Origin of the sequence: Achromobacter sp. UBA2119 (genome assembly GCF_002331005.1) — a bacterium.
Lineage (GTDB): Bacteria > Pseudomonadota > Gammaproteobacteria > Burkholderiales > Burkholderiaceae_B > Achromobacter > Achromobacter animicus.
Genome location: NZ_DCYD01000015.1, coordinates 401409 through 456068, shown reverse-complemented (window position 1 = coordinate 456068; position 54660 = coordinate 401409). Strand labels below are relative to the sequence as shown.

The window sequence follows — 54660 nt, the reverse complement described above, 5'->3', positions numbered from 1 at the left end:
GTACGAAGGCCCCACCCGCGCTCAGGTGCAGGCCGAACTGGCTGCCGCGAAGGCCGCCGCCAAGGCTGCCGGCATCAACACCAACGCCGAACCGAACAACACGCCGTTCCAAGGCGTGTATGGCACGCCGCACACCGGCAAGACCCGCGCCGAGGTGCAGGCCGAACTGGCCGCCGCCAAGGCCGCCGGCCAAGTGTCGAACGTGGAACCGAATGACATGCCGTTTGCCGGCGTGTATCACGGCAACTGAAACGGCAACTGAAACGGCTCTCCCGCCGCGCAACGATTTACCCTCCCCTTGTTGTAGCTTGGCCGCCCCGTTGGGCGGCCTTTTTTTGGCGTACTATCGGCTCAGATTCACGGTGCAGACTCGCTTACCGCCTTACTGGCTGTTCACATCAGGGAGCCCATCTTGAAATATCCCCGCGTTCTTGCCGCAGTGCTTCTGTCCAGCGTCATGGCGTCGGCGGCGGTCGCCGCCCCGGCCGTCATGCTCAACGACGCCCTCATCACGCAGATATTGCCGGCCGACCGCGCCTCGTTTCACGAGGCCGTGGCACAGGCGCTGAACAGCTCGGCCGACGGCCAGAGCACCGAATGGACCAGCACGCACCAGCGCAAGAAGGCGGCGCCGATCACGGTGCAGTTGACGCCCAAGCAAACCACCAAAGCCGGCAATGACCGCGTCTGCCGCTTCCTTGTCGGCAATTTCTCGCGGACCACCACGACCGAAACCTGGCAGTTCTGGTTCTGCAAGCAACCGGACGGCACCTGGAAGGCCAGCGCAAACTAGGCCTGGCCGCTCACCCGCAGAAAAAAATGCGCGCCGGCTCCATGAGGAGCGGCGCGCATTGTCTTGGCCGCGCGAATCACGCGGCGGGCTCAATGGCGGTCAGGCGCCTTCGACGCGGTTGGCGTCGAGCACCGTCATGGCCGTCATGTTGATGATGCGGCGCACGGTGGAGCTGTTGGTCAGGATGTGCACGGGTGCGTTGGCGCCCAGCAGGAACGGACCCACCGCGACGTTGCCGCCCGCTGCCGTCTTGAGCAGGTTGTAGGCGATGTTGCCGGAGTCCACATTCGGGCACACCAGCAGGTTGGCTTCACCCTTGAGCGTGGACGACGGCAGGATGCGCATGCGCAGGCCCTCGTCCAGCGCGCAATCGCCGTGCATTTCGCCGTCGATTTCCAGTTCCGGGGCCGCTTCACGCACCAGTTCCAGCGCGCGGCGCATCTTCTCGCCCGAGGCCGAGCTGCCCGAGCCGAAGTTGCTGCGCGACAGCAGCGCGACCTTGGGCGCCAGATTCATGCGCGCCATTTCCTGCGCGGCCATGATGGTGAATTCGGCGATCTGCTCGGCGGTGGGCTCGTCGTTCACGTGCGTGTCCACCAGGACCACCGTGCGCTCGTCGAGCAGCAGGATGTTCATGGCGGCGTAGACGTTGTGGCCCGGACGGCGGCCGATGACCTCGTCCACGAATCGCAGGTGGTCGTGGTACGCGCCGACGGTGCCGCAGACCATGCCGTCGGCATCGCCCAGATGCACCATCATTGCGCCGATCAGCGTCAGGCGGCGGCGCATTTCCACGCGCGCCATTTCCTTGGTGATGCCACGGCGGCTCATCAGCTCCCAATACGTCGTCCAGTATTGGTGGAAGCGCTCGTCGTATTCGGGGTTGGTGACTTCGACGTCCTCGCCCAGGCGCAGACGCAGGCCGAATTTTTCGATGCGCGACAGCAGCACGGCGGGACGGCCCACCAGGATCGGACGGGCCAGGCCTTCGTCGACGATGACCTGGACCGCGCGCAGCACGCGTTCGTCTTCGCCCTCGGTGAAGACGATGCGCGCCTTGCCGCCGGAGCGCACGATGCGCTTGGCCGCCGAGAACAGCGGCTTCATGAACGCGCCCGAGTGGTACACGAACTGCTGCAGCTGTTCTTCGTAGGCTTCCAGGTCGGCCAGCGGACGCGTGGCGACGCCGCCTTCCATCGCGGCCTTGGCCACCGCCGGCGCGATGCGCACGATGAGGCGCGGATCGAAGGGCTTGGGGATCAGGTATTCGGGACCGAACGAGATGTCGTAGGTGCCGTAGGCGGCGGCCACGACTTCGTTCTGTTCTTCTTCGGCCAGGTCGGCGATGGCATGCACCGCCGCCATTTCCATTTCGCGCGTGATGGTCGTGGCGCCCACGTCCAGCGCACCACGGAAGATGTACGGGAAGCAGAGTACGTTGTTGACCTGGTTCGGGTAATCCGAACGGCCCGTGGCCATGACCACGTCGTCGCGCACGCCGTGCGCCACTTCCGGCAGGATTTCCGGCGTGGGGTTGGCCAGCGCCAGGATCAGCGGACGCGAACCCATGGCGGCGACCATTTCGGGCTTCAACACGCCGCCGGCCGACAGGCCCAGGAACACGTCGGCGTCCTGGATCACCTCGGCCAGCTTGCGGGCGTCGGTCTTCTGCGCAAAGCGCGCCTTGTCCGGATCCATCAGCGTGGTGCGGCCTTCGTAGACCACGCCCTCGATGTCGGTGACCCAAATGTTTTCCAGCGGCAGGCCCAGGTCCACCATCAGGTCCAGGCACGCCAGCGCCGCAGCGCCCGCGCCCGACGTGACCACCTTGACCTGCTTGATGTCCTTGCCCACGACCTTCAGGCCGTTGATGAAGGCGGCCGACACGGTAATGGCAGTGCCGTGCTGGTCATCGTGAAAGACCGGGATCTTCATGCGTTCGCGCAGCTTGCGCTCGACGGTGAAGCACTCCGGGGCCTTGATGTCTTCCAGGTTGATGCCGCCGAACGTGGCTTCCAGGCCGGCAATGATCTCGACCAGCTTGTCGGGGTCGGTTTCGTTGATTTCGATGTCAAAGACATCCAGGCCGGCGAACTTCTTGAACAGCACCGCCTTGCCTTCCATGACCGGCTTGGAGGCCAGCGCGCCGATGTTGCCCAGGCCCAGCACCGCGGTGCCGTTGGAGATCACGCCCACCAGGTTGCCGCGCGCGGTGTAGCGGTACACGTTGGACGGGTCGGCCACGATTTCCTCGCAAGCCGCCGCCACGCCGGGCGAGTACGCCAACGCCAGGTCGCGCTGGTTGACGAGCGGCTTGGACGCCACGACGGAGATCTTTCCCGGGGTGGGGAACTCGTGATAGTCCAGGGCTGCCTGGCGGTCGGAGGGGTTGTTCATGGGCTGTGGCCTCGCTGTCTTGAATGTGCAAAATTCTAGGGTGGAAGACATAAGGTGTTCATTCGGATTTAATATCGTCCCATCACGCTTTCCTAATGCCTTGTCTATGACAGCCTTTGATCCGGATGCCGTTTTCCGGAAATTGACTTCGCGCCTGAAGATGCGCCACCTGATGCTGCTGCTCCAGATCGAGCAGCACGGGTCACTGACCCGGGTGGCCGAACACATGGCGACCAGCCAGCCCGCCGTGACCAATGCCCTGGCCGAACTGGAAAGCATGTTTGGCGTACCCCTGTTCGACCGCTCGGTGCGGGGCATGACGCCCACGCCCATGGGCGCCGTGGTGCTGGCGCGTGCCCGCGGGCTGGTCCATGACCTGGGCCATCTGGTGCAGGAAATGGAAACCGTGGCGGCCGGGCACGCCGCCCACCTGCACATCGGGGTCATTCCGTTCGTGTCGGGCCAGATGCTGTCGGCGGCCATCGGCCGCACGCTGCCGCAGGGCCGTCAGCTCACCGCGACCATCCACGAGGGTCAGGGGCCGGCGCTATTGCGCCAATTGCGCGACCACACGCTGGACGTGGTCGTCGGCTGGGCCACGCCCTCGGTGGACCTGAGCAACATCGGTTTCGAGGTCCTGTACCACCAGCAGCCGCGCCTGATCGCCAGCCGCCGGCTGGCCGCCCGGCTGGGGCGGTCGCGCCTGGAATGGAACCGGCTGGCCGATCTGGACTGGATCCTGGGCACGCCGGGCAGTCCGATCCGCGAGCAGGTGGCCGACATCTTCTTGCGCGCCGGCCTGGCGCCCCCGCCGCCGTCCGTGCAAAGCGACTCGTCCAAGCTGATCGGCGAGATGATCGTGGCCAGCGACCGCGCTGTCACGATCCTGCCTGCCGACATCGCCGACGAACTGGTCCGCATCGCGGGTGCGGCCATCGTGCCGTATTCGTTTGACTGGACGCTGCCGCCGATCTCGCTGTTCACGCGGTCCGACGGTTTGCGGCGCAACGTCGAGGCGCTGTTTGCGGCGGCGTTGCGCGAGGTCTATCTGAAGGGCGGGCGGCCGATGTGATCCGTCTGCGGCCGCAGCAATATTGCAGGGCTGCGACCGCATGCGTCCGCACAAAAATGCCAACAAATGTAAAGCCCGCGGCCACGCGGACATACGCCCTCCTATACTTGCGCCCGCCAAGATTCACAGGAGGGCCCGCAGCTTGTTCACCATCTCGCCAACCTTTGCGAGCGGCCGCGCGCTTTGCCTGCTGGGACTCGCCGCGCTGACCGCGCTTTCAGGCTGCAGTTCGATGCTGGGAGAAGGCACGGGCGCCGCGGCCGGTATCGCCGGCACGGCCATCGCCAACAAGGTGACCGACAACGCCACGGTGGCCACGGGCATCGGCCTGGGCGTGCAGGCCGGCGCGAAGGCCGCGCTGGCCTATGCGCAGCGCCAGACACGCGGTGAAGAGCAGGACGCCATCGCCAAGGCGGCCGGCGCGCTTGCGGTGGGCAAGGTCGCCAGCTGGAACGTCAAGCATAAGTTGCCGATCGAGGACGACGCGCGCGGCCAGGTCACCGTCAGCCGGCTGATCGGCGGCGGAGACCTGCAATGCAAGGAAGTGGTGTTCTCGGTGGACACGCCTGTCGGCAAACCCGGCATTGATCCCGAACGCGAGTTCTACGTCACGACCGTCTGCCGCGACGGCGAAAACTGGCGCTGGGCCAGCGCCGAACCGGCGACCGCCCGCTGGGGTTCGCTGCAGTGACGCGCGCGTTTGGCATGCTGGCGCTGACCGCCAGCCTGGCGCTCGCGGGCTGCCAGAGTTCCTCCATCGGTCCCGCCACGGGCGCGGTGGTCGGCACGCTGAGCGGCGCGGCCACAGCCAATCCCGTCGCCGGCTTTGCCATTGGCGTGACGGTGCAGGCTGCGGTGGACGCCACGGTGAAGTACGTGTTGCGCGAATGGAAGAACGACCAGCAGAACGTCATGGCCAATACGGTGGGCGGGCTGCCCATCGGTGAAGTCCGGCAGTGGCAGATCAAACGCACCCTGGCGGTGGGCAACGAGCGCGGCAGCATCCAGGCGGTGCGCGACATCGAGACGCCGCTGGCGCACTGCCGCGAGGTGCTGTTTACGGTGGCAGTGGAAGGCGCCGCGCCTGCCTACGCCAGCACGATCTGCCAGCGCCGGGACGGGCAATGGAAATGGGCGTCCGCCGAACCGTCCGTGGCGCGCTGGACGGGATTGCAGTAGCCCCGCTTGCTCGCGGCAAGACTCGCGGGCGATACTGGACCGGCCTTTTTCGCCTTGTCTTTTCGCCTTCCGTTCCGCCATGCCCGCAGGCCAGTTCAACATGCAACGCAGCGCCATCTCCGGCGTGCAGGTCGTATCGGCCCGCAGCGGGCATGCGTTCGCGCGGCACACGCACGAGCAGTTCGGCATCGGCGTCATGCGCGCGGGCGCCCAGGTGTCGCACAGCGGACGCGGGCAGGTCGAGGCGGGGCCCGGCTACGTCATCACGGTCAATCCGGGCGAGGTCCACGACGGCGCGCCGATCGGAGACGGCGCACGCGCCTGGCAGATGCTGTATCTGGATCCGGGCGTGGTCGCCGCCTGCGCCGCAGACATTGCAGGCGACGGCCCGCCGACGCCTGGCAACGCGGGCGTGCTGTCCCGCACGTTGCGCTATGAGTTCGAACACCCGGCCCGCAACCAGCCCGATCTGGCGCGCTGCGTCCTCGCGCTCTACGCACAGGCCACCGCCGGCGCGTCCAGGCTGGCCTGCGATGCACTCCTGTTGCGCGTGCTGGCGCAGGCGGGCGGCCCTGGTGGCGCGCGGGAGCCTGCGTCTGGCCGTGAAGGCGTACCGGATTGCCTGCGTCATGCGATTTCCCTGATCGACGACGACCCGGCCGCCGCGTTGTCGCTGGCCGATCTGGCCGGCGCCAGCGGCCTTTCCCGCTATCAGGTGCTGCGCGCCTTCTCGCGTGCCACAGGCCTGACCCCGCATGCCTACCAGTTGCAGGGCCGTCTGCTGTTGGCGCGCCGCCTGATCCGTCAGGGCATGGCGCTGGCCGGCGCTGCCGCGTCAGCCGGTTTTGCCGACCAGAGCCACATGACGCGGCTCTTTGTCCGTGCCTATGGCGTGTCGCCGCGCCGATACGCGTTGGCGGCCGGCACCTGACCTGCCTTTCCTGCAATTTCATTCAAGACCGGCGCAGCGCCCAAACGTACCTTGAGCTTTTCCACTGGAAAGGCGCGCGATGGTCATCAGCAAACAGCGGGTCGGATATCTCTATCTGTCGACGGCCATGGTGCTGGTCGGCAGCACGGTGACCGCCAGCAAGATCATTGGCGCGGATCTGCCGCCCTTCACGGCAACCGCACTGCGCTTTGCCATCGCGCTGCCCTGCTTCGCGCTGCTGATGGCGCTGTCGGGCGCGCGCCTGCCCCGGCTGAACGGGCACGACTGGCTGCTGCTGACGGTGCAGGCCGTCGCGGGCAGCGTGGGGTACACGACCCTGCTCATCGCGGGACTGCAACGCACCTCGGCGGTGGACGGTGGGATCCTCCTCGGGACACTGCCGCTTGTCACCGCCGCCATCGCCGTCCTGCTGTTGGGCGAGCGGCCGGGCAAGCCTGCCCTGGCCGCGATCGCGCTGGCGGCGTTTGGCGTGTGGCTGATGTCGGGCGATGTGGCCGAACGGGATGCGCAAGGCTCGCTGGCGGGCAACGCGCTGATCGTTGGCGCGGTCGCGTGCGAAGGACTCTTCATCCTGCTGAACAAGCGCCTGCGCACGCCGGTCGCGCCGCTCGCGCTGTCGACGGTGATGGCGGCGTTCGGCCTGGTGTTCTCGGCGGCGGCCAGCCTGATTGAGGCGCCTTGGACGCTGGCCTTCACGCCGGACGCGGTCGCGGCGGTCGCGTATTACGCGCTGGTGCCCACGGTGGGCGGCTTTCTGCTCTGGTATGCGGGCTCGGCGCGCGTGCCCGGCTCGGAAGCGGCGCTGTTCACGGCGCTTGCGCCATTGTCGGCGGTGATGCTGGCCGCCGGCCTGCTGGGCGAACCGCTATCGGTCCAGAAGGTGGCCGGCATGGGTTGCGTGCTGAGCGCTGTCCTCGTGCTGGGCGGAACGCGGCGCAGCAGTTCCGGCGCTTCGAAAGAGGCTGGGGGCGCCTAGCTGGGGGCGCCTAGCCGGGGGCGCCTAGCCACGGCTGAACGCCAGTGCGAACTCATCCGAAAAGATATCGGCAAGCGCGTGGCGCAATGCCGCGGCGCGCTCGGCGCCGTACGCGGCCTCGAAACGGTTCTGTGCGTCCTTCCACAAGCGGCGGGATTCCGCCAGCTTGGCGCGGCCGGTCTCGGTCAACTCCACCCGGCGGCTGCGGCCATCCAGCGGGTCGCGCATCATCTGCACGTACCCATCGCGCTGCAAGGGCTTGAGGTTGTGGGCCAGCGCGGACCGGTCCAGCACCATCGCGCGGGCCAGGTCGGTCATCGACGGCGAACCCGCGCGGGCAATGTGCACCAGGATCGAATGCTGCGACACCTTCAGCCCGCAGGGCGCGAGCACGGTGTCATAGAGCTGGGACACGCGACGCGTCGCCTTGCGCAGCGCAGCGCCGTTACAGACAAGCGGATCCGGAGGAACGGCAGAGCCGAGGAGCGGGGCGTCGGACATCGCGACCAAGGAAGGAAAATCGGCGGGCAAGGACATAACGCTACCGCCCGCGCGGGTTCACGTCCAGCCCGATATTGACAGTTATTGGCATATGCACGTAAATTTTGCCGATCACGTCCACCGGCCTTCCCCATGCCAGCGACCGCTCCGCCACGCCCCGCCAATGCGCGCTTGCAAGCCATGCTGCATGGCCCCATCGCGCCCACGCTGGCGCGGCTGGCGTGGCCCAACATCCTCATGATGCTGGCGCAGTCATCCACCGGTCTGATCGAGACCTGGTTTCTGGCGCGGTTGGGCACGCCGGTGCTGGCCGGCGTGGCGCTCGTCGTGCCGGTGCTGATGCTGATGCAGAACATGTCGCAGGGCGCGATGGGTGGCGGGATTTCCGCCGCGGTCGCGCGCGCGCTGGGCGGCGGACGGCAACAGGAGGCCGATCAGCTCGTGCTGCATGCGGTCGTGCTGAACGCCTTGCTGGGTCTGGCCTTCTGCGTGTTGTTGCTGGCCTTCGGTCCGGCGCTGTACCGCGCGCTGGGCGCCGAAGGCGAAGCGCTCGACGCCGCGCTGGCGTATTCCAATGTGATCTTCGGCGGCATCGTCCTGATGTGGCTGATGAACGCCTTTGCCAGCGCCATCCGCGGCACCGGCAACATGCTGGTGCCGGGCGCGGTCATCTGCGGCGGCGCGCTCCTGCTGATTCCCCTGTCGCCATGCCTGATCTTCGGATGGGGCCCCTTCCCCGCGCTGGGCGTGGCGGGCGGCGGCTGGGCGCTGGTGATCTATTACGCCGTGGGCACGCTGATCCTGGGCGCCTATTGCGCCAGCGGACGCAACGCGGCGCGGCTGGTCGCCAGCCGGCTGCATGCGACGCTGATGCGCAACATCCTCAGCGTGGGCGCGCTGGCCACCATCAACCCGCTCATGACCAACGCGCTGGTGGCCCTGACCGCCGCGCTGGTGGGCGCCTACGCGGGCGAGGCAGCGGTGGCAGGCTATGGCGTGGCAGTGCGGCTGGAATATCTGTTGATGCCCATCGCCTTCGGGCTGGGCGCGCCCATGGTGGCGATGGTCGGCTCGAACATCGGCGCGGGCCAACCGGAGCGCGCCATGCGCATCGCCTTGACGGGCGGGGCGATGGCGTTCGTGCTGGCGGAGGCGATCGGGCTGACCGCGGCGTTTTTCCCCGAAGCGTGGCTGCGCCTGTTCGGCGCGCAGGATCACATGCTGGAGGCCGGCGCCGGTTATCTGCGCATTGTGGGTCCGGTGTATGGGTTCTTTGCGCTGGGCTTTTCGCTGTACTTCGCATCGCAGGGCGCCGGAAGGCTGAAGTGGCCGTTGATGGCGGGGTTTCTGCGGCTGCTGATCGGCATCGGCGCAGGCGGCGTCGCGCTGCACATGACCGGTTCGCTGACAGTGTTCTTCGTGATCGCCGCCGTGGCGATGTGCATTTACGGCCTGATCATCCTGGCCGCCGTCGCGTCGGGTTCGTGGTTCGACCGCGGCCACCTGCCGGGGCGCCGGCTGTTCGCGCGGTAGCGCGGGCGGGCGCGATGGCGGGTGCGGTGGCGGGAGCGCCAATTGAATTCTGGCCAGGCGCGCCAGACCGCGCTTCGGTCGCATCGCCGGCCGGCGCGTCGCGCAGCGCATACGCCACCAGATCCGCCGCGTACGCGGGAAGATCATCACGCACGCACAGCACCAGATCGCGGGCCGCCCACGGATCCGCCAGCGTCACGCGGCTTACCCCCGCTGCGCGGCCATAGCGCACCGCCGCCGCGCGCGGCACGATCGCCACGCCGACCCCCTGTCCCACCATCCGGCACACGGCATCGAAACTGCGCAATCGCACGCGATAGGACAGCGCCTTGCCGCTGCGGCGCGCGTGATGCGCGATGTGCTCCTGCAGCGCGCTGCCCTGCACCAGTCCGACGAATTCAAACCCGGCCACGTCCTCCAGCAGCACCTGTTGCAGCGCCGCGAGCGGATGGCTGCGCGGCACGATCAGCGTCAGCGGGTCATGGCGGAAGATGCGCGTGCGCAGGCCGTGCAGATCGGCCGAGTCCGCCAGCACCCCGATGTCGCATGCGCCAGTCCGCAGCGCGTCGGCGATCTCGTGGCTCAGGCGCTCTTCGAGGTCGACGGAAATATGCGGATGGTCCTTGAGAAACGCCCCCAGCACGGGCGGCAGGTATTCGCTGAGCGCCGTGGTGTTGCACAGCACACGCACATGGCCTTTCAGCCCGGCGCCGTAATGATCCAGCTCGCCGCGCATGCGGTCGATCTGGCCCAGCACCAGCCGTGCGTGATGGACCAGCGTGCGCCCGGCGGGCGTCGCCTGCACGCCGCGCGGCTCGCGCACCAGCAGCGGTACGCCCAGCGCGTCTTCCATGCCCCGGATGCGCTCGCTGGCCGACGCCAACGTCATGTGCGACCGCCCCGCGCCCGCCGTGATGGAGCCGGTTTCGTGCACGTTCAGGAAAAGGCGCAGGTCGGTCAGGTCAAAGCGCATGAAAAAAAGCGTAGCACGCCAGCCTCAGGCACAGCCATAGTCTGGGTAAGCCAGATCCCGATAGGCGCGGTCGGGCGCGAGCGTGAGAATGCGTCCATACCCACCCAAACAGGCAGAAATCATGAACACTGGAACGTTGCGCACCCGGACCGCGCGCTGGCCGGCGCTGGCCTTGGTCGCACTGGCGCTGCACGCCTCAGGCGTAGCCGAAGCGCAGGCCGGACTTGGCGGCCCCCTCACCCCCGCCCAGCAGTACGCACTGGCATTGGAAGCGCAGACGCAGGGCGACCATGGCGCAATGCTGACGTGGCTGCGCGCCGCCGCGCGCGCGGACCACCCGCCCGCGCAACGGATGCTGGGCATGGTGCTGCTCGGCGGTCCGGCGTTGTACGGCCCGTCGCTGCCCGCCGACCTGTGCGAGGGACGCGCATGGCTGCTGCGCGCCGCCCGTCAGAACGAGGGACCGTCGCAGGATGTGGCTTTCGCCCTGTTCGGCCGTCCCAAGGACGCGCTGACCGCGCATTGCGAGCCCGCATGAATCTTTTCGATCCCGTATTGCTCGCGGCTGTTGTGACGGTCTTCGTCCTGGCCGGCGTGGTCAAGGGCGTGGTCGGGCTGGGTCTGCCCACCATTTCGATGGCATTGCTGGCGCTGGTGATGGCGCCCGCGCAGGCGGCGGCGCTGCTCATCGTGCCGTCGCTCATCACCAACCTGTGGCAGGCGCTGCCGTGGGTCACATTGCGCGCGGTCCTGCGGCGGATCGCCGGCATGCAGGCCGGCGTCTGCGCGGGCACGGTGGCGGGCGCGCTGTGGCTGGGTCCGCCCTCCGGCGAATGGGCCGGCATCTTCCTGGGGCTGGCGCTGGTGGCTTATGCCGGCTGGGGACTGTTTGGCTCGCCGCCTACGGTGCAGCCACGGCATGAACAATGGATCGGCATCGCGGCCGGCGCGGTGACCGGGGTGATCACGGCCGCCACCGGCGTCTTCGTCATCCCGGCCGTGCCCTATCTGCAAGCCCTGAAACTGGACAAGGATGCGCTCATCCAGGCCATGGGTATTTCGTTCACGGTGTCGACCGTGGCGCTGGCTGCGGGACTGTGGCTGAACGGCGGCTACACGGCCGGCGCCGCCAGCGCGTCGCTGCTGATGTTGCTGCCGGCGCTGGCCGGCATGGCTTTGGGGCAACGGCTGCGCGGCCGGCTTTCCGCGCGCACGTTCAAGCTGTGCTTCATGGTCAGCCTGGCGCTGCTGGGCGCCTACCAGGCCGGGCGCGGGTTGCTGGGCGGCTAGCGGCTGCGCGCCTCAACGGTCTGCGGGCTGCTCACCCGATGCGGCTGGCGCGCTGTAGGCCTCAAGCGGCCAGCCGTCTTCCGTCGACAGCGCCGATCGACACGGACATCTCGCGCCAACGCGCCAGTTCCTGTTGCACCGACTGGATCTTGCTGCGCGCCTGATCGAAGGAATCGCGGCCCAGGAACAGATGCAGGGGCGCGTACTGCGCCTCGGCGGCCTGGATCAGCGCCTGCGCCGCCTTGACCGGATCGCCGCCCTGGTCCCAGCCTTGCTCGCCGCGCGCGGCCAGCTCCGGGGATGCTTGCGCATCACCCGCGCGCATCGCGCCCGGGTAGACAAGCGACACTCGGATGCCCAGCGGCGCGGCTTCGGCGGCCAGGGATTCGGTCAGCCCGCTGACGGCAAACTTGGCGGCGCTGTAGGCGCCCCATTCCGGCACCCGGCCATCGAAACCCAGAATCGACGAGATATTGAACACATGCCCGCCGCGCTGCGCGCGCAGCCGCGGCATCACTGCGCGGATGACGTTCAGCACCCCGAACACGTGGATATCGAACGTGCCGCGCAACTGCGCATCCGACAACCGCTCGAGCGAGCCTTGCACGCCCTGCCCGGCGCCATTCACCACGACGTCGATGCCGCCAAAGGCCGCCGCCGTGGCGTCCACCGCGCGGCGCACCGCGCGCTCGTCGGCCAGGTTGACGGTCAGGGGCAGGAACCGGCCTTCCAGCTTGGCGCCCACCGCTTCCAGCAACGCATCGCCATCGTCCGACGTGGCCGCGACCTTGTGCCCGTGGTCCAGCAGCATCTTGACCAGCGTGACGCCCAGCCCCGCCGACGCGTCCGTCACCAACCAGATTTTTTCGGTATTCATACGATTCCCTTCCCTTGCTTGCGGCTGCCGGCAAGATGCCTGGCTGCCCGGCCGATGCCCCCGCGCTCCGCAGAGCCACGGCCGGCGCGGCCCTGGACAGGATAGTAAGAATCGCGTGCACGGGCGTACAGGCAGGATCTTGCGTGAAACCTGCCTATTTCTACGGCAATGCGATATGGCGGATAATCCGTCTGTTTGCCGCCGCCACGCGCGGCGGGTCATTGCGGGGCTTTCTTTCCCCGCTGCTTTCGGAGTCAGCTATGCATCGCGGCATTGAAGCGATCGAACACTTCATGGAATCCATCGGCCTGACCTGGCAGCCCGGCCGCGTCGCACGCGCCGAGCTGCGCGTCAGCTACCGCATCGGCAATACCCGCCCGCTGGGCATCGACCGCACGCTGGTGGAATTCCACTGCGACGCCAAACGGGCAAAGGTGTGGGTGCCCGAGTTCTCGCGCACCAGCTTTCACCAATGGTTCGAAGTCCCCTATCAGGACTTCGAGTACACGCCCGGCGGGTCCATGCTGAAGATCAAGGCCGCCGCGCGCGGCAATGCGCCGCCCTACAGCGTGGGCATCAAGCCGCTGGCCTGATCGCCCCGCGCGGAACGCCGGTCATAGCGGCTTGTACATGATCGTCGTTCCGTCCACCTTGGCCGGGTCGAGCGGATCGCGCGCAAATCCCGGAATCACCCCCACCGTCTGATAGCCCAGCGACGCGTACAGCGGCTCGGCCGAATCTCCCGTGCGCGTGTCCAGCGTGAGCAGGCTGCGATGCAGGCGGCGCGCCATGTCCTCGACCTCGTGCATCAGCCGGCGCGCGATGCCCTGGCGGCGAAAATCCGGATGCACCAGCAGCTTGCGCACCTCGGCGCGGTGCGGCTGGTTCGGCGGCGTGTCGACGTCCAGTTGCACGGATCCGGCAACCCGCCCGTCCACGCGCGCCACCCACAACTTCACCGCCCCGCTTTCGACGCCCGGCAGCACCTTGCCGCGCCAGAACGCCTGCGCGTCGTCATGCGTGTACGGCAGCACGAAGCTGACGCTGGCCCCGCCCTGCACGCACGCGTGCAGCAAGGTGGCCAGCTCGGGGACGGCGGCCGCGGCGGCGTCGGCCGTCAGCAACGTCAATTCAAGGTTTGCAGGGGTCATGGCAGGCTCACACGATGAAAAGCAGGTAGCGGGCGCCACTGTGCGGCGGGGTGACGAAGGCGCTGGCGCCGAATAGCTGGTAGCGCAGGCAGTCGCCCGGCAGCAGGCGATGCGTGTGGCCGTCGGCCGTGACGGACAGCTCGCCGTCCAGCATCAGCAGATGGTGTTCAAGACCGGGCCGTGGCGATTGGTCATAACTAATGCGGGCATCGGCGGCCAGTTCGCAGGCCAGCACCTCGCCCGCCAGGCGCTGCGACGGCGGCGACACCGAGCGGCGGCGGAAACCCACGCTGTCATCCACCCACACCGCCTGCGCGGCCTCGGGCACATGGGCGGCAAAGTCGTCTTCGACCATCAGCATGAGGCGCGACATCGTCATGCCATGGGCGGCGCAAAGCTTGCCCAGCACGCTGGCGGTGGGACTGACCTCGCCATTTTCAAGGCGGGAAAGCGTGGCGCGGCTGATGCCGGCGCGGCCGGCCAGATCGTCCAGTGACCAGCCCCGGTCCTGGCGCAGGGTTTTTAGCCGGGCGGCCAGACGAAGGTCCAGCCCGGCATCGGCGGCGGCGGTGATTGCTTTTTCCATATTCGGGAATTTATTCCATATATGAAAACATGTCGACCGCGTGGTTTCCCCGATGCGCAATCCGTTCGCCCGCCGGACACTACGAGCGACCCGCGCCGGATTCGGCACAATAGCGGTCATGCACTTGGGCAGACACCTCTACATGACCATCTTTTGCGCGTTGACCTCCGGTTGTTCCCTTCCCTCGCTGGACAAGCGCAGCGTGTCGCAGGGACTTACCGATGAGGAAGCCGGCGCAACGCCGTTGGGCCGGGCGATCGCCCCACTGGCCGCCGCGCATCCCGGCAAGTCCGGCATCCACGCCCTCGCCGATCCCCTGGACGCCTTTGCCGCGCGCATGATGCTGGCGCGTGCGGCCGAACGCAGTCTGGACGTGCAGTACTACATCTGGCACGACGACATGACGGGCATCATGCTGTTCGAGGCGCTGCACGAGGCCGCCGACCGGGGCGTTCGCGTGCGCCTGCTGCTGGACGACAACGGCACGTCGGGACTGGACCGGACGCTGTCCGCGCTGGACGGGCATCCGAACATCGAGGTGCGGCTCTACAACCCTTTCACGCTGCGCTGGCCCAAGCCGCTTGGTTACCTGACGGACTTCAACCGGCTGAACCGCCGGATGCACAACAAGTCATTCACCGCCGACAACCAGGCCACCATCGTGGGCGGCCGCAACATCGGCGACGAGTACTTTGGCGCCACCGACGGCGTGCTGTTCAGGGACATGGACGTGCTGGCCATCGGCGCCGCCGTCAGCGACGTGTCGGGCGACTTCGACCGCTACTGGCGCAGCGATTCCGCCTATCCGGTGGAAGGCATCGTCCGAAAGGCTGCGTCCAACGAACTGGAAGAACTGGAGGCGGACGCCGCCGCCGTCGAACAGTCGCCCGAGGCCGCGGCCTATGCGCAGGCGATGCGCGACCTGCCCTTCATCCGGCAATTGCTTGGCGGCGAACTGCCCCTGATCTGGGCGAGCACCCAAATGGTCAGCGACGATCCGCGCAAGACGCTGGGCACCGCGCCGCGCGAGGCGATGCTGCCGCACCAACTGCACGAGATTGTGGGCGAGCCGGCAAAGGAACTGCTGCTGGTGTCGCCCTACTTCGTGCCCACCGCCGCCGGCACGCAGGCGTTTGCCAAGATGGCGCGCAATGGCGTCAAGGTCCGGGTGCTGACCAACGCGCTGGAAGCCACCGACGTGGCGGTGGTGCATTCGGGTTACGCCAAGCGCCGCAAGGACTTGCTGGCCGCCGGCGTCGAACTCTACGAAATGAAGCGCGCGGCGCAAGGCGTCGAGCGCAACAAGAGCATGGGTCCCTTCGGCAGTTCGGGCTCCAGCCTGCACGCCAAGACCTTCGCGGTGGATGGCGAGCGCGTTTTCGTCGGGTCGTTCAACTTCGACCCCCGGTCGGCGCGATTGAATACCGAGCTGGGATTTGTGATCGACAGCCCGGCGCTGGCACACGGCGTCGAAGAGGCCTTCGAGGAAGAACTGCCCCGCACCGCATACCGCGTCATGCTGGATGAGATGGGCAAGCTCTACTGGCTGGAAGAGCGCGACGGCCACACGGTGCGCCACGACCGCGAGCCCGGCGCCAGCGTGTTGCAACGCGCGACCGTGTGGGTGGCGTCGCTGTTGCCGCTGGAGCCGTTGTTGTAGGGGTGGAAGTCGAACGCGACCCGGTCAAACGCGACCCGGTCAAACGCGACCCGGTCCATCGGAATCCGCAACAAGCGGAGTGGCCGTTCATTTCGCAAGGCGTAGACTGGACGCAGCGATTTTCCGCAGTGAATCTGCCGCCGTAAATTTGCCGCAGTAATTCTGCCGCAGCAGTTTTCCATTCAACGACCATGACCACCACGCCCGCCGACGCCCTGCTCGCGCAGCAGGACTGGAACCGCGCCGTTGCCGACCTCGACGCGCACGGCAACGCCATCCTGCCCGCCTTGCTGACGCCTGCGCAATGCACCGGGCTGTCGGACGCCTACGACCTCGATGATCGCTACCGAAGCCGTATCGTGATGGCGCGCCACGGATTCGGCCGCGGCGAATACAAGTATTTCCGCTATCCCTTGCCTGAACTGCTTGCCCGCCTGCGCGACGCGCTTTATACCCAACTGGCGCCCATCGCCAACCGGTGGAACCGGCAAATGGGCATCGGCGTGCAGTACCCCGCAGATCACGCGGATTTTCTTGCGCGGTGCCACGCGGCCGGCCAGCGCCGGCCGACGCCATTGATCCTGCAGTACGGGCCGGGCGACTACAACTGCCTGCACCAGGACCTGTACGGCGAACACGTGTTTCCGTTGCAGGTGGCGGTGCTGTTGTCCACGCCGGACGTGGACTTCACAGGCGGTGAATTCGTCATGACGGAAACCGGCAGCCGAGAGCAGCGCGCCGACGTGCTGCCCCTGAAGCAAGGAGATGCGCTGATCTTCACGGTGAACCAGCGCCCGGTTCCCGGCGTGCGCGGGTGGCGCAAGGTGGCCATGCGCCACGGCGTGAGCGAGCTGCGGTCGGGGCGCCGCCACACGCTAGGCATCATTTTTCACGACGCGGTGTGACATGACCCTGGACCTATTCGGCGGCGACGATCCCGCCCAGCATGGCCGCGTGACCATCGGCCCGCAATCCGTGTTGTTGCGCGGCTTTGCGCTGCCAACCGTTGACGCGCTGCTGGCCGGCGTGGACGACGTGACCGCGCAGGCGCCTTTCCGGCACATGGAGACGCCCGGCGGGTACACGATGTCGGTGGCGTTGACGAACTGCGGCGACTTGGGTTGGACGACGGACGCCCGCGGCTATCGCTACAGCCGCATCGACCCCGTGTCCGGGCAGCCCTGGCCGGCGATGCCGCAGGCCTTCAGGCAGTTGGCGCAGGACGCGGCGCGGGAAGCCGGCTTTCCGGATTTTGCGCCGGATGCGTGCCTGGTCAACCGCTACGAACCCGGCTCGCGTCTGTCGCTGCACCAGGACCGCAACGAGCGCGATTTCAACGCGCCCATCGTGTCGGTGTCGCTGGGCATGCCGGCGATGTTTCTCTTCGGGGGAGACGATCGAGCGGACCGCGCGGCGCGGGTGCCGCTGTTTCATGGGGATGTCGTGGTGTGGGGAGGCGTGGACCGCCTGCGGTTCCACGGCGTGATGCCGCTGAAGGACCTGCCGCATCCGCGGCTGGGCAGCCAGCGCATCAACTTCACGATACGCAAGGCGGGATAGGGGCGCGCGGCCGCTGCCGGCGCCCCTGTGGAACCCGGCGGCCCGGGCCGTGGAGACAGCGCGGGCCGCGCGTTGCCAAGGCCGCCTGGGTTGCCCAGGTTGGCCTCGGACCGCTCACGCCGCGCGCAACTGCACACGCGGAAAATCCACCGGCACGTCGAACGCCACGTTCACGTAGTTGGTGAACAGGTTCAACGCCACATGCGCCAGGATCTCGACGATCTGCTCGTGATTGAAGCCGGCCGCGCGCACCGCCGCCACGTCGGTGTCGGCCACCTGGCCGTGCTGGCGCACCAGCTTCAGCGCGAAATCCAGCGCCGCGGCCGTCTGCGGATCGTCGGCGTGGCCGGCCTGGGCGGCCGCCATCTGTTCGGCAGTGGCGCCAGCCTTGCGGCCCAGCGCGGTGTGCGCGGCCAGGCAGTATTCGCAGCGGTTACGGTCCGCGACGGCGACGGCGATCTTTTCCGTCAGTTGCGGGGGCAGCACGCCGCCGCCCAGGGCGCCGAACGCACCCCACATGCTTTTCAGGGCGGCGGGCGAGTTCGCGACCGCGCGGAACATGTTGGGCGTCGCGCCGAACGCGCCGTGGATCTGGTCAAGCAGCGCCTTGCTGGCAGCGGGAGCAACGGAGGAGTCGATAAGTTGAACGCGGGACATGATGTTTCCTTTCAGTGAGGTTGATTCAGTCGTTGTGGGAAAGGCGCCGGTTGGTTTCCTGCTGCCTTTGCGCCAGTATGGGCGGGTCAGGAGTAATATTGGGCACCTATCGTCCACGATTCATATCTATTCGTCCAAGACGCCATGACACCCTCGCTCGACCGTCTGTCCGCCCTGCTCGACCGGTTCCGCGTGCGGGCGCACCTGTTCCATGCCGGCCCGCTGTGCGGTCTGAACCGGTTCGCGCCCGAACCCGGGCGCGCCTTCCTGCATGTGCTGCGGCGCGGCGACATGGAGGTCGCGCATCGGGCCGGCAGCGGTCTGCCCCGCCGGCTGCGCGTGGCCGAGCCGACGCTGCTGTTCTACGCACGCCCGGTGCACCATGAATTCCACAACCCGCCCGAGGACGGCTCGGATTTCACCTGCGCCACGGTGCACTTCGAAGGCGGCGACCACCATCCGCTGGTGCGCGCGCTGCCGCCGCTGATCGCGCTGCCGCTGGCGCGTGTTGACGGACTGGCGCAGGCGCTGGCGTTGCTGTTCGCCGAAACCGAACAGGTGCGATGCGGGCAGCGGCTGCTGGCGGACCGCCTGTTTGAGGTGGTGTTGATCCAGCTGTTGCGCTGGCTGATCGACCATCCTGCCGAGGCCGGCATACAGATCGGGTTGATGACGGGTCTTGCCGAGCCGCGCCTGGCGCGCGCGCTGGTCGCCATGCACGAGCAGCCCGGCGCGGCCTGGACGCTGGCGGCGCTGGCCGGCCGTGCAGGCATGTCGCGCAGCGCCTTCGCCGCCGCGTTCAAGCACGTGGTCGGCCAGCCGCCGGCGGACTACCTGGCCGACTGGCGCCTGACGCTGGCGCAGTCGCGCTTGCGGGAAGGCATCGCCGTCAAGACGATCGCCGCCGAACTGGGCTACGCGAACGCGTCGGCCCTGTCGCGCATCTTCAGCCAGAAGCTGGGCGCGTCACCGCGGCAATGGCTGGATGCGCGGACGGGGGAAAGCTGAGCGGGCGGCAGTCCACGATGCAGCCTTCGGGGTCCGCCAGCGGTCCGGCGGTCAGAAGCTCCGGCGGTCCGGCCCTCCCGTTTCCGCCGACGCGTCCGTCCAACATGAGGGTTCACCATGTCTGGCGGCGGCCGCGCAGCGGACCTACTATTGCGCACCCCTCTGGCCCAACCCGTCGGACTGCCATGCGTACCCGCACTGCCTTCGCCCTGCTCTGCACCCTGACCTGCGCGTCCGTCCAGGCGGCCACGCCGCCCGACATCGTCGAGAACTCGCTGGGTATGACCTTCGTGCGTGTCCCGGCGGGCACGTTCCAGATGGGCAGCGACGAAGGGGCCGACACGCTGGCCGCCGCGTATCCGCACTATCCGCCTGACCGCTACGCCCAGCTCTTTGACGAAGCGCCGGTGCATGCCGTTCGCATCACGCGGCCGTTCTACCTGGAGCGCACGGAAGTCACCGTGGGCCAGTTCCGGCGCTTCATCGAAGCGTCCGGCTACGTGCCGGAGTCCGAAGCCGACGGCACCGGCGGCTACGGCTACAACGCCGCCTACGATCCGGAAACGTCCGCGTCGGGCGACGCCTTCGAAGGCCGCGACCGACGGTATTCCTGGCGCAACCCGGGATTTGTGCAGGGCGACGATCACCCGGTGGTGAACATCAGCTGGAACGACGCGCAGGCGCTGGCGCAATGGCTGACCAGGACGGAAGGCCGCGTGTACCGCCTGCCCACCGAAGCCGAATGGGAATACGCCTGCCGGGCCGGCACGCGCACGCGCTACCAGAACGGCGACGACCCGGCCGCGATGCCTGACGTGGGCAACGGTTTCGATGCCGACGCCAGCCCGCTGTGGCCGAAGTGGCAGGCCTTTGCCTCGCCGCGCCACGACGGCAACACCTTCACCGCCCCGGTCGCCAGCTACGCGCCCAACGCGTTCGGCCTGTACGACATGCACGGCAACGCATGGGAATGGGTCGCGGACTGGTACGGCGAGGACTACTACGCCCACTCCCCGACTGATGATCCGCAGGGTCCGGAAGCCGGCAACGTGCGCGTGCGGCGCGGCGGCTCGTGGCATACGTGGGCGCTGTACACGCGCTCGTCGTACCGCAACTGGAACACGCAGGAAACGCGCTATCCGCTGGTCGGCATGCGCCTGCTGCGCGAGGCCGACGCCGCCGACTGAGGTCAAAGACTTCCTGGTGGGTTAGCATGGCCGCACGATCCATTTGAAGAGAGTCCTGATATGCACACGCTGGGCCGTCTCGTCCTGCTGGTGAACGACTACGACACCGCCATCGCCTTCTACCGGGACAAGCTCGGGATGGAGGTGTCTGTCGACATGCCTGTCGGCCAGCAGCGCTATGTGCATCTGCGTCTGCACGATCAGCCCTCGGTGGGCATGTGGCTGCTGCAGGCCCAGACGCAGGCCCAGCGCGATCGCGTGGGCGACCAGACGGGCGGCCAGCCCGTCGGCGTGTTCTACACGGACGACGTGCTGCGCGATCATGCGCACTTCTCGGCCAAGGGCGTGCGCTTCACGCGCGAGCCCGTACAGGAAGAGACCGCTGCGTACGCCCACTTCATCGACCTGTACGGCAACGAGTTCGTGCTGGTCCAGTTAAAGCAGCCGGCGTAGCCGCGGGGTCTGCTCATGACCGTCGATGCGACCCGCAAGGACTGGATCCGGCGCGCCGCGCCGTCCAGCCGCGTGGAACGCATCGAAGCGTACTTCGGCGGGCATGGCTACGACATGCACCGCCACGACACCTACGCCATCGGCCGGACGCTCGCCGGCGTGCAGAGTTTTCATTACCGGCGCGGCATGCAGCACAGCCTGCCGGGCGGCACCATCGTGCTGCATCCCGACGAAGCGCATGACGGCCAGGCCGGCACCGACGCGGGCTTTCATTACCGGATGATCTACGTAGAGCCGGCGCTGATCCAGCAGATCCTGGGCGGCCGGCCGCTGCCGTTCATCCGCGACGGCATCAGCGCCGATCCGCGGCTGTACGCGGCCAGCGGCGCGCTGCTCCAGGCCACGGGCCAGGACATCGATCCGCTACAGGAAGACGACGCGCTGTTTGAACTGGCGCACGCGCTGTGCGCCGCCGCGGGCCGCAGAACCGGCCGGCGCGCGCCCGATTACGCCGCTGCCGAACGCGCCCGGCAGTTCATCCATGCATCGTTGGACCAGCCGATTCTGCTGGACGACCTGGCGCGCGCGGCGGGCACGGATCGCTGGAGCCTGTCGCGCGATTTCCGCGTGCTGTTCGGCACCAGCCCATACCGCTACGTGATGCTGCGGCGCCTGGACCTGGCGCGCCGGCTGATCGCGGTGGGCACGCCGCTGGCGCAGGCCGCCGCCGACGCGGGCTTCACCGATCAAAGTCACCTTACGCGCCGCCATGTGCAGGCCTACGGCATGGCGCCCGACCGCTGGCGGCGGATGCTGAACGGCTGACGCGCGGCCCCGGCGGGCATCGGCAAAAGCTGCTCGATCGTACAAGACGGCACGCCCGGCGCCGCCGTATCGTGGGGCTTTCCATCCCCACGAGCCCGCCATGTCCCTCCCTGCTTCCATCAATCTGGCCGCCAAGCTGGCCCTGATCCACGACCACTGGATGCCCAAGGTCATTGCCGAGATGAACGACTACCAGTTCAAGCTCGTCAAGCTGAAAGGCGATTTTGTCTGGCATTCGCACGCCGACACGGACGAGACGTTCATCGTCATCGCGGGCCATCTGCGGATCGCGCTGCGTGACGGCGAGATCGCGCTGGGTCCCGGTGAAATGACCGTGATCCCCAAGGGCGTGGAGCACAAGCCCTGTGCGCCGCAGGAAGTGCAGCTCATGCTGATCGAGCCGCGCGGCGTCGCGAACACCGGCGACGAAGGCGGGCCGCGCCGTGCGCCCAACGACGTATGGATCTGATCGCCGGCGTTTGCTAACGTGTGGCCCAACAGTGATGCCACCACAGGAGGAAACCATGTCCAAAGTCATGCTTGTCACCGGCGGCAGCCGCGGCATCGGGGCTGCCATCGCCAAGCTGGCCGCCCGCCGCGGGTACGCGGTCGGCGTCAATTACCACGCCAATGCCGATGCCGCAGAGGCGGTCGTGGACGAGATCACCCGAGACGGCGGCAAGGCCGTCGCGATTCAGGCGGATGTCGCCCAGGAGGACCAGGTGCTGCGCATGTTCCACACGCTGGACGAGCGCCTGGGTCGCATCGACGCGCTGGTCAACAACGCCGGCATCCTGGAAAAGCAGATGCGCGTCGAGGACATGGATGCCGCCCGGCTGCACCGGGTGTTGTCCACCAACGTGGTCGGCGCATTCCTGTGCGCACGCGAAGCCGTGCGGCGGATGTCGCCGCGCCACGGCGGCCAGGGCGGCGCCATCGTCAATGTGTCGTCGGCCGCGGCGCGGCTGGGATCGCCCAACGAGTACGTGGACTACGCCGCGTCCAAGGGCGCGATGGACACGCTGACCATCGGGCTGTCCAAGGAAGTCGCTCCCGAAGGCATCCGCGTGAACGGCGTGCGCCCCGGCACGATCTACACCGAGATGCATGCCAGCGGCGGCGAGCCGGGCCGCGTCGACCGGCTGAAAAGCGTCATCCCGCTGCGGCGCGGCGGCACCGTGGAAGAAGTGGCCGGGGCGGTGATGTGGCTGTTTTCGGACGAGGCTGGCTATACCAGCGGCTCGTTCATCGAGGTATCGGGCGGTAATTAGCGGGCGGCAATTAGCGGGCAGCCCGGCAAGACTGCGCCGGGCGGATCCGCTTCCGGTGTCTACGGCGATCCCTTGTCGTCCGTCGAGATCACGCGCTTTTCCTGGCTTGCGGAAATGCGCGCCTCGACGCGGCGCAGCACGGCCAGCACAAACAGCGCCATCAGGGTGCTGACCACGGCGGTGGCCTCGCGGCCCATGCCGGCGGCCACGCCAATGGCGGCGGTCATCCAGATGCTGGCCGAGGTGGTGAGGCCGTGGATTTCGCGCTCGGCGCCCAGCTTGATGATGGCGCCCGCCCCCAGAAAGCCGATGCCCGCGATCACGCCTTGCAGCACGCGGCTCAGGTCTCCGACCTCCATGCCGCCCTGCAACGGCACCAGCACGAAAATGGCCGCGCCCAGCGCCACCAGCATGTGCGTGCGCAGCCCGGCGTCCTTGCCTCTGCGTTCCCGTTCGTAACCCAACAGGCCGCCCAGCAGGACGGCCATGCTTAAACGCAGCACAATGCGTGTTGCCTCCGCCACATCGGGAATATCGGCAAATTCAGTACGCACTGCAGTCCAGATTTCCAGCCAGATTTGCGACATCGACGAGTCCTTGGATCCGAGGAGAAACCGAGCATAGCAGGCGGCGCGCGGACGCGGCGCACCTTCGGGTCTTCGAAATTTCAGCCCTGGATCCCACAGCGCCGCGCATCCGGTTTACAACGTCTGCAAGGCCGCGCCGACCGGCGCGCATCGACAGGAGCGCTACATGGATTTGCAGCTGGCGGGTAAACGCGTCCTCATCACGGGCGCCTCCAAGGGCATCGGCCTGGCGTGCGCCATCGCGTTTGCGCGGGAAGGCGCCGAGCCAATATTGGTTGCGCGTGACGATGCGGCGCTGCATGACGCCACGGCGGCGATCCGCGAGCAGACGGGGCGGCAGGCCGGCGCGGTGACGCTGGATCTGGCGCAACCCGGCGCGGCCGAGCGCCTGTGCAAGGAAACGGGGCCCGTCGACATCCTGGTGAACAATGCCGGCGCCGTGCCGGGCGGCGCGCTGGATCAGGTTCAGGACGAACGCTGGCGCGCGGGCTGGGAGTTGAAGGTGCACGGCTACATCAGCCTGGCGCGCCACTACTATCCGGCGATGCGCGACGCGGGGTCGGGCGTCATTGCCAACATCATCGGCATGGCGGGCTCGGCGCCGCGCGCCGATTACATCTGCGGCGCGGCGGCCAACGCCTCCCTCATTGCGTTCACCCGGGCGCTGGGCGGCGAATCACCGCGCCACGGGGTGCGGGTGTTCGGCGTCAATCCGTCGCGCACGCGCACCGATCGCGTGCTGACGCTGGCTCGGCAACGCGCGCAGGCGCGCTGGGGCGATGAATCGCGCTGGCAGGAAACTCTGTCGGATCTACCGTTCGGGCGGCTGATGGAACCGGGCGAGGTGGCCGACATGATCGTCTTCGGCGCCTCGCCGCGCGCGGGTTATCTGAGCGGAACCGTGATCGACCTGGATGGCGGCGAACAGTACGCCACGCACGGGCGTTGATGCCCGGCGCGGCGGATGCGCGTCAGGCGCCCGCCGCCTGCCGGCACATCGATCGGCAATCGCGCGCCAGCGCCTCAGGCAGCTTGCGCCCGCCAGCCCGCCAGCAGCGCCGGCAACTCGCGCATATCGGTGAACACGTGCGACACGCCCACGTTGCGCAGCGCCTGCGCGCCGCTGTGGCCGAGTTCGCCGGGGCTGTAGCCGAATACGGTGGCGCCGGCGGCCACGCCTGCCGTTGCGCCGGTGACCGTGTCCTCGACGATTGCGCAACGCTTCGGGTCCACGCCCAGCGCCTGCGCGGCCGCCAGATACACGTCCGGAAACGGCTTGCTGCGCGGCATCTCGTGGCCGCTGAAGACGCGCCCGTCGAAGCAGTCGGCGATGCCCACCTTGGCCAGTTGCAGCTCGACCTTGCGTCGGTCCGCGCCCGATGCCACGGCAATGCGCCCATCCAGCGCTTCGTGCAAGGCGCGCACGGCGTCGGGCGCGCCGGGGATTTCCAGGAGATCGCGGTCCAGCGCGTCGTTGCGGCGCTGGCGGAACTGGTCGAACCATGCCTGATCGATCGTGGCGCCGGTGCGCGCCTCGATCAGCGGCAGTTCGTCCTTGACCGCCTTCCCGGTAAAGATCTGCATTGTCTCGGCGTGCGTGATGCCCCAGCCCAATTCATTGAGCATCTCGGTCAGCACGCGGCTGGTGATGGGTTCGGAATCGACCAGGACACCGTCGCAGTCGAACAGCACGGCGTCAAAGGGAAAATCAGTCATTGCGGGCAGCGGGGGGAGTGTCGATGAAGCCGGTAAGCATACTGCACGGCAACTGACCGCCGGCTGGAGCGGCCCCGCGGACAGCAAGCGGCGGAGTGCCCGGGCGCGCCGGACTGGCTAAGCTGTGGATTCGTGCCGGCGGCGGGTAACGCCTGGCCGCCAGGGCGATTGCCACGCGCAAGACGATGAAATTGACCACGCCCAAGATCACGATCCCTTCCATGACGCGCCCCGGACCATGACCACGCCCGCCTCCCGGCCGCTCGGCCAATACGACTGGATACGCATCGCGCAGGACCTGGACGCGCAGGGCTGGGCGCGCCTGCCCGCGCTCTATGCGCCCGCTGACGCACGCGCGCTGGCAGCGCTGCAAGTCCTGCCCGATCCCTTGCCGGCGCCGCTGGCCAGCCTGCGCGCCGATCTCTACGCGCGCCTGCTACCGGTGGCGCGCGCCTGGGCAAGCGCATTGGACGTGGATGTCTCCTACCCCGACGATCTGCCCGCCTACCTCCAGCAAAACCGCCTTTCTGATCAATCGCGCAGCCTGTCCACGATCCAGCGCCTGCCCGCACCCGGCTACCAGCCGCTGCTGCAGCATGCCGACGGCGCCTGCGTGTTTCCGCTGCGGCTGATCGTGCTGCTGTCCGAGCCCCGCGTGGATTTCACGGGCGGCGAACTTGTCATGACCGAGCAGCGCCCGCGCATGCAGTCGCGCCCGATGGTGCTGCCGTTGGGCCTGGGCGATGGGGTGGTGATCGCGACGTCGCACCGCCCCGTGTCGGGCTCGCAGGGGATCTACCGCGTCACGGAACGCCAGGCCGTCAGCCGTGTGCGCAGCGGCGAACGCGTGGGCCTTGACCTGATGCTGCACAACGCGCCGTAGCGGGCAGCAGCGCTGTGCACGCCGCCGCGAACGCCCGCCCACGAACTGCCCCCCGGGCCGACCCGCCACCCGGCACAATCCGTTTTCAGTTTTCCGCCGTGATGTTGCCGTCGGCCACGACCTTGGCAAACACCGCCGTCTGCGCCTTGATGAACGCGCGGAACGCGTCCTGGCTCATCGGCTGCACTTCGCCGCCCAGTTCACGGATGCTGGCCCCGAATTTCTCATCCTTCAGGCTGCGGTCGATGGCGGCCGCCAGCTTCTGCTGCACTTCCGGCGGCGTGCTGGCCGGCACGAAGACGCCAAACCAGTTTTCCAACGCATAGTCCTTGAGCGGCGCATACTCGGCCAGCGCGGGAATGTCGGGCGCGAACGACGCGCGCTTGGCGGACGTGACCGCCAGCGGTTTGACCTTGCCGCTCTTGATGAACGGCAACGCGCCGGCCAGGCTGACGAAGGTCAGATCCACGCTGCCGGCCGCCACGTCCACCAGTTGCGCCGCCGCGCCCTTGTACGGCACGTGGACCATCTTGATGCCCGCCAGCGACTGCAACAGCTCGCCGTTCAGGTGCTGCGGGTTGCCCACGCCGCTGGTCGCGTACGTCAGCTTGTCGGGATGGGCGCGGCCATAAGCCACCAGTTGCTCGACGTTAGCCACCGGCAGCTTGGGATTGGCGACCAGCACGTTCGGCACGCGGGCGATCAGCGCGACAGGCGCCAGGTCCTTTTCCGGCTGGTACTGCATCTTGCTCTTGAAGACGAGCGGGTTGATGGCGGTCTCGCCGGCCGATCCCAGTAGCAGCGTGGCGCCGTCCGGCGCGGAACGCACCACCGCCGTCGCGCCCAACATGCCGCTGGCGCCCGGCTTGTTCTCCACGACCACGCCCTGCGGCAGTTCGCTGCGCAGGCGCTCGGCCAGCAGCCGGCCCATACCGTCCACGCCCCCGCCCGCGGCAAAGGGCACGATCAGGGTGATCGGGCGGTTGGCCGGCAGGTCGGCGGCATGGATCGGGGTTGACGCGGCAAGCGCCAAGGCCGCGGCGGCGGCCAGGGTACGGATGGGGGGCATGGTCTGTCTCCAATGGGGCCTTGTGTCATTGCGCGGCCGGGTTTGTCCTTAATTGCATTTTATGCAGGCAATATGCAAAACTGGCAGCTATGGAAAACACCAATGCCCCGCTCCGCCGCGCACGATTCACGCTGAACGGCGCCTCGTACAGCTGCCTGGACCTGCCCGCCGCATACGGCGCGGATTACTTCCGGCTGCCGGTCGTGCTGCGCCTGTTGCTGGAGAACGCGCTGCGCAACATGCAGGGCGCTGAGCGCAGCGCCGCCGTCGCCGCGCTGTTCGGCTGGCTGGCGCACGGCACCAGCGAATCCGAAATCGCCTTCCAGCCGGGCCGGGTGCTGATGCACGACACCACCAGCACGCCCGCCCTGGTCGACATTGCCGCCATGCGCGACGCGCTGGCCGAGGCCGGGGTCGATCCGTCGGTACTGAATCCCGTGCTGCCGGTGGACGTGTCGGTGGACCACTCGCTGGCCGTCGAAGCCTATGCGCGCAGCGATGCCGCGCAAGCCAACCTGGACCTGGAACTGCGGCGCAACGCCGAGCGCTACCGTTTTTTGCGCTGGGCCTCCAACGCGCTGTCGAACGTGCGCATCCACCCGCCGGGCACCGGCATCATGCACACGATCAACCTGGAGCAACTGGCCACGGTGGTCTGCCAGCAGCCCGGCCCCGACGGCACCGCCCTCTATCCCGACATGATGATCGGCACCGACAGCCACACGCCGATGATCAACGGTATCGGCGTGCTGGGCTGGGGCGTGGGCGGCCTGGAAGCGCAGACGGTCATGTTCGGCATGCCGACGATTCTGCGCATTCCCGACGTGATCGGCGTGCGGCTGACCGGCGCGCTCCAACCCGGCGTCACGGCCACGGACCTGGCCTTGACCGTCACCCAGCGCCTTCGCGCCATCCACGTCTCCGGCGAGTTCGTCGAATTCTTCGGACCGGGCGTGGCCACGCTGCCGGCCGGCAGCCGGTGCGTCGTGGCCAACATGGCGCCCGAGTACGGCGCGACCACCGGCTACTTCCCCATCGACGGCGAAACGCTGGCCTACCTGCGCCAGACCGGCCGCGCCGAAGATCAGATCGCGCGTGTGGAGGCCTACGCGCGTTGCACCGGCATCGCGCTGGATCCGGACGCCGAGCCCCGCTACACCCGTGTGGTCGACATCGCGCTGGATGCCGTGCAGATGCACGTGGCCGGACCCAAGCGTCCGCAGGACCTGCACCCCTACTGGCAGACGCGCGAAGTTCTTGCGGCGCTGGATTTCACGCCGCGCGCGCCGTCCGCCCTGCCCCGTCACGCCATCGCCATTGCCGCGATCACCAGTTGCACCAACACGTCCGATCCGCGCCTGTTGACGGCCGCCGGGCTGCTGGCCCGCAAGGCGCGCCAGTTCGGGCTGCGGCCGCCGCACTGGGTCAAGACCTCGCTGGGCCCCGGCTCGCCCGCCGCCGCCGAATACCTGGCGCGCGCCGGTCTGCTGGAAGACCTGGCCGCGGTGGGCTTTGACATCGTCGGCTACGGCTGCACCACGTGCATCGGCAATTCCGGCCCGCTGCCGCCGGTGGTGCGGGACGCGCTGGCCGACGGCGCCATCCACCCGGTGGCGGTGCTGTCCGGCAACCGCAATTTCACGGGCCGGATCCATCCGGATCTGGACCTGGGTTTCCTGATGTCGCCGCCGCTGGTCATCGCCTTTGCGCTGGCCGGCGACGCGGAAAGAGACCTGAGCCGCGAGCCGGTTCAGGTGACGCCCGACGGGCGCGCGGTTCACCTGTCCGAGCTATGGCCGACGGAAGCCGAGATCGACGCCGCGCTGGCCGCAGGGCAGCGTCCCGACGACTATCGCGCCGCGTTCAAGATCGCCAGCGCGAACCCGGCCTGGCAGGCCCTGCAATCGCCCGCGTCGGCGCGGTTTCCGTGGGACGCCGCGTCCACCGCGCTGCGCCGCCCGCCCTTTGCCAGCACCGAGGCCGGCAGTCAGCTGGGCCGCTACACCGCGCATCCGCTGCTCGTCGTGGGCGACGACGTCACGACCGACCACCTGTCGCCCGCCAGCGCCATCCCGCCCGACAGCCTGATCGCGGACTTCCTGGTCGAACGCGGTGACGACCGCAACGACCTGAACGTATTCGCATCGCGCCGCGGCAACTGGGAAGTCATGATGCGCGCCGCGTTCTACAGCAAGAGCCTGACCAACCTGCTCTGTCCCTCCGCCCCCGTCGGCCACACCCTGCACGCGCCCAGCGGCCGACTGGAACCCATCTGGGACGCCGCCGCGCATTACGCGAAGGCGTCGCAGCCCGTCGTGCTGGTGGCGGGCGCGCGCTTCGGCACGGGCTCGTCGCGCGACTGGGCGGCCAAGGGCCAGCGGCTCTTGGGCATCCGCGCGGTGCTCGCGGTCAGCTTCGAACGCATCCACCGGTCCAACCTGATCGGCATGGGCATCCTGCCGCTGCGCCTGCCCGACGGGGTTACGCCCGCGACGCTGCGGCTGCAGCCGGGCGACCGGATCGAGATCGACGCCGAGGCCGCCGCGCTGACGCCCCGCGCCGCCATCCCCGTGCGCATCCTGCGCGCCGATGGCCGGACCGAGCCGCTGACCGCCACCGCGGCCGTCGAGACCCGGCTGGAGATCCGCCTGTTGCAGATGGGCGGCGTCATTCCCGCTATCCTGTCGGACACCATTTCATCGGCCGTCCGCCACCCATGAGCGCGCAAACCAATACCGTCACGAAGATCCTGGACCTCATCAAGGAAGACCGTCTGCAGGAGGGCGCGCACCTGCGCGCGCAGAAGATCGCCGACCGCCTGCGGCTATCGCGCTCGCCGGTCAACGATGCGCTGGGTATTTTGGAGCAGCACGGTGTGGTGGCGCGCAAGCCCAACCGCGGGTACTTCCTGCTGCGCGACTTCGATGTCGCGGGCGAAGCCCCCGCCGACATCACGCCCCCATCGGCGGACGACATCGTCACGCAGACGTACTTTGCGCTTGCCGATGAACTGCTGCGCGGCGAATTGCCGATGCAGTGCAGCGAAGCGCTGCTGCGCACGCGCTACGCGCTGACCAATGCGCAAACGCAGGCGCTGCTGGGCCGCATTTCGCAAGAGGGCTGGGCACAGCGCCGGCCGGGCTACGGCTGGGAATTCTCGTCCATGATGACGACGCCCGACAGCCTGCTGCAGTCCTACCGGCTGCGGCTGGCGCTGGAGCCGGCGGCGCTGCGCGAGCCCGGCTTTCGCATCGAAAAATCCGTGCTGGCGCGCTGCCGCGCCGCGGAAATGCACCTGCTGAACGGCGGCATCGCCACCGACACCGCCGACCAGCTCCACGATCGCGGCGTGCGCTTTCATGAATCGCTGGTGGAAGCCTCCGGCAATCCGTTCTTCATCGACACGATCAAACGCGTCAATCGTGTGCGCCGCCTGCTGTCCTACCGCTCGATGCAGGACCGCAGCCGCTACCAGCAGCATTGCGACCAGCACCTGGCCATCCTGGACCTGCTGGAACGCGAACGCAACGACGAGGCGGCCGAGGCGCTTTCGGCCCACCTGCGCAGCACGCTCGACAACCTGGCCCGCATCAGCGGCATCCTGACTTCGTAGGGCCGCGCGTGGCGCGGCCGTTTTCAACTGGCAAAAAGAGGCTCGCGCCATGCATGTCTATATCGGTTCCCGGACCACCCGGGAACGCAATGCCCGCGGCGAGGGCATCAGCGTGTTCGACTACGCGCCCGAGACGGGAACGCTAACGCTCAAGCAGGTGGTCCGCGGTCTGCACAACCCGTCGTATCTGCTGCCGCACCCGTCCCTGCCCGTGGTGTACACCGTGCATGGCGACAGCAGCGAGGTCAGCGCGCTGCGCCGCGATGCGCGCGACGGCACGCTGACACCCTGGCACACGCAGGACTGCCAGGGCCGCAATCCCGTCCATCTGGCGCTGGGGCCGTCGGCCCGCTACCTGATGGTGTCCAACCATCTGACCGGCGCGCTGGCGGTGCTGCCCGTGGCGGCGGACGGCGCGCTGCAAGCCGTGTCGCAGACGGTGCCGCTGGCCGGCGAACCGGGGCCGCACCGCAAGGAGCAGCCATTTTCCAAGCCGCATTTCAACGTGCTCGACCCGTCGGGCAAGTATGTGGCGGTGCCGGACAAGGGGCTGGACCGGGTGTTCCTGTATTCCGCCGACGCGCACGGGATCGGCGCGCAGCCGGCCAGCGTTGCGACGTCGCGCGAGGGCGCAGGCCCACGCCATGCGGTCTTTCATCCATCAGGGAAATGGCTGTACGTCGTCAACGAGTTGGACAACACGGTCACGGCCTATGCCGTGGAAGCAGGCGCGCTGCGTCCCTTCCAGGTGCTGTCCACCCTGCCCGACACCTATACCGGCAACAGCCGCGCCGCCGGCATTGCGCTGGACACCGATGGCCGGCACCTGTACGCGTCGAATCGGGGTGACGACAGCATTGCGGTGTTTCGCGTGGACGCATCCACCGGTCGACTGACCACCGTGCAGCACGCCCGCACGCACGGCAAGACACCGCGCTTTTTCACGCTGTCGCCCGACGGCCGGTTTGTCTTCGCGCTGAACGAAGACAGCGACACGCTGCAGCGGTTTCGTGTCGATCCGGCCAGCGGCATGCTGGCGCACGACGGCTACGCGCTGTCTGTCGGCAGCCCGGTGTGCATGGTGTTTGCCGGCGCTTAGAAGTCCATCGACGCCGACAGCATGAGGGTGCGCGGCACGCCTTGTGAGATCGTGCCGTACGAGGCCACGCCGGACCAATAGGCGCGGTTGAACACGTTGACGACGTTGGCGCGCAGCGTGACGTCCCGGCCTTGGACCTTGAGCGCATAGCGCGCGCCCAGGTCGAACGTCGTCCACGACGGCACCGACTGCGTGTTGGCCTGGTTGATGTATTCGCGTCCGGTGTAGACCATGCCGCCCGTCAACGTCAGCCCGGTCACCCACGGCGTGTCCCACTCGGCGCCCAGGTTGACCGCGACGGTGGGCACGCCCACGGGCCGGTTGCCCTGCGTGGCCGCGCTGTTGGTGCGCGTCAGCTCCCCATCCAGGAAGGTCACGCCGCCCAACAGGCGCACGCCGCGCATCGGTTCGCCGGACACATTCAATTCCAGCCCGCGGTTGCGTTGCTCGCTATCGGCCGCATACACGCCGTTCGTGAGCTGCCCGCTGGGCTTGGTGATCTCGAAGGCGCTCAGCGTCACCATTGCGCTGTCCAGCTCGACCTTGACGCCCACTTCCTTCTGCTTGGCCTTGTACGGCTTGAAGACCTCTCCCGCGTTGGTGGCGGTGGCGGGCGCCACGTCGCCCTTGCTCAACCCCTCGATGTAGTTGGCGTAGAACGAGACGTTGTGCCAGGGCTTGATGACCAGTCCCGCCAGCGGCGTGGTCGCGCTTTCGTCGTAGCTGACGGTCCGCACACCCGTGGCGCCGTTGAAGTTGCGCGATTCGATGCGCTGGTGGCGCAGGCCCAGCGTCAACTGCGCGCGCTCGTCCAGGATGCTGAGCGTATCGGCCAGCGCCAGGCCGGACAGATCCGACGACGACACCTTGGGCACGTTGGCCGGCGCGGGAATGTGCTGCTCCGGACGCGTGATCGGGTGGTAGATGTTGGACGTGAGCGGGGTGCCGTTCACGCTGGCCTGCAGATTGCGGTCGCTGTACAGGCTGCCCATGAAGCTGATTGCGTGGCGCACCGGCCCCGTGTCCAGCTTGGCGCGCAGCCCGGCGTTGTAGGTGCTGCGGTTGACCTGGAAACGGAAGTTATTGGGCGTCACCACGGTGTCGCCGGCTTCGTTCACGATGGTGGGCGTCTGGTCCGACAGGCGCGACACGCTGGTGTCCGAGCCGCCCGCGTCCGCGAACACCGTCAGGCGGTCGCTGATGTCGTATTCCACGCGCAGCAGCGCCGACTGGCCGTCGGACTTCCACCAGCCCCACGGTTGCGTGGCGTTGCGGCGGCCGTCCGGGGCACGCGGCACGGCAATGCCCGGCGCCACCAGAAACGGTCGCGTCGGCGCGTCTATCTTCTCGTGCTGCGTCAGCAGGTCCAGCGAGGCGCGCAACCGTTCGCCCTGGTAATCCAGCGACAGCGCGCCAATGGTCGTGCGCGAACTCATGTTGTCCAGCGGCGTGTCGCCCTGCCGCTGCATGCCGTTGACCCGCACGCCCCATTCCCCCGCGTCGCCAAACCGGCGGCTCAGGTCGACTCGCGCGCCGAATTGCGAGTCGCCGACGTAGTCGGCCGACACGCGGGTCAGGTCCTCGGGCAGCGAGCGCTTGGGCACCATGTTGATGACGCCGCCCACGCCGCTGTTGGGCGACATGCCGTACAGCAGCGCCGCCGGCCCCTTCAGCACTTCCACGCGCTCGATGTAGTCGGTGAAGACGTGGTAGTTGGGCGCGACGCCATAGACGCCGTCAAAGGCGATTTCGCCGAGGTTGCCTTCGCCGATGGGAAAGCCGCGGATGTAGAACGAATCGGTCACGCCGCCGATCTGGCCGGTAAAGCGCACGGACGGCTCCACCGTCAGCGCGTCGGCCAGCGTCACGGCCTGACGGTTCGCCAGCAATTCCGACGTGTAGCTGGTGACATTGAACGGCGTGTCCATCACGTCGCGGTTGCCCAACAGGCCCATCCGCGCGCCGCGCGCCACTTGGCCGCCGGCAAATTCCGCCGGCAGCGCGGAGGGGCTGATGCCCGCTCCATCGACGGTGACCGCGGGCAGCACCGTGGTCTCGCCGGCGGCCGCCGGCAGCCTGCGCAGCGAATACGCGCCGCCGCCCTGTTCGGCCAGCGCGTAGCCCGATCCGGACAGCAGGCGGGCGAACCCCTCCCTCACCGTGTAGGCGCCCTGCAGACCGTCGCTGCGCTGGCCCGCGACCAACGCGGGATCGAACGACAGCGGCACGCCCGCACTGGCGGCGAACTGCGCCAGCACGTCGCCCAGCGGTCCCGGCGCGATGGCATAGGACTTGCGCGGCGCGGCGCTGGCTGTCTCGGCCGCGAACGTCGCCGCCGGCATTCCCGTGGCCGCAAGCAGCGCCAGCCCCAGGCCGGCGGCCCGGACCAGCGACGCCGCGGGCGACAGGACGGCAAGGCCGCGCGGCAGGCGGGGCGATCGGGAGAGTCGGGAAACCATGAAACGATCCTTCGAGGGGTTGGGGTGACGCGCATGTCGCGGCGGTTCACCCGGTACACCGTACGAAGCGGAAAAAAGTGTCAGCCGATCGGCGATTAATTTGTAACGGCGGCGCGCGGCGCAACCGTCGTCCACCACGGGGTCACGCGGCTGACGCGAACCGGCAGGGTCTTATGCAGCAGTCGCAGGCTGGCTTCGATGTCGTTCAACGGAAACGCCCCCGACACGCGCAGGTCAGCCACCGCGGGATCGCAACGCAGCACGCCGTGGCGGTAGCGTCCCAGCTCGTCGACCAGATCGGCCAGCCGCCAGTTGCGCGCGGCCAGCATGCCGTCCGCCCACGACGCCGCCAAAGCGTCGGCGGGCCCCGGCGTCTGGACGCCGTTCGCGGTGAAGACGGTCTGCTCGCCCGCCGCCAGCACCACGGCGCCGGCGTCCGCTTGGGCGGTCCGGATCTCGACAGCGCCCTCGTACACCGCCACGCGAACGCTGGCGCCCTCGTCGCGGACCATGAAGCGCGTGCCCAGCGCACGCAGGACGCCTTGCGTCGTCTGCACCAGGAACGGGCGCGGCGCCGGCGCGGGATCGCGTCCCGTCGTCAGCAGGATTTCGCCCGCGCGCAGCCACAGCATGCGTTGCGTCGGGGAGTAGTCGACGTCGACGGCGCTGGCCGTGTTGAGCACCAGTTGCGTGCCATCGGCCAGTTCGACGCGGCGCTGCTCGCCGGTCGCCGTGCGCAGGTCCGCGCGCCATTCGCGCCAGGGCAGCTCGCGCACGCCCAGCCACGCTGCCGGACCCAGCACCAGCAGTCCGGCCAGCGCACGCACCGCCTGACGACGTCCGGCGCGGTTCGCCTGCCGCAGCGTCTGCCCGCCGATCCCCGGCGGCACCTGGCCAAAGCCGCGCAGCATCGCCTCGGCGCGTTGCCACGCGGCTTCATGGTCGGCGCTGCGCGCCCGCCAGCGCGCCAGTGCCGCGCGATCCGCCGCGGACACCTTTTCGGACTGCAGACGCACCAGCCAGCCGGCCGCCTCATTCAGGATGGCGGGGTCGATGGCCTCGCTCACGCGTCCACCTGATAGGCGATCAGGCACGCGGCAAAGGCAGCCTGCATATGGCGCTTGACGGTCGACAGCGACACGCGCAGCTTGCGCGCGATCTCGTCATAGCCCATGCCGTCGAACTGCGACAGCAGAAAGACCTCGCGCGTGCGGGCGGGCAGCGAATGCAAGGCAGCGTCGATGGCGTGCAGCGTTTCCAGGATGAGGGCGCGCGCCTCGGGCGACGGGGCTTCGGCCTCGGGCACGTGCGCCACGGCGGCAAGGTAAGCGTCTACCACCGCGCGGCGGCGCCAATGGTCGGCCACCAGGCCTTTGGCGATGTGGGCAAGCAGTGCGCGCGGCTCGGCGCCGGTCTCCTCCCGGCGCCGCCCGGCCATCAGCCGCACAAACGTATCGTGCGCCAGGTCTGCGGCGTCGAAGGAACTGCCCAGCTTCTTGCGCAGCCACATCGAGAGCCAGCCGTGGTGTTCGCGATAAAGCTGGGTGACGTTGTCGGCGGATGGGGATAGCGGCGCAGGCAAGGCGCACCTCGGCAGATATGCAAATAGGAATTGTTTTTATTCTATACGAGCCGCCCGCGCGCACGTGCGCGGGCGGTGGGATAGAATCGGAGTCCTTCCCGCCCGACTCAATGAGCGCCATGCAGAACGACCTGTCCGTGCCTCAGTTCCTTGCCAGCGGCGGGGAAATGGGCGCACGCGTCAGCCGGCACGACTGGTCCGCGACGCCACTCGGCCCTCTCTCCGCCTGGCCCGCCTCACTGCGCATTGCCGCAGGCATGGTGCTGTCCTCCCGGTTCCCGTCCTGTCTGGTCTGGGGCCCCGATCTCATCTCGATCTACAACGACGCCTTTGTGCCCATCCTGGGCGCCAAGCCCGACGCGCTGGGCCGCCCGTTCAACGAGGCCTGGAGCGAAGCCTGGTCGCTGATCGGCCCGATCGCCGAACGCGCCTACGCCGGCGAGGCCACCTTCATCGAGGACTATCCCCTCGAAGTCCATCGTTACGGCCGCGCCGAACAGGCCAACTTCACGTTCTGCTACAGCCCCGTGTACGACGAGAACGGCGAGGTCGTCGGCATGATCGATACCGTCATTGAAACCACCGCCCGGGTCGGCGCCGAAAAGGCGCAGGCCGACGCGCTGCGCCTGGCCGAAGAAGCCCTGCGCCAAAGCCAGAAGATGGACGCCATCGGCCAGCTGACGGGTGGCGTCGCGCACGACTTCAACAATCTGCTGACGGGGATTTCCGGCAGCCTGGATTTTCTGTCCCAGCGTCTCACGCAGGGGCGGACCGACGACCTCGGCCGTCACATCGCGGTGGCCAAAAGCGGCGCCGACAAGGCAGCCGTCCTGACGCGCCGCCTGCTGAATTTTTCGCGCCGCCATCCGCTGGAGCGCAAGGCGGTGGACATCAACCACGTCATCGCCGACATGGAGGCGCTGATCGCGCGCAGCGCCGGATCGGCGGTCACGCTGGACGTGGCCTGCGCGCCCGGGTTGTGGCCGGTCTGGGTGGACGCACACCAGCTTGAAAACGCGCTGCTGAACCTGTGCCTGAACGCGCGCGACGCCCTGGCCGGAAGCGGCACACTACGCATCGCGACGAACAACGTGGCCCTGGACGCCGAGGGCGCGCGCCAGCGCGGCTTGCAACCCGGCGATCACGTGCGGTTGCGCGTGTCCGACACGGGCTGCGGCATGACGCCCGAAACGATGCGGCGCATATTCGAGCCCTTCTACACCACCAAGCCGGCCGAGCGCGGCACCGGCCTGGGACTTGCGCTGGTTCACGACTTCGTCCGCCAATCCGGCGGCCATGTCCAGGTGCGTTCGCAGCCGGACCAGGGCACGGATATCGATCTGTATTTTCCGCGCCATGGCGGCGCCCAGATCGAGGTCGCGGCGGACACCGCCGTCGCCACGCCGCCGCGCGCCTTGCAGGGCGGAACGGTGCTGCTGGCCGAAGACGACCCCGCCGTGCGCGAAGTCACTGCCGAGGTGCTGAAGGAAATCGGTTACGACGTGATCGAGGCCACGGACGGCGCCAGCGCGCTCAAGCTTCTGACCACGCAGGCCCGGATCGATCTGCTGGTGTGCGATCTGGCCTTGCCGGGCGGCGTGAATGGACGACGGGTGGCGGAGACCGGCAGGACGTTGCGGCCCGGGATGAAGGTGCTGTTCATCACGGGCTACGGTGAAAGCGCCGAAGGCGACAACGTGCCGGCGGCGGGTGCGCCGGTGCTGCTCAAACCGTTCACCCTCGATGAACTGGCGAGCCAGGTGCATGCGCTGATGCGCTGAAACCCAGCCGGCGGGTGCTCAGACAGACGGCAGGCGCCGCGTCGTGCGGATCCAGAACAGCCCCGCCCCCGACAGCAGCATGGCGAACAGCAGGTACACAAAACAGATCAGCAGGCCGAAGAAATAGTAGCGGTCGTAAACACTGGCCGCCCACCACGCAACCCCGCCATACATCCCCATGACGATGAACGGCAGCCACAGCACCGCCACGCCGGCGCGGCGCCACCCGGGGGTGTTCAAACGCGGAAATCGATGCGGGCGGGCGCGCAGCAGCAAAGCCAGCGCCGACAGCGCCGGCAGCACAAAGGCCAGCACCGCCAGCACCAGCAGGCCGGCATCCAGGAACGTCGCCACGAACTCGCGCAAAATCGGCTCCTTGCACGGCGCGCACGGGTGGCGCCGTCCCGGACGTTATACACGAGGCGCCGCGGACGTCCTTAGAGCTTGGGCGCGTAGCGCACGGTCAGCATCACATTGCGGGGCTCGCCGTAGTAGTTGTTGCTGGACAGCGTGTTGTACGACGGCACGTAGTATTTCTTGTCGAACACGTTGTTCACGTTCAGCCCGAAACTCAGCTCCGGCGTGGCCTGGTAACCCACGCGCGCGTTCCAGATCGTGAATCCCGCCAGCTTGAATTCGCGGTCCGAACTGATCGTCGACGTCTGCGTGTTCACGCCGGCGCCCACGCTAAGGCGGTTCCACGTGCCCGGCAGCTTGTAGTTGGCCCACAGGCGCAGCATGTGCTTGGGCGTCCAGGTGCTGAAGACCTTGCCCTGGTTGTCCGGGTCCTCCAGGAACTTGGTGGTGTTGTAGGCGTAGCCGGCATACAGCTCCAGCCCCCTGACCACTTCGCCGGAGATCTCGGCCTCGATGCCCTGGCTGCGGACCTTGCCCGCCGCGCGCGAGCAGTACCAGCCGTTGCAGGCAAACCCGGCGTCGTAATCGTTGACGGCACGGTTCTTGTGGTCGTAGCGGAACAACGCAAGCAAGGTATTGACCCGGCCATCCGCCAGCTCGCCCTTCACGCCGACCTCGTAGTTGTTGCCCTCGATCGGCTTGAGCAGGCTGCCCGACACCGTGCGCTGCGTCTGCGGCTCAAACACCGTCGGGTAGCTGCCGTAGACCGACCAGTTGTCGGTCAGCGAATACACGATGCCGGCGTACGGAATGAACTCGCCCGAGGTCGATGACGTCGTGGCTTCGCCCCCGCCGCTGTAGCGGTAGTCGAACCAGCCGACGCGGCCACCGCCGATCAGCGCCAGCGATTGCGTGGGCTTGACGCGCCACGTGCCGTAGATGCCCTTCTGCCGGATGTCGTAGGCGCTGCGCGAATCGTAGCCGCTGGCGGCGACGATGGAATCAATGTCCTGCCACGGACGGTGATGGTCCAGATCGAAGATGTTGCCGCCGCTCTCCCAGGAGCGGGTGAACCGGTCATTCGTCGTGAGCTTGGAGTAGTTGGCGCCGATCACCACTTCCTGCGCCATGCCCCAGGCGTTGAAGTCACCGGCCACCGACATGTCCATGCCGCGCTGGCGGCTCGTGAAGTCCACGCCGAAATTGCCGTAGTCCAGGCCGCTCCCGTCGCGCTGCACGGATCCGGCGACGCGCTGGTGCAAAGTCGTGTTGTCTTCGTCCATCGCCACGCCGGCCAGCCGGAAGCGCCACGAGGAGTTGAAGCGATGCGTGACGTCGGCGTTGAAGATGGTCTGGTCGTTGGTGGCGCGGTTCCAGGTCGAGCCGGTGAACGTCGAGCGCGGCAGATCGATGCTGCCGCCATCTTCATAACGGGGATAGCCGACGAACATGGGCCGCGACTTGCTGTACCGGTTGCTGACGCCCAGCCCCACCGTCGTGTTCTCGGTGATGTCGTAGTCCAGCGCGGCGTACAGGTTGCGCGTCCTGTCCCACACGTAGTCGATGTACGAATGGCTGCGGTCCTCGTCCAGCACCACGCGCCCGCGCAGCGTGCCCGATTGATTGAGCGGACCGCCCGCATCCAACGTCAGGCCGTAGTGATCCCACGATCCCACCTTGCCCGTCACGACCACCGAGGGTTCTGCGCCGCCGCGCTTGCGCACCAGGTTGATCGCACCGCCGGGACTGCCCGCGCCTTGCAAGAGGCCCGCCGCGCCGCGCAGGATTTCCACGCGGTCATAGAACACCAGCGAATCCTGCTCCCAGTTGCCCAGGCTGTAGCTGTTGCGCAGCAGGGACACGCCATCGTATTGCAGCAGGTCCACGGGAAAGCCGCGCGAATTGATCGCGACGCCGGCGCCCACGCCCTGCACGCCCACCATGCCGGCGGTGTTGTTGACGGCGTCCGGCAGGCTGGTCATGTCCTGGTCGTCCATCCGCTGCCGCGTCAGCACGGTGATGGATTGCGGAATGTCCTTGCGCGCGGGCCTCGACCGAGGGTTCGACGGCCACGGGCTGCAGCGCCAGCGTCTCGGCGTAGGCCGCTTCCAGCGCGGCGCGGCGCGCCCGGCCAATCAGCAAACGGGTGGCGATGGTGCGCAAGTAGGCGCGCGGTTCATTGAGCGGTTCGCGGAGATTGGCGCGGATCAGGCGCTCGACGTATCGTGCGCCAGGTCGGCCGCGTCCGACGCATTGCCCAGCTTGCGTTGCAACACGCCCCGCAGCCATTGGTGATGGGCCTGGTAAACGGACTGCACCTCTGCACGAGAGGCAAATGAGGAGGATGGCATGGCGGTGCGGCCCGGCGTCGCCGCCTGAGAGCAAGACGAGATGAAAATGATTCGCAATTATAGATGCGGTTTTCGTCTTTGCAAGGCGCCGCCCCACGCGCCCGCCGTATGGTGGCGTGGCGCCGCTAGTAGTCCATCGGCACGTGGTTCTGTGCGGCGCGTATCTCTTGTATATGGCGTTCGGCTTCCTGGCGTTCGACGGCGGGCGGCAGCGCGCGCCAGCTCACCAGGTTGCCCGGCGTCTTCAAGGGCATCCAGCCCAACACGCTGTACAGCGAAATCGCGGTGCCGCCGGTATCGAGCCGCGTCTCGTAATAACCCTGACGATCCGGCACGGTGTCGCCGGGCGTCCAATCCAATTGAGGCATCCAGGTCTCCTCCTGGTGAAGCTTATGTGCAAGGACGCGCGGTCCTTGCAAGGCGGATTCCACCGATCGTATAGCGTCCGGACCGGCTTGTCCCCTATCAAAAAGACTGAATTTCCAATTATTGACAGAGGGGAATCCCTAGGCCGCCGGCACGTTTTTGCATTGCTAAAGCCCGAACACAGGCGCTAGCATGCGGCAACGGATTTTTACCCCCGGCGGACACGCATCGCCCGGGCCCCTCGCGCCACAAGACGGCCATGCCGAAATCGATCTTTCCGCAGTACCCAAGAGATCGGCTGGCCGCCCTGGCAAGCGCCAACTCCCTGCGCGCCATCCGCGAAGGCCTGCTGTGGGCCATGCCCTGCCTGCTGGTCTCTGCCTTGTTCCTGGTGCTGTCCGTTTGCGCACGCCTGTTCGGCCTGCCCGACGGCATTGCCGATCTGCTGGCCGGTCTGCACCGCACGCTGTCGGGCGTCATCCCGCTGCTGGCCGGCACGGCCATCGGCTACATGCTGTCGATCCGCCACCGGCTTCCGCACCTGCCCACCGCGCTGCTGTGCCTGTGCTTTGTCGCCATCGCCGAAAACCTGCTTGCCCCCTACCCCCGCGCAGCCGCCACGCTCACCTTGTTCATCGCCATCGTCACGCCGATCGCGGCCGTGCCGGCGATGGCCTGGCTGCACCGGCGCCGCTGGACCCAACTGGCGCCGGACGGACTGATCGGCGAAAACGTCCGCGACTCATTGAACATGATCGTGCCGGGATTGCTGACGGCGGGTCTGGTGATGGCGGCGCTGTCGGCGGCGTTGAGCATCCCCGCCGTGGCCCAGGTCGACATTCCGCTGAGCCTTGCATCGCTGGACAGCCCCTACACGTCCGGCGCGCTGGTTGGGGCGCTCAATTCCCTGTTCTGGTTCTTCGGCATCCACGGCGCGCAGGCCATGGCGCCCATCATGGACGTGCTGGACCAGGCGACCCGGCTCAACGCCACCAGCGTGGCCGCGGGGTATGAAGGCGTCTATGCGCTGAACGGCACGCTGCTGGGCGCGTTCGTCTTCATTGGCGGCTCCGGCGCAACCTTGTCGCTGGTGGTGGCGATCCTGCTGTTTTCGCGCAGCGATTCGTTGCGGGTGCTGGCGGTGGCCAGCATTCCGGTGTCGCTGCTGAACATCAACGAGATCCTGCTGTTCGGCCTGCCGCTCATCCTGAATCCCCGTTTGCTGCTGCCCTTCGTGTTGACGCCCGTGGTCAACGTGCTGGTTGCCGTGGCGGTCGTGCAACTGGGCTGGCTGGCCCCCGCCACCGTGGCGCTGCCGCTGACATCGCCCGTGCTGTTCAACGCCTACCTGGGCGCGGGCGAAAGCCTGGCGGGAATCGTGCTGCAATGCGCGCTTGTCGCGCTGGGCGCCTGCATCTACGTGCCCTTTCTGCTCGCGCTGGAGCGGCAGCGCCAAGCCGATGCCACGGTGTACTTCAAGTCGCTGGACACCACCTTTCCGCAGTTGCAGGAAGAATCCCTGCTGTATGCCCATGACCCGGTCGCGTCCACCTACGCCACGCGCGCGCGCCGCCAGGCCGAGGTCGCGCGCATCCGCGCCATCAGCGAATACGACTTCTATCTGGAGTTCCAGCCGCAGGTATCGATGCGCACGGGCCTATGCACCGGCTGCGAGGCCCTGCTGCGCGCCACCGGCCCCGAAGGCACGCAACAGGCGCCGCTGGAATTCCTGCGCTGGCTGGCGCGGGCGGACCTGATGCGCGAAGTCGATCTCTGGGTGGCGCGGCAGGCGGTGCTGCAATGCCTGGCGTGGCGGGCGCAGGGCTTCACGATGCCCATGACCATCAACGTCACAAGCGGCACGTTGACGGCGCCGGCCTTTCTGGACCGGTTGATCAAAGTGCTGGCGCAGGCGCAGGGCCAGGTCTCGGTCGAGCTCACGGAAGACGCGCTGGTCGAAGACGCCGACGCGCTGCACACAGCTTTTGACCGCCTGCATGGCATCGGCGCACGCGTCTATATCGACGACTTCGGCACGGGGTATTCGGCGCTGAGCTACCTGCACCAGTTTCAGATCGACGCGGTCAAGATCGACCGCAGCTTCGTGATGGCGCAGAGCCACGACCGGGGCGCGCTGGTGATGAGCGGCCTGCTGCGATTCTGCGAAGCGCTGAACCTGCAGATCATCGTCGAGGGCGTGGAAACGGAGGGGCAGTTGTCCGCGCTGGCATCCAGCGCGGAGATCCTCGTGCAGGGCTGGTACTACAGCAAGGCGGTGTCTGGCGAACACATCGTGGACTTTGCGCGCCGGCGGCGGGAGCTCTCCGCGCTGCCGGCGCATCCTGCCAGCGCAGCCGCTACTTGATGCCGATGAAGGGCAGCGCGGCGCCCGGCACCTGCGTGGACGGCAGCACGCCATCCCACTTTTCAACGGCGTTCAGGCTCACCAGATTGGTGTTGGCGGCCAGCGCCTCGGCCTTGGCGCGGATCGATGCCGCTTCGGCCTCGCCCCGCATGCGGATGCCGTCGGCTTCCGCGGTGAACTGCTGACGGCGCGCATCGGCTTCGGCCTTGGCCTTCACCACCTGGATCTCGGCAGTGATCATCGCCGTTTCCTTCTGCTGGCGGGTCGTCTCGATCTGCACCTGCGCCAGCATGCGCTGTTCGATCGAATGCTCGTATGCCTGCGAAAAACCCACCTCTTCGATCTGCACGCCCACCACCTGGACCGGCGCGCCTTCCATCGTCTTGAGCACGGCGTTGTTCACGTCCAGGCCCAGCTTCTGGCGTTCCTGGATGGCACGCACGGCGGTGTACTGGCCAAACACGTTCTTCACCGCGTCCGGCGTCTTGCGCTCCAGCACGCGCATCTGCAGATTGGCGATGGTGCCGTATTCGGAGTAGAGCTCGGCCACGTGCTCGGACGGCACGCGGTACGTGACCGACACGCGCAGCGTCGCGGGCTGCTGGTCATAGCTGTAGGCCTCGAGCTTTTCGAACACGAAGGTGTGGTCGCGCACGGACACCGTCATCACGTTGTCGATGAACGGCGTCTTGAAATCCAGTCCGGGTTCGGCCACGCGCACGAGCTTGCCGTTGCGCAGCACCACGCCGCGTTCGCCCTGATCGACCTGGAACCACGATCCGAAGGCGATGAACAGGATCAGCAGGAAGATGAGTGCGGTTCCAATGGCGAATTTCACGTTGCGCGGCTTGACCGCGCCGATCGTCTTGACCATCTGGATATCTGTCGGCTTCATCTTCACTTCCAATCCCTGTCTGTTCTTTTGCGTTTACGGTCCGAGAGCACCGCTGCGATGCCGCGCGCGAGCAGATAGGCGACCACCGCCGCCCCCACCAAGATAAGGAAATACCGCATCGAGCGTCCCCCCCGGGAAAGAAGGACGGGATTCTATCCCGCAGCGGCCGACCCGCCGCACGCGTGTATCGACGTAATGTGGCGATACGTTTCTGAACGTTTCTGGTGCAGTGATTCTGATGGGTTCAGGCGCCGTACCAGCGCAAACCCAGCCGCGCAATCGAGTCCGGGTAATCCCAGAATGCGTGATCCAGCGACTCCATTTCTTCCTGCTCCTGCTCGGTCATCGCGCCGTAGATGTCGTTGAGCTGCACCACCTCGGGCGAGGCCTCGAAACGGTCGATCAGTCCGCGCATGCGCGACAGCACATCCAGCGTGTGCACCGCGCCGATCTTGCGCAGCGCCTGCAACGCCAGTTGGCAGGTCTGGTCGCCCCAATTGCACAGAAACTGCATGAAGCCGCCATTGTTGATGTCGGCCTCCATGCGCCACAAGGCCACCAGTTCCTGGTCGGTTTCCGACAGCCGGTCGAGCTTCCATTGCGCGGCTTGCAGCGTCGCCATGGCTTGCTCGTAGCGCAGATCCCACAGCAGATCGTGCACGTTCAGCATCCCTTCCGGCACAGGTGCGGCCAGCGCGGGCCACACGACGCCATGCCCATCGTCCACCAGTTGCCAATGCGTGCGCGCCTCGGGAGTCGCCTCGTGCAGGCGGATGTGCCGGCGGATCGGCTCCTTGATCTCGCGGCCGTCGGCAAGCGTCAAGAGCACATGCGTATCGGTGAGCGACAAGGAAGCGATGCGGTAGTCAGGCGTGGTCATGCAAGGGTCCGGAAAAACGGGAAAGCGCAAGACGCTACCGGATCGGCGCAGCGCTGTCGAGGCGCGTGCGTTGCCGCTGCGCATCGCGCCGCATCCTGTTACGGCGCGCTGTTCACCCATCTGCTACGTTAACCAGGCATGCGCCGGGGTGTCCTCCGGCGCCTTTGCCGGAGACCGACCATGCCCCGCCCTTCCGAGTCCGCTCCTCTGATCGGAGTGGTCCCGCCGTACATGCTGGACCGGCTTGCGCAGCATACCGATGCGCGCGTCAGCATGCCCGCCGTCAAAACGATGATCATCGATCAGCAGCAACGCAGCCTGCGAGAGATGGCCGAGCAGCCGCCGCGCGCAACGCTGGCGCCGGCACGCCAGGTGGCGCCGGCCGGCACGCCCGACCGCGCCGTGCATGACGCGGGCAACAGCACCACGCTGCCCGGCAAACTGGTGCGGGCCGAAGGCGCGCGGCCCAGCGGCGACGCCGCGGTCGACGAGGCTTACGCGCACCTGGGTTCGACCTACAAGCTGTTCTGGAACGTGTACAAGCGCCATTCCATCGACGCGCACGGCCTGCCGCTGATCGGCACGGTGCATTACGGCGAAGACTACGAAAACGCCTTCTGGAACGGCGCGCAGATGGTGTTCGGCGATGGCGACGGCGAAATCTTCAACCGCTTCACCATCGCCGTCGACATCATCGGCCACGAACTCACGCACGGGGTCATCGACACCGAGGCCGCCCTGCTCTATCAGGGCCAGTCGGGTGCACTGAACGAATCGCTGTGCGACGTGTTCGGCGCGCTGGTCAAACAATATTCGCTGGGGCAAACCGCCCGACAGGCGGACTGGCTGGTGGGCCAGGGCCTCTTCACGGAAAAGGTGCGGGCGCGCGCACTGCGCTCCATGTCCGAGCCGGGCACCGCGTACGACGATCCGGTGCTGGGCAAGGACCCGCAGCCCGCGCACATGCGCGACTACGTCGATACGCCGCGCGACAACGGCGGCGTGCACATCAATTCGGGCATTCCGAACCGCGCGTTCTATCTGGCCGCCACCGCGTTGAATGGCAATGCGTGGCAAGGCGCGGGCCAGGTCTGGTACGACACGCTGTGCGACAAGCGCCTGCGCCACGACGCCGGCTTCAAGGACTTTGCGGGCCTGACAATCCAGATCGCCGGCGAGAAGCGCGATGCGGCCGTGCGCCGCGCCATCGACGACGCCTGGAAGGCCGTGGGAGTGCTGCCATGATCGAACTGCCCTCGCTGGATCTCGCCCAACTGGTGCGCTTGACGCGCGAGGGCGGTCTTGCCTACCTGCCCGAACTGGCGCAGCCGCGTCACATCGACATGACCGCCTGCCCGCCCGGCGTGCGGCAGGAAGTGTGCGAGGCGCTGCTGCATGCCGCGCCCAAGGCCGTGTCCTGCGGGCCGGATGCGCGCGGCGATCAGCGCTATTTTCACGTTGAAGTCGAGTTCGAAGGCGCGGACGCGCCGCGGATCACTTTTGACGTGCCCGAGGCGGATGCGCCGCCGACGCTGGTGCAGTTGTGGAAGCGCCAGGCCGGCCAATCTGGATAGCGCGCCCGGCGTACAGCCCGGCCAGCGCCATCAGCGCGCACAACGCCGCACACACGCCCAGCGCAACGCCCCAGCCGCCCAGCGCGTCGTGCACACTGCCCACCAGGGTGGGGCCCGTCGCGGCGAACAAGTACCCCACGCATTGCGCCATGCCAGACAGGGCGGCCGCCTGTTGCGCGTGGCTGGCGCGCAGCCCGACAAACGCCAGGCCCAGGATGATGCCCGCGCCGGTGCCCAATCCCAGAAACGCGATCCACACCACGCCCCATGCGGGCGCCCCGATCAGGCCCGTGAACGCCACGAACGATGCGCCCGCCGCGCAGAACGCCGCCGCACGCTGGTCCTTCAAGCGGCGTAGCAACGGCGCCAGAAAAAGCGCGGGCGCTGCGGACGCCAGCTGCATGAAGCCGTGCAGCGAGCCTGCGCGCTCGGCCGAAAAGCCCGCGTCGTGCAGGATGGCGGGCAGCCAGCTCACCGCGACATAAAACACGAACGAATTGATGCCCAGGTACGCCGTGACCTGCCAGGCCAGCGGCGAGCGCCACAGACGCACGCCGTGCGGTGCGTGCGCGGTGGTCGCGGCGGGCGGCGTATGGTTGGCCAGCTGCGGCACCCACAGCAAGAGGCCGAGCAGCGGCAGCGCCAGCATGCACAGCGTGGAAAACCGCCAGCCGCCCAGTTGAAGGTTGGCCAACGGCAATTCGGCCAGGGGAATCGCGACGGCCGAGGCCAGCCCGGCTGCAAGGCCCATCGTCAGCACGTAGGCCGACGTCAGGCCTGCCAGGCGCTGCGGGAAATCGCGCTTGAGCAGACTGGGCAGCAGCACGTTGCCCAGCGCGATGCCCGCGCCGATGATGGCCGTGCCCGCGTAGAGTCCCACGGCATCGCCCAGCACGCGGATCCCGATTCCGCCGGCGATGAGCAGCAGCGCCGCGAACAGCGTGCGTTCCAGTCCAAAGCGGCGCGCCAGCCCCGCGGCAAACAGCGACACCACGGCGAAGGCCAGCAGCGGCAGCGTGATGAGCATCCCCGCCGCCGCCGACGACAGATTCAGCTCCGCGCGGATCAGACCGATAAGCGGCGGCACGCCGGTGAACGGCGCGCGCAGGGCCATGGCGATGAACAGGATGCCCAAAATCAGCAGCGCGGGGCGGCTGGGTATGGGGTGGCTGGATGAGGCGTGGCTGGACATAGGTTGGCCGGGCGCAGGTTGGCCGGGTGTGCGGTGGCTTGGCATCGGGTGGCGGGAGGCTTGCATGGAGTCAGCTTGGAAATTCTTCAGGCATGGAGGCCCTATTCGATCCCGCCAGCTTACGCATCGTCCGCTTTACCGAATTTCGAGATAATGACAAACTCTCTCGCAATCCGGCCAAAACGCGCCCTTCTGCCCGGCCGACGCCCATGCGCACGCCCGATACGCCCACCGCTCCGTTCGATCCCGACAGCCCCACGCAATGGGCCTTCGCCATGCCCGTGCATGCGGCCGAGCGGGACAACGAATCGCCCACGCATCAGCATCACATGGGCCAGCTTGTTCTGGCGCTGCGCGGCGGGGTCACGTGCTCGGTGGCGCAGGGCCTGTGGATGGTGCCGCCGCAGTGCGCGGTCTGGATTCCCGGCGGCCAACCCCACAGCAATCGTGTCACCGCCAATGGGCGCATGTGCTTCCTGTTCGTGCCGGCCGACACGCCGCGTTTGCCCACGGCCTGCTGCACCCTGTCGATCACCCCGCTGGTGCGCGAGCTGGTCGTGCACCTGGCCAACCTGACGCCCGCCGAGGCCGCGGCCGACGCCAACCGCAAGCTGGCCGACGTGCTGCTGGACCAGCTGTCGCACATGCCCACCGAGCAGCTGCACCTTCCCATCTCCGACCACCCGCGTCTGCGCGAAATCGCCGGCGCGCTGAACGCGGACCCCGCCGACCGCAGCACCGTCGCGCAGTGGGGCAAGCGCGTCGCCATGAGCGAACGCACGCTGGCGCGGCTGGTGCAGCAGGAGGTCGGCATGAGTTTCGGCCGCTGGCGCCAGCAACTGCACATCATCCTGGCCTTGCAGCGGCTGTCGGCGGGCGTGTCGGTGCAACGCACGGCGGACGACCTGGGGTACGAATCGGTCAGCGCCTTCATCACGATGTTCAAGAAGACGCTGGGCAAGACGCCCGCGCGTTATTTCGCGGACAAGGCCGACGGCCAGGCTGCGGTGCAATAGGGATTGCCGCGGAATTCGACGTGAGGGTCGGCCACGGCGTTCGGCCGCGAGGATCGGCCTGGGGATCGTCCGATCGGAAGATCGTCCGCCACTACGCCTGCTTTGCGCTCGCCACGATGAACAGCCGTGGAAATGGCAGCAGCACCGTACCGTCCGCCAGCGCCGGGTACGCCGCTTCGATCAGCCACTGATAGCGCGCCAGAAAACCCGCCTGCTCATCGGCGTCCAGCTTGTCCAGATACGGCCGCAGCGCCGTGCCCTTGAACCATTCCACCACCGCCGCGGCGCCCGCCAGCGGATGGTGATACGTCGTGCGCCACACATCCAGCGTGCCGCAATGCGGCTTGAGCAATTCGTAGTACCAGGCCGCGCTGTGCCGCGGCGGATGCTGCACGCCGCCCGTCTTGGCGGCCCAGGGGGCTTCGCCGGCCACCTGCCGGGCAAGACGGTGCGCGGGCTCTTCCAGGTTGTCCGGCGTCTGCACCGCCAGGCTGCCGCCGGGCGCCAGCTTGGCCACCAGCGCCGGATACAGCGTGGCGTGGTCGGGCACCCACTGCAGCGCGGCATTGGCCAGGATCACGTCGTACGCCTGCGGCGGATTCCAGCTGGCGATGTCGGCCAGTTCGAACGACAGTGCAGGCATGCGCTTGCGCGCGGCGTCAATCATGTCCTGCGAACTGTCCATGCCTGAAATCTCCGCGTCCGGATAGCGGCTGGCCAGCACCTCGGTGGAATTGCCCGGCCCGCAGCCCAGGTCCACGGCGCGCTTGACGACCAGATTGGGCAGCGCCGCCACCAGATCCCGCACCGGACGCGTGCGTTCGTTTTCAAAAGCGGAATACTGCTTGGCGGACCAGGTGTTCATGATCGTTCCTTGTTTGGCGGCCGGATGGTGAGACCCGGTGGTGCGACTCGGTAGCGCGTGTCGGAAATAGCGGTTTGTCAGCCGCCGACTCTACGCCTGGCCCCTTCCAATGACAAATCCACAAAACACCCGCCTGCCATATCCCCCGCATATGGCTCGCCACAAAGAAAAACCCGCCCGCCGGGTTTGCCGGCGGACGGGTTCGTGGGGCGGTAAGCCGGATTACTGAGGCTTCAGCTCATCCGTGCGGGTTTTCCACAGCGAGAACAGCACGCCGCCAAGGATCAGGCTGAAGGTCACGCCCAGCGAAATCGCGGGAGGCACCTTGCCGATGAAGCCGACCAGGAAGATCTTCGTGCCAATGAACACCAGGACCAGCGCCAACGCGTACTTCAGGTAATGGAAGCGGTGGATCATCGCCGCCAGGGCAAAATACAACGCACGCAGGCCCAGGATCGCGAAGATGTTGCTGGTGTACACGATGAACGGGTCGGTCGTGATGGCGAAGATTGCGGGCACCGAGTCCACGGCAAACACCAGGTCGACGAACTCGATCAGCACCAGGGCCAGCAGCAGCGGCGTCGCATAACGCACCTTCTTGGACGTCGCCGGATCGGTTTCGGTCACCATGAACGCGTTGCCGCGCAGGCCGTCCGTGACACGCATGTGACGCTTCAGGAACTTTAGGATCGGGTTGGTCGCGATGTCAGGCGTCTGGTCCGCGATCATCCACATCTTGATGCCCGTGAACACCAGGAACGCGCCGAACAGATACAGCAGCCAGCCGAAGTTGCTGACCAGCGCGGCGCCCAGGCCGATCATCGTGGCGCGCAGCACGATCACGCCCAGGATGCCCCAGAACAGCACACGGTGCTGGTACTGGCGCGGGATCGCAAAGAAGCTGAAGATCAGCGCGATCACGAACACGTTGTCCATGGACAGCGATTTCTCGATCATGAAGCCCGTGTAATAGGCCATGCCGCTTTCGGCGCCCATGTTCCACCAGACCCAGCCACCGAACAGCACGGCAGCGGTGATGTAGCCGGCGGAAAGCAGCAGGCTTTCACGCACGCCGATCTCGCGGTCTTCCTTGTGCAGCACGCCCAGGTCAAAGGCCAGCAGGCTGACGACGATGCTGATGAAGAGCAGCCAGCTCCAGGTTGGCGTGCCGAGAAAATCGGCATTGAAGAAGGTTATCAAAGTGTCCATGATTGCCCCGCTAGATTCGAAGGTGCCCATGATCCGGATCCGCCGGGGATGGAGAAATCAGCCTGAAAGTGAGTTAAGGTTCGAAAAAACCGAAGTTATCCGACTGACTGAGCCAACACCCATGCTGAACTACCGCCACCTTTACTACTTCTGGATGGTCGCCAAGGAGGGCGGGTTTTCCCGCGCCGCCGAGCGCCTGGACATGGCCATCCAGACCATCAGCGCGCAGGTCCGCGAACTGGAAAAGAACCTGGGCCATCAGCTGCTCAAGCCGGCCGGCCGCGGCGTGACGCTGACCGACGCCGGCGAAGCCGCCTTCGCCCGCGCCGAAGAAATCTTCCAGATCGGGCAGGTGTTGCCGCAGGAAGTGCGTGCCGCCGCCACCAAGCCCGTCGTGCGCCTGTCCGTGGGCCTGTCGGATGGCATTTCCAAGCTGGCGGCACACGCCTTGCTGGGGCCCGTGCTGCACACGCCCGATCTGCATCTGACCTGTCATGAAGGTGAAGTCGAGGAACTGTTGGGCGAGCTGGCGCGGCATCACCTGGACCTCGTGCTGGCCGGCCAGGGCGCGCCCGCCAATCCCAACCTGCGGCTGACCAGCGACCGCCTGGTGTCGTCGCCGGTGGACTGGTACGGCCCGGCCAAGCTGGTGCGCAAGCCGGACACGCTGGATTTTCCGGGCTGTCTGGAGCGCCTGCCCGTGCTGCTGCCCACCGGCCACTCGGTGCTGCGCCAGACGCTGGATCGCTGGTTTGCCGAACAGGGCGTCTACCCGAACGTCGTGGGCGAGTTCGAGGACAGCGCCCTCATGTCGGTGTTCGCGGCGCGGGGCCTGGGCGTCTTTCCGCTCAGCCGGCTGGGCGGGGACGACGTTGCGCTGCTGCGCGGCCTGCGGCCACTGGCGCGCTGCGACGACGTGCACGAGGAAATCCACGCCATCCGCAACCGCCGCGGCCAGCATCATCCGCTCGTCCGGCAGATTCTCGAACAGGCTAAAACTTCGGTTTTATCTTAATGTTTGTCACATCCACTCTGGTTTTTCAGAAATAGAATCCCCGGTATCGTGGCCGTTCTTTTTGAGTCATCGGAGTACCTGAACAAATGAAGAAAATCATCTGGCTCGTTTTTGCCGTCCTGGCGGCGCTCTGGACCGGGCTGGTGGCGCTGACCCTGCAACTGACCGACTGGGTGCTGGCCACCATTGCCACGGCGCAGGTGCCCGGCACGGCCATCGACACCTCGCAGTGGGTGGCGCCGGCCTGGGCGGCGCCGTGGGTCGACCCGGCATGGCTGGCATCGCTGCAAGGGGGCCTGGTCTGGGCCGCGCAAGGCCTGAACCAGGTCCTGCCTTTTGCCGGCAGCCTCGGTACGCTGATCACCGTGCTGGGCTGGATCTGCTGGGGCTTCATCATGGCGGGACTGCTGGTACTTGCGCTGATCCTGCACTGGCTGGCCGGCAAGCGCGAGCAGCAGACGGCCCCGGGCCGTCAAGTGGTGTAAAAAGGGGCAGGCAACGCGCCGCCCGGCACGCTGCCCTCAACCGGAGCGTGCCGTGCCCTCTCGATCTACCCGCCGTCTGATCCTGCCGTTTGCGGCGCTGCTGGCCAGCGCCGCCGCGACGTCCGGGCAGGCGGCGCCTTCGCAAACCGCACCAACGCAGGCCGCACCACCGCAGGCCGCAACAACGCAGGCCGCCTCCCCCCACGGCATCGACGTGTGCACGGTGACGGGGACGTCGGGGCAATACAGCGTGCGGGTGCGCAACACCAGCGACAAGGCGCTTTCGCACGCGGACGTCTTGGGCGTGCATCTGAACGCCGCCGGCCAGGGCGGCAACACCGTCACCGTCAACCTGCAGGACGTACCGCCCGGCAAGTACAAGACCGCCGTCCTGGCGCGTCACGGCGAATCGGCGGCGCTGGTCAGCATCGCCACCTACCAGACCGTCAACGGCGTCGACACGCCGCAGCAGGAACTCTACGCGGGCAAAGTCGCGCACGTGGCGCCCGGCTCGGCATTGCAGTACACGCTGGCGCCGTTGGCCCTGCGCGGCTGGACCGTCGCCTACGGCACGGCGCAGAGTCCCAAGCTGGAACCCGGCAGCGCCGTGCTCCTTATCTATCCCGCCCGCACCGGAAAGAAGCGTGACGTCACGCGGCCCGATGCCGGGCGCGCGCCGGCGGACGTGGTGCCGCTGCTTTCGTGCGCCACGCCTCGCAAACATTGATCGCGTTCATTTGCTGACGCCGGACCGCGTTGCTACGGCGAGATTGCCGTCCCACGACCCCTACGCTTTCCTATCACGTGCCGCTCAGCAGATCCCGCTCGTTCAGCAGCGCATAGACGATCTCGGGCCGGCTGTCGAAACCGCGACGGATCGCGGCTGGCAGCGACGCCCGCGTCTTGCGGCACAGACCCGGCAGTTCTTCAAGCTGGATCGAAATGCCGCGCGACGTCCGCACCTCGTTTTCGCTGGGCGTGATGTGGATGACGATGCCTAGCTGCGCGTGAATGCGCCCTTGCATCGCGCGCAGGTCGTCCAGGCTGGTGATGTTTTCCAGCCGCGCCACCAGGCGCTTTTCTTCCTCGCGCGTCAGCCGCAGGACCCGCATGTCCGTCGTTGGATTGGCCAGCAACTGCTCCCGGTCGCACACACAGGCGCCGGGAGGACATTCTTGGCGGATGGGAAACGGCAGGTTCATGGGGACGGTGCACCAGCCACAACGGCGCGGGACAATATGTTCCCGATTCTAACCAGGATGACCACCCGCGCACGCGCACTGCGCGTTTACCCGCAAGCGCGAGGCGGTCCGCCCCCCCTGCCCGCTACCAGTAATCCTTCGGGCGTGAGACTGCCCCAAACGCCTTTTGCCGTAAGCTCCTGCCCTTGCCCTGCAACCTGGCTCACCCCATGACAGTTTCGACCTACCGATTTGCGACCCGCGCCGTGATGGTTCTGGCGGCGATCGTGCTGCTGGCCGCAGCGGCGCTGGCCGCGACCGGCTTGCTGACCAGCGCGCGCCACGCCGACGTGGCCGTCGTGCTGGGCAACAAAGTTGAACCCGGCGGCAAGCCTTCGCCGCGCCTGGCCGCGCGGCTGGACCGTGCGTTCGACTGCTACGCCGCATCAACCTGCCGCATCCTGTTCGTCAGCGGTGGCGTGGATCCGGCGGGCACGGACGAGGCTGCCGCCATGCGCGACTACCTGCTGGCGCGCGGCGTGCCCGCCGACCGCATCGTCGTGGACAGCGCCGGCGTCGACACCTGGGCCACGGCCCGTCACGCCAGCGCCTACATGCGCCAGCACGGCTACACAAGCGCGATGGCCGTGACGCAATACTTCCATGTGCCGCGCACGATGCTCGCGCTCAAGCGCCAGGGCGTCGCGGACGTAAGCGGCGCGTACCCTGCATTTTTCGAATTACGCGACGTCTATTCCGTTTTGCGCGAGCTGCCCGCCGTGGCGCTGTATATTTTCCGGCCCCTGTAGCGGCGCATCCGCCTGCCCTACCCTTCCAGGACTTTCCATCGTGCTGATCTTCCACAATCCCGTTCACGACAAACACAGCGGCCGCCAGGAGATGTTCCGCGGCAAGTTGGTTCCCTGCCACGAAACGCCGGCCAGGCTGGAATACGTGCTGGACGCGCTGCGTCAGCGCGGCATCGGTGAATTGAGCGTGCCGTCCGCGCCCGACATGGATCTGATCAAGCGCGTGCACACGCCGCGCTACGTGGACTTTCTGTCAACCGCCTGGAACGAATGGGTTGCGCTGGATCCGGCCAACGCGGATCTGGACGTGCTGCCGTCGATCTGGCCCGTGCGCGGATTTCGGCACGACATCGAACCCACGAACTTCGCGGCGCGCGTCGGGCTGTTCTCGTTCGATAGCGGCTGTCCGC

The 54660-nt window shown here is 67.5% G+C and carries 57 protein-coding genes and 1 pseudogene (2 of these 58 running past the window's edge); 36 read left to right on the top strand and 22 right to left on the bottom strand.

The window, feature by feature from the left end:
• A protein-coding gene (locus B3098_RS16530) for a DUF4148 domain-containing protein (protein WP_191576118.1) crosses the window boundary here: on the top strand, positions 1–250 show its 3' portion. The gene continues 116 nt to the left of window position 1, outside the view; only the last 250 of its 366 coding nucleotides appear in the window; its start codon lies off the left edge, out of view; the stop codon is at positions 248–250.
• A 162-nt stretch (positions 251–412) separates the two neighbouring features.
• Entirely contained in the window at positions 413–793 is a 381-nt protein-coding gene (locus B3098_RS16525) for a hypothetical protein (RefSeq protein ID WP_175137704.1), read from the top strand.
• A gap of 99 nt (positions 794–892) precedes the next feature.
• On the opposite strand, the gene B3098_RS16520 is transcribed toward B3098_RS16525, so the two are convergent.
• Positions 893–3190: an NADP-dependent malic enzyme gene (locus B3098_RS16520; RefSeq protein ID WP_191576120.1), complete on the bottom strand. Its 2298-nt coding sequence runs from the start codon at positions 3188–3190 to the stop codon at positions 893–895.
• Between the two features lie 106 nt (positions 3191–3296).
• Here B3098_RS16520 and B3098_RS16515 point away from each other — a divergent pair, with 106 nt between their 5' ends.
• The 5 genes from B3098_RS16515 to B3098_RS16495 all read left to right on the top strand — a co-directional run bounded on the left by B3098_RS16515 (position 3297) and on the right by B3098_RS16495 (position 7369).
• On the top strand, positions 3297–4262 hold the full coding sequence (locus tag B3098_RS16515) for a LysR substrate-binding domain-containing protein (protein WP_279970872.1): 966 nt from the start codon (positions 3297–3299) through the stop codon (positions 4260–4262).
• A 142-nt stretch (positions 4263–4404) separates the two neighbouring features.
• Positions 4405–4953 carry a hypothetical protein gene (locus tag B3098_RS16510; protein WP_286897814.1) on the top strand — a complete coding sequence of 183 codons (549 nt, stop codon included), beginning with the start codon at positions 4405–4407 and terminating at the stop codon, positions 4951–4953.
• Positions 4950–5441, top strand: a complete 492-nt coding sequence (locus B3098_RS16505; protein WP_286897812.1) for a hypothetical protein — start codon at positions 4950–4952, stop codon at positions 5439–5441. The genes B3098_RS16510 and B3098_RS16505 overlap by 4 nt, the downstream gene beginning before the upstream one ends.
• Before the next feature lie 79 nt (positions 5442–5520).
• On the top strand, positions 5521–6372 hold the full coding sequence (locus B3098_RS16500; protein WP_286897810.1) for an AraC family ligand binding domain-containing protein: 852 nt from the start codon (positions 5521–5523) through the stop codon (positions 6370–6372).
• Positions 6373–6451: 79 nt separating this feature from the next.
• The gene (locus B3098_RS16495; RefSeq protein ID WP_286897808.1) at positions 6452–7369 is read left to right on the top strand and encodes a DMT family transporter; all 918 of its coding nucleotides are present in this window, start codon (positions 6452–6454) and stop codon (positions 7367–7369) included.
• Positions 7370–7393: 24 nt separating this feature from the next.
• Here B3098_RS16495 and B3098_RS16490 read toward each other — a convergent pair whose 3' ends face one another.
• On the bottom strand, positions 7394–7870 hold the full coding sequence (locus tag B3098_RS16490; protein WP_279970945.1) for a MarR family winged helix-turn-helix transcriptional regulator: 477 nt from the start codon (positions 7868–7870) through the stop codon (positions 7394–7396).
• A 132-nt stretch (positions 7871–8002) separates the two neighbouring features.
• Here B3098_RS16490 and B3098_RS16485 point away from each other — a divergent pair, with 132 nt between their 5' ends.
• On the top strand, positions 8003–9403 hold the full coding sequence (locus tag B3098_RS16485) for an MATE family efflux transporter (RefSeq protein WP_286897807.1): 1401 nt from the start codon (positions 8003–8005) through the stop codon (positions 9401–9403).
• 91 nt (positions 9404–9494) lie between these two features.
• Here the strand turns inward: B3098_RS16485 and B3098_RS16480 are convergent.
• A pseudogene (locus B3098_RS16480) lies at positions 9495–10376 on the bottom strand (LysR family transcriptional regulator); the annotation flags it as partial.
• 121 nt (positions 10377–10497) lie between these two features.
• Here B3098_RS16480 and B3098_RS16475 point away from each other — a divergent pair.
• Both B3098_RS16475 and B3098_RS16470 read left to right on the top strand, forming a co-directional pair.
• Positions 10498–10914 (top strand): sel1 repeat family protein, encoded by a 417-nt coding sequence (locus B3098_RS16475; protein WP_286897805.1) that lies wholly within the window; start codon positions 10498–10500, stop codon positions 10912–10914.
• Positions 10911–11666 carry a sulfite exporter TauE/SafE family protein gene (locus B3098_RS16470; RefSeq protein WP_286897804.1) on the top strand — a complete coding sequence of 252 codons (756 nt, stop codon included), beginning with the start codon at positions 10911–10913 and terminating at the stop codon, positions 11664–11666. The genes B3098_RS16475 and B3098_RS16470 overlap by 4 nt, the downstream gene beginning before the upstream one ends.
• A gap of 61 nt (positions 11667–11727) precedes the next feature.
• Here B3098_RS16470 and B3098_RS16465 read toward each other — a convergent pair whose 3' ends face one another.
• Complete coding sequence (locus B3098_RS16465) at positions 11728–12543, bottom strand: SDR family NAD(P)-dependent oxidoreductase (protein ID WP_286897802.1); 816 nt, start codon at positions 12541–12543, stop codon at positions 11728–11730.
• A gap of 260 nt (positions 12544–12803) precedes the next feature.
• On the opposite strand from B3098_RS16465, the gene B3098_RS16460 reads away from it, so the two are divergent.
• Positions 12804–13136, top strand: coding sequence for a hypothetical protein (locus B3098_RS16460; RefSeq protein WP_056558301.1), 333 nt, complete (start codon positions 12804–12806; stop codon positions 13134–13136).
• 21 nt (positions 13137–13157) lie between these two features.
• On the opposite strand, the gene B3098_RS16455 is transcribed toward B3098_RS16460, so the two are convergent.
• Together B3098_RS16455 and B3098_RS16450 are read right to left on the bottom strand one after the other, a co-directional pair.
• Positions 13158–13694, bottom strand: a complete 537-nt coding sequence (locus B3098_RS16455; RefSeq protein ID WP_286897799.1) for a GNAT family N-acetyltransferase — start codon at positions 13692–13694, stop codon at positions 13158–13160.
• A gap of 7 nt (positions 13695–13701) precedes the next feature.
• Complete coding sequence (locus tag B3098_RS16450) at positions 13702–14280, bottom strand: helix-turn-helix domain-containing protein (protein ID WP_286897797.1); 579 nt, start codon at positions 14278–14280, stop codon at positions 13702–13704.
• 118 nt (positions 14281–14398) lie between these two features.
• Between B3098_RS16450 and B3098_RS16445 the strand changes: the two genes are divergently transcribed.
• The 3 genes from B3098_RS16445 (at position 14399) to alkB (ending at position 17500) form a co-directional block, all read left to right on the top strand.
• A complete protein-coding gene (locus B3098_RS16445) occupies positions 14399–15940 on the top strand; it encodes a phospholipase D family protein (RefSeq protein ID WP_286897795.1) in 1542 nt (513 codons plus the stop codon).
• Between the two features lie 191 nt (positions 15941–16131).
• Positions 16132–16845, top strand: coding sequence for a 2OG-Fe(II) oxygenase (locus B3098_RS16440; protein ID WP_279970861.1), 714 nt, complete (start codon positions 16132–16134; stop codon positions 16843–16845).
• Between the two features lies 1 nt (position 16846).
• Complete coding sequence (alkB, locus tag B3098_RS16435; RefSeq protein WP_286897792.1) at positions 16847–17500, top strand: DNA oxidative demethylase AlkB; 654 nt, start codon at positions 16847–16849, stop codon at positions 17498–17500.
• Positions 17501–17614: 114 nt separating this feature from the next.
• Here alkB and B3098_RS16430 read toward each other — a convergent pair whose 3' ends face one another.
• On the bottom strand, positions 17615–18157 hold the full coding sequence (locus B3098_RS16430) for a carboxymuconolactone decarboxylase family protein (protein WP_286897790.1): 543 nt from the start codon (positions 18155–18157) through the stop codon (positions 17615–17617).
• Between the two features lie 144 nt (positions 18158–18301).
• On the opposite strand from B3098_RS16430, the gene B3098_RS16425 reads away from it, so the two are divergent.
• The 6 genes from B3098_RS16425 (at position 18302) to B3098_RS16400 (ending at position 22901) form a co-directional block, all read left to right on the top strand.
• Positions 18302–19165, top strand: coding sequence for an AraC family transcriptional regulator (locus B3098_RS16425; protein ID WP_286897788.1), 864 nt, complete (start codon positions 18302–18304; stop codon positions 19163–19165).
• Between the two features lie 185 nt (positions 19166–19350).
• Positions 19351–20352, top strand: coding sequence for a formylglycine-generating enzyme family protein (locus tag B3098_RS16420; RefSeq protein ID WP_286897786.1), 1002 nt, complete (start codon positions 19351–19353; stop codon positions 20350–20352).
• Between the two features lie 60 nt (positions 20353–20412).
• Positions 20413–20805 (top strand): VOC family protein, encoded by a 393-nt coding sequence (locus tag B3098_RS16415; protein WP_175124421.1) that lies wholly within the window; start codon positions 20413–20415, stop codon positions 20803–20805.
• 15 nt (positions 20806–20820) lie between these two features.
• Positions 20821–21630: an AraC family transcriptional regulator gene (locus B3098_RS16410; RefSeq protein ID WP_286897784.1), complete on the top strand. Its 810-nt coding sequence runs from the start codon at positions 20821–20823 to the stop codon at positions 21628–21630.
• Positions 21631–21730: 100 nt separating this feature from the next.
• Positions 21731–22099 (top strand): cupin domain-containing protein, encoded by a 369-nt coding sequence (locus tag B3098_RS16405; protein WP_175137687.1) that lies wholly within the window; start codon positions 21731–21733, stop codon positions 22097–22099.
• A gap of 55 nt (positions 22100–22154) precedes the next feature.
• A complete protein-coding gene (locus tag B3098_RS16400; RefSeq protein WP_279970854.1) occupies positions 22155–22901 on the top strand; it encodes an SDR family oxidoreductase in 747 nt (248 codons plus the stop codon).
• A gap of 59 nt (positions 22902–22960) precedes the next feature.
• On the opposite strand, the gene B3098_RS16395 is transcribed toward B3098_RS16400, so the two are convergent.
• Positions 22961–23488: an MgtC/SapB family protein gene (locus B3098_RS16395; protein WP_175124417.1), complete on the bottom strand. Its 528-nt coding sequence runs from the start codon at positions 23486–23488 to the stop codon at positions 22961–22963.
• 166 nt (positions 23489–23654) lie between these two features.
• On the opposite strand from B3098_RS16395, the gene B3098_RS16390 reads away from it, so the two are divergent.
• Positions 23655–24437, top strand: a complete 783-nt coding sequence (locus B3098_RS16390) for an SDR family oxidoreductase (protein ID WP_175184458.1) — start codon at positions 23655–23657, stop codon at positions 24435–24437.
• Between the two features lie 74 nt (positions 24438–24511).
• Here B3098_RS16390 and B3098_RS16385 read toward each other — a convergent pair whose 3' ends face one another.
• Complete coding sequence (locus B3098_RS16385; protein WP_286897780.1) at positions 24512–25204, bottom strand: HAD family hydrolase; 693 nt, start codon at positions 25202–25204, stop codon at positions 24512–24514.
• 238 nt (positions 25205–25442) lie between these two features.
• Here B3098_RS16385 and B3098_RS16380 point away from each other — a divergent pair, with 238 nt between their 5' ends.
• Entirely contained in the window at positions 25443–26087 is a 645-nt protein-coding gene (locus B3098_RS16380) for a 2OG-Fe(II) oxygenase (protein WP_191576143.1), read from the top strand.
• Between the two features lie 85 nt (positions 26088–26172).
• Here B3098_RS16380 and B3098_RS16375 read toward each other — a convergent pair whose 3' ends face one another.
• Positions 26173–27156, bottom strand: coding sequence for a Bug family tripartite tricarboxylate transporter substrate binding protein (locus tag B3098_RS16375; protein WP_286897776.1), 984 nt, complete (start codon positions 27154–27156; stop codon positions 26173–26175).
• A gap of 89 nt (positions 27157–27245) precedes the next feature.
• Between B3098_RS16375 and acnA the strand changes: the two genes are divergently transcribed.
• Genes acnA through B3098_RS16360 form a run of 3 tightly spaced genes read left to right on the top strand, consistent with a single transcriptional unit; the run spans position 27246 to position 31868 of the window.
• Complete coding sequence (gene acnA / locus B3098_RS16370) at positions 27246–29876, top strand: aconitate hydratase AcnA (protein WP_286897773.1); 2631 nt, start codon at positions 27246–27248, stop codon at positions 29874–29876.
• Positions 29873–30769: a GntR family transcriptional regulator gene (locus B3098_RS16365; RefSeq protein WP_175137681.1), complete on the top strand. Its 897-nt coding sequence runs from the start codon at positions 29873–29875 to the stop codon at positions 30767–30769. The genes acnA and B3098_RS16365 overlap by 4 nt, the downstream gene beginning before the upstream one ends.
• 49 nt (positions 30770–30818) lie before the next feature.
• The gene (locus tag B3098_RS16360; protein ID WP_286897768.1) at positions 30819–31868 is read left to right on the top strand and encodes a lactonase family protein; all 1050 of its coding nucleotides are present in this window, start codon (positions 30819–30821) and stop codon (positions 31866–31868) included.
• Here B3098_RS16360 and B3098_RS16355 read toward each other — a convergent pair.
• The 3 genes from B3098_RS16355 to B3098_RS16345 form a co-directional block, all read right to left on the bottom strand.
• Entirely contained in the window at positions 31865–34327 is a 2463-nt protein-coding gene (locus B3098_RS16355; RefSeq protein ID WP_286897766.1) for a TonB-dependent receptor, read from the bottom strand. The two genes, B3098_RS16360 and B3098_RS16355, sit on opposite strands and share 4 nt — an antisense overlap.
• A gap of 95 nt (positions 34328–34422) precedes the next feature.
• A complete protein-coding gene (locus B3098_RS16350) occupies positions 34423–35394 on the bottom strand; it encodes a FecR domain-containing protein (protein WP_286897764.1) in 972 nt (323 codons plus the stop codon).
• Complete coding sequence (locus tag B3098_RS16345; protein ID WP_286897763.1) at positions 35391–35909, bottom strand: sigma-70 family RNA polymerase sigma factor; 519 nt, start codon at positions 35907–35909, stop codon at positions 35391–35393. Before B3098_RS16345 ends, B3098_RS16350 begins: the two co-directional genes overlap by 4 nt.
• Positions 35910–36028: 119 nt before the next feature.
• Between B3098_RS16345 and B3098_RS16340 the strand changes: the two genes are divergently transcribed.
• Positions 36029–37690 carry an ATP-binding protein gene (locus B3098_RS16340; RefSeq protein WP_286897761.1) on the top strand — a complete coding sequence of 554 codons (1662 nt, stop codon included), beginning with the start codon at positions 36029–36031 and terminating at the stop codon, positions 37688–37690.
• 18 nt (positions 37691–37708) lie between these two features.
• On the opposite strand, the gene B3098_RS16335 is transcribed toward B3098_RS16340, so the two are convergent.
• Both B3098_RS16335 and B3098_RS16330 read right to left on the bottom strand, forming a co-directional pair.
• A complete protein-coding gene (locus tag B3098_RS16335; RefSeq protein WP_279970843.1) occupies positions 37709–38056 on the bottom strand; it encodes a hypothetical protein in 348 nt (115 codons plus the stop codon).
• Between the two features lie 71 nt (positions 38057–38127).
• Positions 38128–40029 carry a TonB-dependent siderophore receptor gene (locus B3098_RS16330; protein ID WP_286897760.1) on the bottom strand — a complete coding sequence of 634 codons (1902 nt, stop codon included), beginning with the start codon at positions 40027–40029 and terminating at the stop codon, positions 38128–38130.
• Here B3098_RS16330 and B3098_RS16325 point away from each other — a divergent pair.
• A complete protein-coding gene (locus B3098_RS16325) occupies positions 40028–40342 on the top strand; it encodes a hypothetical protein (protein WP_286897758.1) in 315 nt (104 codons plus the stop codon). The two genes, B3098_RS16330 and B3098_RS16325, sit on opposite strands and share 2 nt — an antisense overlap.
• A 181-nt stretch (positions 40343–40523) precedes the next feature.
• On the opposite strand, the gene B3098_RS16320 is transcribed toward B3098_RS16325, so the two are convergent.
• A complete protein-coding gene (locus B3098_RS16320) occupies positions 40524–40766 on the bottom strand; it encodes a hypothetical protein (RefSeq protein WP_286897757.1) in 243 nt (80 codons plus the stop codon).
• 257 nt (positions 40767–41023) lie between these two features.
• On the opposite strand from B3098_RS16320, the gene B3098_RS16315 reads away from it, so the two are divergent.
• Complete coding sequence (locus tag B3098_RS16315) at positions 41024–43129, top strand: PTS sugar transporter subunit IIC/EAL domain-containing protein (protein ID WP_286897756.1); 2106 nt, start codon at positions 41024–41026, stop codon at positions 43127–43129.
• Here the strand turns inward: B3098_RS16315 and B3098_RS16310 are convergent.
• Positions 43122–44024 (bottom strand): prohibitin family protein, encoded by a 903-nt coding sequence (locus B3098_RS16310; RefSeq protein ID WP_370632992.1) that lies wholly within the window; start codon positions 44022–44024, stop codon positions 43122–43124. The genes B3098_RS16315 and B3098_RS16310 overlap by 8 nt on opposite strands.
• A 244-nt stretch (positions 44025–44268) precedes the next feature.
• Positions 44269–44904, bottom strand: coding sequence for a DMP19 family protein (locus tag B3098_RS16305; protein ID WP_279970840.1), 636 nt, complete (start codon positions 44902–44904; stop codon positions 44269–44271).
• 180 nt (positions 44905–45084) lie between these two features.
• Between B3098_RS16305 and B3098_RS16300 the strand changes: the two genes are divergently transcribed.
• Positions 45085–46149, top strand: a complete 1065-nt coding sequence (locus tag B3098_RS16300) for a M4 family metallopeptidase (protein WP_286897755.1) — start codon at positions 45085–45087, stop codon at positions 46147–46149.
• The gene (locus B3098_RS16295) at positions 46146–46478 is read left to right on the top strand and encodes a protealysin inhibitor emfourin (protein ID WP_286897754.1); all 333 of its coding nucleotides are present in this window, start codon (positions 46146–46148) and stop codon (positions 46476–46478) included. The genes B3098_RS16300 and B3098_RS16295 overlap by 4 nt, the downstream gene beginning before the upstream one ends.
• Here the strand turns inward: B3098_RS16295 and B3098_RS16290 are convergent.
• Complete coding sequence (locus tag B3098_RS16290) at positions 46399–47670, bottom strand: MFS transporter (RefSeq protein WP_279970839.1); 1272 nt, start codon at positions 47668–47670, stop codon at positions 46399–46401. The two genes, B3098_RS16295 and B3098_RS16290, sit on opposite strands and share 80 nt — an antisense overlap.
• A 209-nt stretch (positions 47671–47879) precedes the next feature.
• Between B3098_RS16290 and B3098_RS16285 the strand changes: the two genes are divergently transcribed.
• Positions 47880–48686, top strand: coding sequence for an AraC family transcriptional regulator (locus B3098_RS16285; protein WP_286897753.1), 807 nt, complete (start codon positions 47880–47882; stop codon positions 48684–48686).
• Between the two features lie 91 nt (positions 48687–48777).
• On the opposite strand, the gene tam is transcribed toward B3098_RS16285, so the two are convergent.
• Both tam and B3098_RS16275 read right to left on the bottom strand, forming a co-directional pair.
• The gene (tam, locus tag B3098_RS16280; protein ID WP_286897752.1) at positions 48778–49551 is read right to left on the bottom strand and encodes a trans-aconitate 2-methyltransferase; all 774 of its coding nucleotides are present in this window, start codon (positions 49549–49551) and stop codon (positions 48778–48780) included.
• Between the two features lie 222 nt (positions 49552–49773).
• Complete coding sequence (locus B3098_RS16275; RefSeq protein WP_175122755.1) at positions 49774–50760, bottom strand: TerC family protein; 987 nt, start codon at positions 50758–50760, stop codon at positions 49774–49776.
• Between the two features lie 121 nt (positions 50761–50881).
• Between B3098_RS16275 and B3098_RS16270 the strand changes: the two genes are divergently transcribed.
• The 3 genes from B3098_RS16270 to B3098_RS16260 all read left to right on the top strand — a co-directional run bounded on the left by B3098_RS16270 (position 50882) and on the right by B3098_RS16260 (position 52987).
• Positions 50882–51775 (top strand): LysR family transcriptional regulator, encoded by an 894-nt coding sequence (locus tag B3098_RS16270; RefSeq protein ID WP_175184471.1) that lies wholly within the window; start codon positions 50882–50884, stop codon positions 51773–51775.
• 86 nt (positions 51776–51861) lie between these two features.
• Positions 51862–52260 carry a hypothetical protein gene (locus tag B3098_RS16265; protein ID WP_175122753.1) on the top strand — a complete coding sequence of 133 codons (399 nt, stop codon included), beginning with the start codon at positions 51862–51864 and terminating at the stop codon, positions 52258–52260.
• Positions 52261–52312: 52 nt separating this feature from the next.
• Positions 52313–52987, top strand: coding sequence for a hypothetical protein (locus B3098_RS16260; RefSeq protein WP_286897748.1), 675 nt, complete (start codon positions 52313–52315; stop codon positions 52985–52987).
• Positions 52988–53060: 73 nt separating this feature from the next.
• Here the strand turns inward: B3098_RS16260 and B3098_RS16255 are convergent, their stop codons facing one another.
• Positions 53061–53462, bottom strand: a complete 402-nt coding sequence (locus tag B3098_RS16255; protein ID WP_286897747.1) for a hypothetical protein — start codon at positions 53460–53462, stop codon at positions 53061–53063.
• 209 nt (positions 53463–53671) lie between these two features.
• Here B3098_RS16255 and B3098_RS16250 point away from each other — a divergent pair, with 209 nt between their 5' ends.
• Both B3098_RS16250 and B3098_RS16245 read left to right on the top strand, forming a co-directional pair.
• A complete protein-coding gene (locus tag B3098_RS16250) occupies positions 53672–54250 on the top strand; it encodes a YdcF family protein (protein WP_286897745.1) in 579 nt (192 codons plus the stop codon).
• Between the two features lie 40 nt (positions 54251–54290).
• Positions 54291–54660 carry the start of a histone deacetylase family protein gene (locus B3098_RS16245; RefSeq protein ID WP_286897743.1) on the top strand. It continues 674 nt past the right edge of the window, so 370 of the gene's 1044 nt are visible here — the first part of the coding sequence; the start codon lies at positions 54291–54293; its stop codon lies off the right edge, out of view.

What these genes read in the sequence shown, in the direction of transcription:
- B3098_RS16285 (WP_286897753.1), top strand. Translation starts at nt 47,880, where the DNA reads ATGCGCACGCCCGATACGCCCACCGCTCCGTTCGATCCCGACAGCCCC.
- B3098_RS16405 (WP_175137687.1), top strand. Translation starts at nt 21,731, where the DNA reads ATGTCCCTCCCTGCTTCCATCAATCTGGCCGCCAAGCTGGCCCTGATC.
- B3098_RS16330 (WP_286897760.1), bottom strand. Translation starts at nt 40,029, where the DNA reads ATGACCAGCCTGCCGGACGCCGTCAACAACACCGCCGGCATGGTGGGC.
- B3098_RS16430 (WP_286897790.1), bottom strand. Translation starts at nt 18,157, where the DNA reads ATGTCCCGCGTTCAACTTATCGACTCCTCCGTTGCTCCCGCTGCCAGC.
- B3098_RS16410 (WP_286897784.1), top strand. Translation starts at nt 20,821, where the DNA reads ATGACCGTCGATGCGACCCGCAAGGACTGGATCCGGCGCGCCGCGCCG.
- B3098_RS16475 (WP_286897805.1), top strand. Translation starts at nt 10,498, where the DNA reads ATGAACACTGGAACGTTGCGCACCCGGACCGCGCGCTGGCCGGCGCTG.
- B3098_RS16425 (WP_286897788.1), top strand. Translation starts at nt 18,302, where the DNA reads ATGACACCCTCGCTCGACCGTCTGTCCGCCCTGCTCGACCGGTTCCGC.
- B3098_RS16380 (WP_191576143.1), top strand. Translation starts at nt 25,443, where the DNA reads ATGACCACGCCCGCCTCCCGGCCGCTCGGCCAATACGACTGGATACGC.
- B3098_RS16520 (WP_191576120.1), bottom strand. Translation starts at nt 3,190, where the DNA reads ATGAACAACCCCTCCGACCGCCAGGCAGCCCTGGACTATCACGAGTTC.
- B3098_RS16500 (WP_286897810.1), top strand. Translation starts at nt 5,521, where the DNA reads ATGCCCGCAGGCCAGTTCAACATGCAACGCAGCGCCATCTCCGGCGTG.
- B3098_RS16290 (WP_279970839.1), bottom strand. Translation starts at nt 47,670, where the DNA reads ATGTCCAGCCACGCCTCATCCAGCCACCCCATACCCAGCCGCCCCGCG.
- B3098_RS16400 (WP_279970854.1), top strand. Translation starts at nt 22,155, where the DNA reads ATGTCCAAAGTCATGCTTGTCACCGGCGGCAGCCGCGGCATCGGGGCT.
- B3098_RS16485 (WP_286897807.1), top strand. Translation starts at nt 8,003, where the DNA reads ATGCCAGCGACCGCTCCGCCACGCCCCGCCAATGCGCGCTTGCAAGCC.
- B3098_RS16470 (WP_286897804.1), top strand. Translation starts at nt 10,911, where the DNA reads ATGAATCTTTTCGATCCCGTATTGCTCGCGGCTGTTGTGACGGTCTTC.
- B3098_RS16445 (WP_286897795.1), top strand. Translation starts at nt 14,399, where the DNA reads ATGCACTTGGGCAGACACCTCTACATGACCATCTTTTGCGCGTTGACC.
- B3098_RS16295 (WP_286897754.1), top strand. Translation starts at nt 46,146, where the DNA reads ATGATCGAACTGCCCTCGCTGGATCTCGCCCAACTGGTGCGCTTGACG.
- B3098_RS16440 (WP_279970861.1), top strand. Translation starts at nt 16,132, where the DNA reads ATGACCACCACGCCCGCCGACGCCCTGCTCGCGCAGCAGGACTGGAAC.
- B3098_RS16515 (WP_279970872.1), top strand. Translation starts at nt 3,297, where the DNA reads ATGACAGCCTTTGATCCGGATGCCGTTTTCCGGAAATTGACTTCGCGC.
- B3098_RS16340 (WP_286897761.1), top strand. Translation starts at nt 36,029, where the DNA reads ATGCAGAACGACCTGTCCGTGCCTCAGTTCCTTGCCAGCGGCGGGGAA.
- tam (WP_286897752.1), bottom strand. Translation starts at nt 49,551, where the DNA reads ATGAACACCTGGTCCGCCAAGCAGTATTCCGCTTTTGAAAACGAACGC.
- B3098_RS16395 (WP_175124417.1), bottom strand. Translation starts at nt 23,488, where the DNA reads ATGTCGCAAATCTGGCTGGAAATCTGGACTGCAGTGCGTACTGAATTT.
- acnA (WP_286897773.1), top strand. Translation starts at nt 27,246, where the DNA reads ATGGAAAACACCAATGCCCCGCTCCGCCGCGCACGATTCACGCTGAAC.
- B3098_RS16415 (WP_175124421.1), top strand. Translation starts at nt 20,413, where the DNA reads ATGCACACGCTGGGCCGTCTCGTCCTGCTGGTGAACGACTACGACACC.
- B3098_RS16355 (WP_286897766.1), bottom strand. Translation starts at nt 34,327, where the DNA reads ATGGTTTCCCGACTCTCCCGATCGCCCCGCCTGCCGCGCGGCCTTGCC.
- B3098_RS16450 (WP_286897797.1), bottom strand. Translation starts at nt 14,280, where the DNA reads ATGGAAAAAGCAATCACCGCCGCCGCCGATGCCGGGCTGGACCTTCGT.
- B3098_RS16310 (WP_370632992.1), bottom strand. Translation starts at nt 44,024, where the DNA reads ATGAAGCCGACAGATATCCAGATGGTCAAGACGATCGGCGCGGTCAAG.
- B3098_RS16490 (WP_279970945.1), bottom strand. Translation starts at nt 7,870, where the DNA reads ATGTCCGACGCCCCGCTCCTCGGCTCTGCCGTTCCTCCGGATCCGCTT.
- alkB (WP_286897792.1), top strand. Translation starts at nt 16,847, where the DNA reads ATGACCCTGGACCTATTCGGCGGCGACGATCCCGCCCAGCATGGCCGC.
- B3098_RS16365 (WP_175137681.1), top strand. Translation starts at nt 29,873, where the DNA reads ATGAGCGCGCAAACCAATACCGTCACGAAGATCCTGGACCTCATCAAG.
- B3098_RS16265 (WP_175122753.1), top strand. Translation starts at nt 51,862, where the DNA reads ATGAAGAAAATCATCTGGCTCGTTTTTGCCGTCCTGGCGGCGCTCTGG.
- B3098_RS16275 (WP_175122755.1), bottom strand. Translation starts at nt 50,760, where the DNA reads ATGGACACTTTGATAACCTTCTTCAATGCCGATTTTCTCGGCACGCCA.
- B3098_RS16460 (WP_056558301.1), top strand. Translation starts at nt 12,804, where the DNA reads ATGCATCGCGGCATTGAAGCGATCGAACACTTCATGGAATCCATCGGC.
- B3098_RS16250 (WP_286897745.1), top strand. Translation starts at nt 53,672, where the DNA reads ATGACAGTTTCGACCTACCGATTTGCGACCCGCGCCGTGATGGTTCTG.
- B3098_RS16270 (WP_175184471.1), top strand. Translation starts at nt 50,882, where the DNA reads ATGCTGAACTACCGCCACCTTTACTACTTCTGGATGGTCGCCAAGGAG.
- B3098_RS16255 (WP_286897747.1), bottom strand. Translation starts at nt 53,462, where the DNA reads ATGAACCTGCCGTTTCCCATCCGCCAAGAATGTCCTCCCGGCGCCTGT.
- B3098_RS16300 (WP_286897755.1), top strand. Translation starts at nt 45,085, where the DNA reads ATGCCCCGCCCTTCCGAGTCCGCTCCTCTGATCGGAGTGGTCCCGCCG.
- B3098_RS16465 (WP_286897802.1), bottom strand. Translation starts at nt 12,543, where the DNA reads ATGAATACCGAAAAAATCTGGTTGGTGACGGACGCGTCGGCGGGGCTG.
- B3098_RS16305 (WP_279970840.1), bottom strand. Translation starts at nt 44,904, where the DNA reads ATGACCACGCCTGACTACCGCATCGCTTCCTTGTCGCTCACCGATACG.
- B3098_RS16390 (WP_175184458.1), top strand. Translation starts at nt 23,655, where the DNA reads ATGGATTTGCAGCTGGCGGGTAAACGCGTCCTCATCACGGGCGCCTCC.
- B3098_RS16360 (WP_286897768.1), top strand. Translation starts at nt 30,819, where the DNA reads ATGCATGTCTATATCGGTTCCCGGACCACCCGGGAACGCAATGCCCGC.
- B3098_RS16420 (WP_286897786.1), top strand. Translation starts at nt 19,351, where the DNA reads ATGCGTACCCGCACTGCCTTCGCCCTGCTCTGCACCCTGACCTGCGCG.
- B3098_RS16495 (WP_286897808.1), top strand. Translation starts at nt 6,452, where the DNA reads ATGGTCATCAGCAAACAGCGGGTCGGATATCTCTATCTGTCGACGGCC.
- B3098_RS16315 (WP_286897756.1), top strand. Translation starts at nt 41,024, where the DNA reads ATGCCGAAATCGATCTTTCCGCAGTACCCAAGAGATCGGCTGGCCGCC.
- B3098_RS16385 (WP_286897780.1), bottom strand. Translation starts at nt 25,204, where the DNA reads ATGACTGATTTTCCCTTTGACGCCGTGCTGTTCGACTGCGACGGTGTC.
- B3098_RS16320 (WP_286897757.1), bottom strand. Translation starts at nt 40,766, where the DNA reads ATGCCTCAATTGGATTGGACGCCCGGCGACACCGTGCCGGATCGTCAG.
- B3098_RS16325 (WP_286897758.1), top strand. Translation starts at nt 40,028, where the DNA reads ATGTCCTGGTCGTCCATCCGCTGCCGCGTCAGCACGGTGATGGATTGC.
- B3098_RS16375 (WP_286897776.1), bottom strand. Translation starts at nt 27,156, where the DNA reads ATGCCCCCCATCCGTACCCTGGCCGCCGCCGCGGCCTTGGCGCTTGCC.
- B3098_RS16455 (WP_286897799.1), bottom strand. Translation starts at nt 13,694, where the DNA reads ATGACCCCTGCAAACCTTGAATTGACGTTGCTGACGGCCGACGCCGCC.